Annotated in this window: 43 protein-coding genes (1 of these 43 running past the window's edge); 24 read left to right on the top strand and 19 right to left on the bottom strand. The window is 73.3% G+C overall.

Annotation, left to right across the window (positions count from 1 at the left end; translation table 11 throughout):
• Positions 1–262 precede the first annotated feature (262 nt).
• The gene (locus tag ACZ5NW_RS20705; protein ID WP_468745317.1) at positions 263–814 is read right to left on the bottom strand and encodes a TetR/AcrR family transcriptional regulator; all 552 of its coding nucleotides are present in this window, start codon (positions 812–814) and stop codon (positions 263–265) included.
• 94 nt (positions 815–908) lie between these two features.
• Between ACZ5NW_RS20705 and ACZ5NW_RS20700 the strand changes: the two genes are divergently transcribed.
• The 3 genes from ACZ5NW_RS20700 (at position 909) to ACZ5NW_RS20690 (ending at position 2,947) form a co-directional block, all read left to right on the top strand.
• On the top strand, positions 909–1,367 hold the full coding sequence (locus ACZ5NW_RS20700) for a nuclear transport factor 2 family protein (protein WP_468745316.1): 459 nt from the start codon (positions 909–911) through the stop codon (positions 1,365–1,367).
• Between the two features lie 25 nt (positions 1,368–1,392).
• Positions 1,393–1,917, top strand: coding sequence for a flavoprotein (locus ACZ5NW_RS20695; protein WP_468745315.1), 525 nt, complete (start codon positions 1,393–1,395; stop codon positions 1,915–1,917).
• 61 nt (positions 1,918–1,978) lie between these two features.
• Positions 1,979–2,947, top strand: a complete 969-nt coding sequence (locus ACZ5NW_RS20690; protein ID WP_468745314.1) for an aldo/keto reductase — start codon at positions 1,979–1,981, stop codon at positions 2,945–2,947.
• A gap of 25 nt (positions 2,948–2,972) precedes the next feature.
• On the opposite strand, the gene ACZ5NW_RS20685 is transcribed toward ACZ5NW_RS20690, so the two are convergent.
• Positions 2,973–3,755: a phytanoyl-CoA dioxygenase family protein gene (locus tag ACZ5NW_RS20685; protein ID WP_468745313.1), complete on the bottom strand. Its 783-nt coding sequence runs from the start codon at positions 3,753–3,755 to the stop codon at positions 2,973–2,975.
• 85 nt (positions 3,756–3,840) lie between these two features.
• Between ACZ5NW_RS20685 and ACZ5NW_RS20680 the strand changes: the two genes are divergently transcribed.
• Entirely contained in the window at positions 3,841–4,785 is a 945-nt protein-coding gene (locus ACZ5NW_RS20680; protein ID WP_468745312.1) for a helix-turn-helix domain-containing protein, read from the top strand.
• A gap of 328 nt (positions 4,786–5,113) precedes the next feature.
• Positions 5,114–7,237 (top strand): ricin-type beta-trefoil lectin domain protein, encoded by a 2,124-nt coding sequence (locus ACZ5NW_RS20675; RefSeq protein ID WP_468745311.1) that lies wholly within the window; start codon positions 5,114–5,116, stop codon positions 7,235–7,237.
• A gap of 17 nt (positions 7,238–7,254) precedes the next feature.
• Here ACZ5NW_RS20675 and ACZ5NW_RS20670 read toward each other — a convergent pair whose 3' ends face one another.
• The 3 genes from ACZ5NW_RS20670 to ACZ5NW_RS20660 form a co-directional block, all read right to left on the bottom strand.
• Entirely contained in the window at positions 7,255–8,511 is a 1,257-nt protein-coding gene (locus ACZ5NW_RS20670) for an SLC13 family permease (protein ID WP_468745636.1), read from the bottom strand.
• 89 nt (positions 8,512–8,600) lie between these two features.
• Positions 8,601–9,272, bottom strand: a complete 672-nt coding sequence (locus ACZ5NW_RS20665; RefSeq protein WP_468745310.1) for a DUF4232 domain-containing protein — start codon at positions 9,270–9,272, stop codon at positions 8,601–8,603.
• Between the two features lie 68 nt (positions 9,273–9,340).
• Positions 9,341–11,710, bottom strand: a complete 2,370-nt coding sequence (locus tag ACZ5NW_RS20660) for a SpoIIE family protein phosphatase (protein WP_468745309.1) — start codon at positions 11,708–11,710, stop codon at positions 9,341–9,343.
• Positions 11,711–11,979: 269 nt separating this feature from the next.
• Here ACZ5NW_RS20660 and ACZ5NW_RS20655 point away from each other — a divergent pair, with 269 nt between their 5' ends.
• On the top strand, positions 11,980–15,075 hold the full coding sequence (locus tag ACZ5NW_RS20655) for a glycoside hydrolase family 2 TIM barrel-domain containing protein (RefSeq protein WP_468745308.1): 3,096 nt from the start codon (positions 11,980–11,982) through the stop codon (positions 15,073–15,075).
• 146 nt (positions 15,076–15,221) lie between these two features.
• On the top strand, positions 15,222–17,462 hold the full coding sequence (locus ACZ5NW_RS20650; RefSeq protein WP_468745307.1) for a glycoside hydrolase family 9 protein: 2,241 nt from the start codon (positions 15,222–15,224) through the stop codon (positions 17,460–17,462).
• A 19-nt stretch (positions 17,463–17,481) separates the two neighbouring features.
• On the opposite strand, the gene ACZ5NW_RS20645 is transcribed toward ACZ5NW_RS20650, so the two are convergent.
• The gene (locus ACZ5NW_RS20645; RefSeq protein ID WP_468745306.1) at positions 17,482–22,272 is read right to left on the bottom strand and encodes a CHAT domain-containing protein; all 4,791 of its coding nucleotides are present in this window, start codon (positions 22,270–22,272) and stop codon (positions 17,482–17,484) included.
• Between the two features lie 188 nt (positions 22,273–22,460).
• On the opposite strand from ACZ5NW_RS20645, the gene ACZ5NW_RS20640 reads away from it, so the two are divergent.
• From ACZ5NW_RS20640 to ACZ5NW_RS20620, 5 genes are all read left to right on the top strand, one after another.
• Positions 22,461–22,934, top strand: a complete 474-nt coding sequence (locus ACZ5NW_RS20640; RefSeq protein WP_468745305.1) for a hypothetical protein — start codon at positions 22,461–22,463, stop codon at positions 22,932–22,934.
• A gap of 10 nt (positions 22,935–22,944) precedes the next feature.
• On the top strand, positions 22,945–23,862 hold the full coding sequence (locus ACZ5NW_RS20635) for a hypothetical protein (protein ID WP_468745304.1): 918 nt from the start codon (positions 22,945–22,947) through the stop codon (positions 23,860–23,862).
• 70 nt (positions 23,863–23,932) lie between these two features.
• Positions 23,933–24,178, top strand: coding sequence for a hypothetical protein (locus tag ACZ5NW_RS20630; protein WP_383247782.1), 246 nt, complete (start codon positions 23,933–23,935; stop codon positions 24,176–24,178).
• 3 nt (positions 24,179–24,181) lie between these two features.
• Positions 24,182–24,559, top strand: a complete 378-nt coding sequence (locus ACZ5NW_RS20625; RefSeq protein WP_468745303.1) for a toxin Doc — start codon at positions 24,182–24,184, stop codon at positions 24,557–24,559.
• Positions 24,560–24,976: 417 nt separating this feature from the next.
• Positions 24,977–26,620: an RICIN domain-containing protein gene (locus ACZ5NW_RS20620; protein WP_468745302.1), complete on the top strand. Its 1,644-nt coding sequence runs from the start codon at positions 24,977–24,979 to the stop codon at positions 26,618–26,620.
• A 21-nt stretch (positions 26,621–26,641) separates the two neighbouring features.
• On the opposite strand, the gene ACZ5NW_RS20615 is transcribed toward ACZ5NW_RS20620, so the two are convergent.
• From ACZ5NW_RS20615 to ACZ5NW_RS20605, 3 genes are all read right to left on the bottom strand, one after another.
• The gene (locus tag ACZ5NW_RS20615) at positions 26,642–27,820 is read right to left on the bottom strand and encodes a lactate 2-monooxygenase (protein ID WP_468745301.1); all 1,179 of its coding nucleotides are present in this window, start codon (positions 27,818–27,820) and stop codon (positions 26,642–26,644) included.
• 69 nt (positions 27,821–27,889) lie between these two features.
• Positions 27,890–28,582: an alpha/beta fold hydrolase gene (locus ACZ5NW_RS20610; protein ID WP_468745300.1), complete on the bottom strand. Its 693-nt coding sequence runs from the start codon at positions 28,580–28,582 to the stop codon at positions 27,890–27,892.
• Positions 28,583–28,649: 67 nt separating this feature from the next.
• Entirely contained in the window at positions 28,650–29,192 is a 543-nt protein-coding gene (locus ACZ5NW_RS20605; RefSeq protein WP_468745299.1) for a hypothetical protein, read from the bottom strand.
• A 324-nt stretch (positions 29,193–29,516) separates the two neighbouring features.
• On the opposite strand from ACZ5NW_RS20605, the gene ACZ5NW_RS20600 reads away from it, so the two are divergent.
• The 4 genes from ACZ5NW_RS20600 (at position 29,517) to ACZ5NW_RS20585 (ending at position 33,354) form a co-directional block, all read left to right on the top strand.
• A complete protein-coding gene (locus tag ACZ5NW_RS20600) occupies positions 29,517–29,939 on the top strand; it encodes a protease inhibitor (RefSeq protein WP_468745298.1) in 423 nt (140 codons plus the stop codon).
• A 231-nt stretch (positions 29,940–30,170) separates the two neighbouring features.
• Positions 30,171–30,662, top strand: coding sequence for a hypothetical protein (locus ACZ5NW_RS20595; RefSeq protein WP_468745297.1), 492 nt, complete (start codon positions 30,171–30,173; stop codon positions 30,660–30,662).
• Positions 30,663–30,773: 111 nt separating this feature from the next.
• Positions 30,774–31,112 carry an effector-associated constant component EACC1 gene (locus ACZ5NW_RS20590; protein ID WP_468745296.1) on the top strand — a complete coding sequence of 113 codons (339 nt, stop codon included), beginning with the start codon at positions 30,774–30,776 and terminating at the stop codon, positions 31,110–31,112.
• A 7-nt stretch (positions 31,113–31,119) separates the two neighbouring features.
• Positions 31,120–33,354 (top strand): caspase, EACC1-associated type, encoded by a 2,235-nt coding sequence (locus ACZ5NW_RS20585; RefSeq protein WP_468745295.1) that lies wholly within the window; start codon positions 31,120–31,122, stop codon positions 33,352–33,354.
• Here the strand turns inward: ACZ5NW_RS20585 and ACZ5NW_RS20580 are convergent.
• The 5 genes from ACZ5NW_RS20580 to ACZ5NW_RS20560 form a co-directional block, all read right to left on the bottom strand.
• Complete coding sequence (locus ACZ5NW_RS20580) at positions 33,342–36,194, bottom strand: NHLP bacteriocin export ABC transporter permease/ATPase subunit (RefSeq protein ID WP_468745294.1); 2,853 nt, start codon at positions 36,192–36,194, stop codon at positions 33,342–33,344. The genes ACZ5NW_RS20585 and ACZ5NW_RS20580 overlap by 13 nt on opposite strands.
• A 1-nt stretch (position 36,195) precedes the next feature.
• On the bottom strand, positions 36,196–38,424 hold the full coding sequence (locus ACZ5NW_RS20575) for an NHLP family bacteriocin export ABC transporter peptidase/permease/ATPase subunit (RefSeq protein ID WP_468745293.1): 2,229 nt from the start codon (positions 38,422–38,424) through the stop codon (positions 36,196–36,198).
• Positions 38,421–39,227, bottom strand: coding sequence for a hypothetical protein (locus ACZ5NW_RS20570; protein WP_468745292.1), 807 nt, complete (start codon positions 39,225–39,227; stop codon positions 38,421–38,423). Before ACZ5NW_RS20570 ends, ACZ5NW_RS20575 begins: the two co-directional genes overlap by 4 nt.
• 169 nt (positions 39,228–39,396) lie before the next feature.
• Entirely contained in the window at positions 39,397–39,612 is a 216-nt protein-coding gene (locus ACZ5NW_RS20565; RefSeq protein WP_468745291.1) for a type A2 lantipeptide, read from the bottom strand.
• 395 nt (positions 39,613–40,007) lie between these two features.
• Positions 40,008–40,421, bottom strand: a complete 414-nt coding sequence (locus ACZ5NW_RS20560; RefSeq protein WP_468745290.1) for a PaaI family thioesterase — start codon at positions 40,419–40,421, stop codon at positions 40,008–40,010.
• Positions 40,422–40,624: 203 nt separating this feature from the next.
• Between ACZ5NW_RS20560 and ACZ5NW_RS20555 the strand changes: the two genes are divergently transcribed.
• On the top strand, positions 40,625–41,968 hold the full coding sequence (locus ACZ5NW_RS20555; protein WP_468745289.1) for a S1 family peptidase: 1,344 nt from the start codon (positions 40,625–40,627) through the stop codon (positions 41,966–41,968).
• Between the two features lie 94 nt (positions 41,969–42,062).
• Here ACZ5NW_RS20555 and ACZ5NW_RS20550 read toward each other — a convergent pair whose 3' ends face one another.
• Positions 42,063–44,216, bottom strand: coding sequence for a PP2C family protein-serine/threonine phosphatase (locus tag ACZ5NW_RS20550; RefSeq protein ID WP_468745288.1), 2,154 nt, complete (start codon positions 44,214–44,216; stop codon positions 42,063–42,065).
• 277 nt (positions 44,217–44,493) lie between these two features.
• Here ACZ5NW_RS20550 and ACZ5NW_RS20545 point away from each other — a divergent pair, with 277 nt between their 5' ends.
• Positions 44,494–45,102, top strand: coding sequence for a LuxR C-terminal-related transcriptional regulator (locus ACZ5NW_RS20545; RefSeq protein ID WP_468745287.1), 609 nt, complete (start codon positions 44,494–44,496; stop codon positions 45,100–45,102).
• Here the strand turns inward: ACZ5NW_RS20545 and ACZ5NW_RS20540 are convergent.
• The 4 genes from ACZ5NW_RS20540 to lanKC form a co-directional block, all read right to left on the bottom strand.
• Positions 45,079–46,821 carry an ATP-binding cassette domain-containing protein gene (locus ACZ5NW_RS20540; protein WP_468745286.1) on the bottom strand — a complete coding sequence of 581 codons (1,743 nt, stop codon included), beginning with the start codon at positions 46,819–46,821 and terminating at the stop codon, positions 45,079–45,081. The genes ACZ5NW_RS20545 and ACZ5NW_RS20540 overlap by 24 nt on opposite strands.
• Entirely contained in the window at positions 46,814–48,634 is a 1,821-nt protein-coding gene (locus ACZ5NW_RS20535) for an ABC transporter ATP-binding protein (protein WP_468745285.1), read from the bottom strand. Before ACZ5NW_RS20535 ends, ACZ5NW_RS20540 begins: the two co-directional genes overlap by 8 nt.
• Before the next feature lie 80 nt (positions 48,635–48,714).
• Complete coding sequence (locus ACZ5NW_RS20530; RefSeq protein ID WP_468745284.1) at positions 48,715–48,831, bottom strand: SapB/AmfS family lanthipeptide; 117 nt, start codon at positions 48,829–48,831, stop codon at positions 48,715–48,717.
• A gap of 73 nt (positions 48,832–48,904) precedes the next feature.
• Positions 48,905–51,481 (bottom strand): class III lanthionine synthetase LanKC, encoded by a 2,577-nt coding sequence (gene lanKC / locus ACZ5NW_RS20525; RefSeq protein ID WP_468745283.1) that lies wholly within the window; start codon positions 51,479–51,481, stop codon positions 48,905–48,907.
• Positions 51,482–51,700: 219 nt separating this feature from the next.
• On the opposite strand from lanKC, the gene ACZ5NW_RS20520 reads away from it, so the two are divergent.
• The 6 genes from ACZ5NW_RS20520 to ACZ5NW_RS20495 all read left to right on the top strand — a co-directional run.
• The gene (locus ACZ5NW_RS20520; protein ID WP_468745282.1) at positions 51,701–54,148 is read left to right on the top strand and encodes a SpoIIE family protein phosphatase; all 2,448 of its coding nucleotides are present in this window, start codon (positions 51,701–51,703) and stop codon (positions 54,146–54,148) included.
• Positions 54,149–54,245: 97 nt separating this feature from the next.
• A complete protein-coding gene (locus tag ACZ5NW_RS20515; RefSeq protein ID WP_468745281.1) occupies positions 54,246–54,431 on the top strand; it encodes a hypothetical protein in 186 nt (61 codons plus the stop codon).
• A gap of 108 nt (positions 54,432–54,539) precedes the next feature.
• Positions 54,540–55,607, top strand: a complete 1,068-nt coding sequence (locus ACZ5NW_RS20510; protein ID WP_468745280.1) for a glucose-1-phosphate thymidylyltransferase — start codon at positions 54,540–54,542, stop codon at positions 55,605–55,607.
• Positions 55,604–56,563 carry a dTDP-glucose 4,6-dehydratase gene (rfbB, locus tag ACZ5NW_RS20505; RefSeq protein ID WP_468745279.1) on the top strand — a complete coding sequence of 320 codons (960 nt, stop codon included), beginning with the start codon at positions 55,604–55,606 and terminating at the stop codon, positions 56,561–56,563. The genes ACZ5NW_RS20510 and rfbB overlap by 4 nt, the downstream gene beginning before the upstream one ends.
• Position 56,564: 1 nt before the next feature.
• On the top strand, positions 56,565–57,458 hold the full coding sequence (gene rfbD / locus ACZ5NW_RS20500; RefSeq protein WP_468745278.1) for a dTDP-4-dehydrorhamnose reductase: 894 nt from the start codon (positions 56,565–56,567) through the stop codon (positions 57,456–57,458).
• Positions 57,445–57,671 carry the 5' end (the start) of a class I SAM-dependent methyltransferase gene (locus ACZ5NW_RS20495; protein WP_468745277.1) on the top strand. Its footprint extends 580 nt past the window's final position, so only the first 227 of its 807 coding nucleotides appear in the window; the start codon lies at positions 57,445–57,447; its stop codon lies off the right edge, out of view. Before rfbD ends, ACZ5NW_RS20495 begins: the two co-directional genes overlap by 14 nt.

Raw genomic sequence — 57,671 nt, 5'->3', positions numbered from 1 at the left:
TGCCCAGGGGCCGGAACGGGCGAAGTGGGGCCGCCCGTCCGGCCCCTGGGGTCATCACCAGGCCCTGCGCGTCAGGTCGGCGCGCCGGATCCCAGGCCGTCCGGGGGACTTCGGGGGCTGCCCGGTCACCTCGGCTGCCGGGGCGGGGCTTTGGCGAGTGGTCCGGTCACCTCGGCTGGGCGGGCGGGTCTTTGGCGACGCCCCGGTCGCCCCGGCTGCCCGGCGGCTTCGGCGACGCCTCGGCTGCCCGGCGCGCGCGGTGTTATCGGGTCCGGAGGAGGGTCCGCGCCGCCTCGCGTGCCTCCGCGGCCGGTTCGGTGTCGCGTGTGATGCCGGCCGTCACCATGGCGCCCTCCGCGAGCAGGAACAGCTGCCCGGTCAGCGCGTCGGGCAGACCGGCGTCGGCCACGAGCGTGGCGAGATATTCGCGGAAGGCCGTCTTGTGTGCCCGGACCTGGGCCACGACCCGGTCGGACGTGGCCCCCAGCTCGCCGTAGGAGTTGATCCACGCGCAGCCGCGGAAGTCGGCCTCGCCGAACCACTCCTCCAGTCGGTCGAACACGGCCAGGATCCGCCGTTCCGGATCGGCGTGCCGCTCCACGGCCTCGGCGAGCCGCTCCCGCCAGCGCACATCGCGCCGCTCCAGATAGGCCTCGACCAACTGCTCCTTGGCCGGGAAGAGTTGGTAGAGCCGCTTGAGCGAGACCCCGGAGGCGCCGCGGATGTCGTCCATGCCGACGGACTGGATGCCCCGGCCGTAGAACAACGTCTCTGCGGCGTCCAGCGCCTGCTCACGGGCGGTCGCGCTGTCCATGGGCGACTCCTCCTTGACGTGAGAACGAACGTTCTCCTACGGTAGCAGCACACCGGAGAACGTACGTTCTCCCTTGTGTCGCACGGAGGATGACATGACCGACCGGCCGCCACTGCCCCCGTTCACCCGCGAGACCGCCCTGCGCAAGGTCCAGGCCGCCGAGGACGCCTGGAACACCCGCGACCCGCACAAGGTGGCGCTCGCCTACGCTGAGGACTCGGTGTGGCGCAACCGCGACACCTTCGTCACCGGCCGCGCCGCCATCGTCGAACTCCTCACCGCCAAGTGGGCGCGCGAGCGGGAGTACGCCCTGCGCAAGGACCTGTGGGCCTTCGACGACGACCGCATCGCCGTCCGCTTCCAGTACGAGTGCCGTGACGCCGACGGCCAGTGGTGGCGCAGTTACGGCAACGAGCTGTGGGAGTTCGACGAGCACGGCCTGATGACCCGGCGCGAGGCGAGCATCAACGACGTGCCCATCGAGGAACACGAGCGCCGCATCCTCGGCCCCCGCCCCGAGTCCGAGAGAGGCCGGACCTTCCCGGTGCGCTAGATCATCGGGTGACTAGGGTTCCCGTGTGACCGAACCGGACCGGAAACCCTTTCTCTACGTCGTCGTCTGCGCAGCCGGGATCGCCGCCGGCGTCGACACGCTCATCGCCGCGGCCCAGGAGCGCGACTGGGAGGTCGGCGTCATAGCCACCCCGGTCGCCATGAACGGCTTCTTCGACACCGCCGCCGTCGAGGCCAGGACCGGCCGCCCCATCCGCTCCGCCTGGCGGCGCCCCGGCGATCCGCGCCCCTTCCCGCCGCCGGACGCGGTCGTCGTGGCCCCCGCCACCTTCAACACCCTCAACAAATGGGCGGCGGGCATCTCCGACACCCTCGCCCTCGGCACCCTCTGCGAGGCGCACGGCCTGGGTGTCCCCATCGCCGTGCTGCCCTGCGTGTCCGCCGCCCTGGCCGCCCACCCCGCCTACCAGGCCAGCCTGACGCGCCTGCGGGGCATGGGTGTCCGCTTCGGCGACCCCTACGGCGGGCAGCCGGGGGAGCGCGGCGGGTGGCCGGAATTCGGCTGGGAGCGGGCGCTCGACCTGCTGTGAGGCGCGGGTGGCCGCCGTACGCTCCTTCTGGTAGCGCCCTTCGACGGCAGGAGCAGCGACGATGGAGTACGTGAAGCTCGGTTCGACCGGCCTGGACGTGTCCCGGATCTGCCTGGGCTGCATGACCTACGGACTTCCCGACCGCGGCGTGCACGAGTGGACCCTCGACGAGGAGGCATCCCGCCCGCTGATCCGGCAGGCGCTGGACGCCGGGATCAACTTCTTCGACACCGCGAACGTCTACTCCGACGGCACCAGCGAGGAGATCGTCGGCAAGGCGCTGCGGGACTTCGCGCGCCGCGACGAGATCGTGCTCGCCACGAAGGTGCACGGCCGGATGCGGCCGGGCCCCAACGGCGGTGGCCTGTCCCGCAAGGCGATCCTGTCCGAGATCGACCACAGCCTCAGCCGCCTGGGGACCGACTACGTGGACCTCTACCAGATCCACCGCTGGGACCCGCACACTCCGATCGAGGAGACGATGGAGGCCCTGCACGATGTGGTGAAGGTGGGCAAGGCCCGCTACATCGGGGCGAGTTCGATGTACGCCTGGCAGTTCTCCAAGGCCCAGTACACCGCCGAACGGCACGGCTGGACCAGGTTCGTCTCCATGCAGAACCACTACAACCTCCTCTACCGGGAGGAAGAGCGCGAGATGCTGCCCCTCTGCGCCGACCAGGGCGTGGGCGTGCTGCCCTGGAGCCCCCTGGCCCGGGGTCGCCTCACTCGCGACTGGGGCACGGTGACCGAGCGCAGCAGCAACGACACCTTCGGCGACAGCCTCTACCTGGAGGGCGACCGGGCGATCGTGGACGCCCTGACACGCATCGCCGACGACCGCGGTGTCCCGCGGGCCCAGGTGGCCCTGGCCTGGCTCCTGCACCAGAACACGGTGGCGTCCCCGATCGTGGGCGCCGCCAAGCCGCACCACATCGAGGACGCGGTCGCGGCCGTGGAACTCGCCTTGAGCGACAAGGAGTTGGAGGAGCTGGAGCGGCCCTACGTCCCCCACCCGATCGCCGGTCACTGAAGCAGGGGCGGGCGGCGCCACGGCGTCAATGCGCCCCACTCGGGGCGAACTCGGTCCCGCAGGGCCCCGCACCTTCGCTCTCCGGCAACCGGACCCGCTCCCCGGTCATGGACAGCGTCGGGTAGTACGCCCCGATCCGCTCCGCCGACCGACCCACGTAGTGACCGATGAACGATCGCCGGAACCGCTTCCCGCTGGTGTTCGGCCCGGACCCATGGACCAGACTGCCGTTGAAGAACAGCACGTCCCCCGGTGCCATGTCGACCGGCACGGCCGCGAGCCCCGGCGGCGGGGGAACGTACTCCCGCGCGAACGACACCTCCGCATCGGCGACTTCCGGACAGAAGAGGTCCAACTCATGGGTCCCCGGCACCACTTCGAGCCCCCCGTTGCCCCGGTCGATCTCGTCACAGGCCAGCCAGGCGGCCACACATGTGCCCGGTTCCACCCGCAGATAGAAGTTGTCCTGATGGAGGGCCTGCCCCCGGGCCCCCGGCGGCTTGAAGTAGAACATGCTCTGCGCCGCCAGCGCCTCCTCGCCGAGCAGCCCCTCCAGCACCTCCCGCAGTCGCTCGTCGAGCAGGACCTCCCGCGCGAGAGCGCTGATCTCGTGCGGCTGCATCACCCGGGGGAACCGGTGCAGCGGATCGCTCCCCGGCCGCGGCTCGAAGTGCCCCGGCACCGGCCCGCCCGCGTGCAGCGCCGCGAACTCCTCGCGCAACGCCTCCACTTCCTCGTACGTGAACATCCCGCGCACGACGGCGTACCCGTCCTCGCGGAACCGCCGCAGAATGCCCGTGACCGTCATGCGTGCCCTCCTCGGTGGGCTGTTCCTCGGCCCGCCGTGCCCGGGCCCGCCCGGCAGACGCTAGGCCGGTGCGCCCCTCGGGAGGATGCCCGTGCGTGCTGACGACCTGCCCGGGACTGCCGCGCCCGGAGATCCGTCGCCGCCGCCCGGGCTGGTGGTGGTCGGGCGGTTCGACCGGAGCGCGGGGTACGCCGTCGACCGGCCCGGGGGATCGGACAGCTGGCTGTTCACCTGGACCACCGGCGGACGGGGCCGGCTGTGTCAGGGGAGCCGCGAGGTGCGGGCGGGCGCGGGCGACCTCGTCGTGCTCGCCCCGGGCGTCGCACAGCGGTACGCGGCCGAGCCGGGCGCCGGCTGGCGGTTCTGGTGGGCGCACTGCGCGGCCCGTCCCTCCTGGATCCCCTGGCTGCGCCCCTACGACACCGGCGACGGCGTGTCCTTCGTCGGCCCCGTCCCGCCCGCGCTGCACGACCGGATCGAGGGCGCCTTCCGGCGGATGCTCGGCGACGCCCGCCGTCCCGGCGCCGAACCCGCGCCCACGGACGACGACACCGCGGAGCCGATCGCCGTCGCCCACGACACCGCCGCCCGTGAACTCGCCCTGTGCGCACTGGAGGAGGCCCTGCTGCTCGCCGCCTCCAGCGCGCGCCCGGCGGCCCCGGCACCCGGCGTCGACGAGCGGATCGCCCGCGCGCAGGCGCTGATCGCCGCCGATCCCGGTGCCCCGCACACCGTCCGCTCCCTGTCCGCGGCCGTCGCCCTCTCGCCCTCCCGATTCGCGCACCTGTTCAGCGGGCAGCTCGGCCAGTCGCCCATGCGGGCCCTGCGCGAGGCGCGGCTGCGCCATGCCGCCCGGCTGCTGGAGGGCACCGACCTGCCCGTGGAACGGATCGCCGCCGCCTCGGGATTCGCCAGTCCCTTCCACTTCACCCGGGCGTTCCGCGCCCGTTACGGCCGCCCGCCCGGCGCGTACCGCAACGGAATCCGGACGACGGAAATTTCCCTCCCGAAAGGGACACGAATAACGTGATTGCCCCTGAGCGCCACCGGGATTGACGCCCGGTCAAATTCGCTGCCGCGCAGGCAAAGCACAAAACCGTGAGATCCCTTGTTCCCGCTGCTCCGCGTGTGCAAAGGTGTGGCGTGTCGGCACGCAGGCCATAAGTTTTCCCGCTGTGTGCGCGAGGCCGCTCCCGTCCCCACCCCCCACGCTTCAAAAGAGCTGTTCCTGGCGGACGTTCGAGATGCCGAACTCTGTACCGGTGACCCTCCGGCCTTGGGTGCCGGGGTCACATACCCCTTGGTATGGACTTTCTGTCAGTGCCCCCGGGAGGAATCCAGCCGTGAAAGACGCAGGCATGTCGAATTCCCCGACTTCGGCGCGCCGACTCGATGCGACGGACGAACAGCTGAGCGCCGAGCTGAAGAACTGGACCGGTGCCTCGCCCGCGCCGCATCCCGTCGGCGAACTGCTCGACCGGCACTGGGTGGCCGCCTTCGCCTACGCCCGGCTGTGCACCGATTCGGAACGCGCGGCCGGCATGCTCACCACGGCCGCCTTCACCCGCCTGTTCGGGGAATCCCTGCGGCAGAACGGCCCCACGGCCGCCTGGCGCCCCCATCTTCTGGTGACCGTGCGCCGCATAGCCGCCGAGTGGGACGCCGACGGCCGGCGCGAACTGCTCCACGCCGAGCTGCGCTCGGCGGCCGGCGACGGCGAGCGCCTCGCCGCCCGACTGCTGCCGCCCCTTAACCGACGGCTGCTGTCGCGGGCGTTCCAGCGGCTGCCCCAGTCCGCTCGCTGCCTGCTGTGGCACACCGAGGTCGAAGGGGAGCCGCCGACCGCCCCGGCCGCGCTCCTCGGACTGGACGAGGAAGGCGCCCGCGTCGAACTGCGCCGGGCCCACGAGCGGTTGCGCGAGGAGTGCCTCCAGGTCCACCGCGAACTCGCCGTGGACGACGACTGCCACCGCTACCACCGGCTCCTCGACGTCACCTGCCGCCGCGGCGGCCCCGACATGGACCCCGACCTGCGCGGCCATCTGAGCCAGTGCCGCCATTGCGCCCACACCGCCGATCAACTGCGCTGCTTTTCCTCGGGACTTGGCCCCGCTCTGGCCGAGGGCGTGCTCGGCTGGGCCGCCCACGCCTATGCCGAGACCCGCACCGCCGCAGCCGCGCATTCCGACGAGCGGGACCAGTCCACCACGGCAGCGGACGAGACCGGGGGCACGGCCACGGCATCCCTCACGGGGGCCGAGTCACAGCGAGGCTCCTCGCCAACGGGCGCCCGCACGCGAGGCATCCCCGGGTCGGCCCATGCCACCACCCGCCGCCGCGCCACGGCATCGCCGGGAGTCTTCGCGCGACGCGGGACCACCGTATCGCCCAGCGCGCCCGCGGCAGCTGGCACTCTCGCAGAAGCCAGCAGTTCGGGAACAACAACCGGCACTCCCGCACCCGCACCCAGTAGTGCCCTCGCGTCACTCGGCGGCCTCACGTCCCGCCGTCTCTCCGGCTGGCCCCGCACCCCCAAGGGCAGCACCACCGCCCCGCCGCCCGGCACCTCCCGCCGCTCCGCGCTGAAGGCCGTCCGTCGTGCCCGGCGCCGCAATCTCGCCATCGCCGTCGCCACCGTCAGCGGGCTGATCGTGCTGCCCCTCGTCCTGTGGTCCGCGCTCGGCTCCGACGGCGGATCCGGTACGGCGGTCGTCGGCGACGCCTCCGAGCGGCCCGCTCCCGGCACCGACACGGCGACCTCCGGCCCCTCCTGGATCGGCGCCGACGGCCGGGGCGAGGCACCGCTGCGCGGCCGGCTGCACAACGTCGCCTCCGGCCTGTGCGTCGGCCTCACCGGCACCAAGGCCGTCAAGGGCGCGGAGGCCCGGCTCACCGCCTGCTCGGACGCCGCCGCACAGCAGTGGTCGTACGAGGCGGACGGACTGCTGCGCAATGGCGCCGCCCCCGACCTGTGCCTCGACTCCAGCCTGGGCTACTCCGTGCGCCTCGCCCCCTGCGCGGCAGCCACCGGGTCCGGCGCGAAGAACGTCCGCTACGACTTCACCCTCCAGGGCGTCCTGGTGCCGCGCTGGGACCAGAACCTGGCCCTCGCCCCCGCTGCCACCGACGGCTCCGGCGGCCTCGTCACCAAGAACCGCGCCGACACCACCGCCCAGCACTGGGTGATCGACACCTCCCGTCCCGAGCCGCAGATGCAGATCGTCAACTGGGGCGCCGACGCCACCCCCACCCCGGCGCCCACCCCGAAGTCGGCGAAGACCCCGGCACCGGCCCCCAGGCCCACCCGGACCACGCCCACCCCGACGGCGCCGACCACGCCCTCGTGCTCGTACGACAATCCGTACGCCTGCTCCTGGGGCGATCACGGCGACGGCCACGACGGTGGATACGGAGGCGGGTACGCCTGGGGCGGCTGGGGCTGGGGCGGGTACGGCTCCGGAACCGGCGACGGCCGTCGCTGAACGCGCCGGGGAGCGGATCAGCCCCCCAGCACCTGAAGCGACCCCCACAACGCCACCACCGCCGTGACCAGCGTCGCCGGTACGGCGAGCAGCCCCAGCCGGGTGAACTCGGCGACGCCCACCCGCTCCCGGTGCTCGTGCACCACCCGGCGCCACAGCAGCGTCGCGAGCGAGCCGGCGTAGGTCAGGTTGGGGCCGATGTTCACCCCGAGCAGCACGGCGAGCACCGCCCCCGCGCCGAGCGGGGCGGCGAGCGGCACCAGGACCAGTACGGCCGGCAGATTGTTGATCAGGTTGGCCAGGACCGCGGCGAGCGCCGCGACGCCGAGCAGCGCGAGCAGCCCCGAGCCGTCGGGGAGGACCTGCCGCAGCGCACCGGCCAGCCCGTTGTCGACGACGGCCCGCACCACGACCGCGAGCGCGAGCACGAACGCCAGGAAGCCCGGCGCCGCCGCCCGCACCACCGCCGACGGAGTCGCCTTACGGCGCACCAGAGCCCGGACGGCCATCACCAGCGCGCCCGCGCACGCCACCCAGGCCGGCTCCACCCCGGCCGCGGAGGCCACCACGAACCCGGCCAGCGTGCAGCCCACGGTGACCAGGGCGAACAGCGGCACCTCGGGCGCCGGGCCGTTGTCCGGGGCGGGCGCGGCCGCGGGCAGGTCGGCGGCGAAGAAGCGCCGCAGCACCATGTACTCGGCGGCGATCGCGACCAGCCAGGGCAGCGCCATCAGCGCGGCGAACCGGGTGAAGCTCAGCCCGCTCGCCGTGAAGGCGAGGAGATTGGTCAGATTGGAGACCGGAAGCAGCAGCGACGCCGTGTTCGACAGATGGGCGCAGGCGTAGAGGTGCGGCGTGGCCGACACTCGCATCCGGGCGGCCGTGGCGAGGACGACCGGGGTCAGCAGCACCACCGTGGCGTCGAGGCTGAGCACGGCCGTGATCACCGACGCGAGCACGAACACCGAGCTCAGCAGCCGTCGGGGGCGGCCCGCGGCCCGGCGGGCCATCCACGCGCCGCAGGCCGTGAACAGCCCTTCCACCGCGCAGAAGTGAGCCAGTACCAGCACGGCGGCCAGGAACCCGACCACCGGCCCCAGACGTTGGGTCTCCTCCAGCGCGTGATGCGGGGAGATCGCCCCGGTCGCCACGGCCAGGGCGGCGGCCGGAACCGCGACGAGCGCCTCCGGACGACCCTGGGGGCGCAGGACGGCCCATACGAGGGAGACGGTGAGCAGAGATATGGACAGGGTTTCGGCGAGCGGGGCGTTCAGGGCGGATCCTCGGAAGAACGATCATGCGGGGCCGGCCCATCCAAACAGATGAGAGTAAGAGAGGGAGAACGGGTCCGGCGCCGCCCGTCTCAGGGACCCGACCCCGCCCCGAACACCGACAGCCACACCGTCGACGCGTTGCCCGACACCGGCACCTGCCCGCCCGTCCACGGCACCCGCAGCGGGTCCCGCTCGTCCGGCGGGGTCACCAGCAGTGTCGCCGGGGTCGCCGCCCGGGCTCCGCTCACCCCAGGGTTGGAGAAGGTCAGCCCCGCCCACGCGGTGCGGCCCGGCGCCAGCGTCACCCGCGTCGGCTCCCTGCCCGGTTCGCGCACCGGGTCGGGGCCCAGCTGATGTCCGGCGGCGTCGAGGAAGGCGGCGCCGGGATAGCCGTAGACCACGCAGGTGCGGGAGGAGACGTTGGTCAGCACGATCGGGAAGTTCTCCTGCCCGGCGCCCGGGTCGTCGCGGCCCACCGTGGCCCGGAGTTCGGAGGTGTGGCAGCGGGTGCCGCCGCGCGGGGCGGCGGCGGGGGACCGCCCGTGAGCCGTCGACGCACCGGCCACCGGCTCACCTGCCGCCGACTCACCGGCCGTCGACTCACCGGCCCCGGACGACGGCGCGGCCGTCGATGAGGCGGCATCCGGCGACGGTACGCCCGGCGTGTTCGCCGTGCCGCCGTCACCGCCGCCGCAGCCGGTGGCGCCGCCCAGGGCCATGAGTGCGCTGACGAGCAGGAGCGCGGGGCGTGCGTGCGCCATCGCGGGTCACCCTTCGATCGGTGCGTCGCTGCGGTTCCACGGTGACGGGTGCCCGCCCGCCGCGCCGCTCACTCCTCCTCGAACAGCGCCAGTTCCGCCCAGATCGTCTTGCCGTCGGCGGTGTGCCGGCTGCCCCAGCGCTGGGTGAGCTGGGCGACCAGCAGCAGCCCACGGCCGCCCTCGTCCCAGGTCTTGGCCCGGCGCAGATGGGGCGCGGTGTGGCTGGTGTCGGACACCTCGCAGATCAGGGTCGCCTCGTCGTGGATCAGCCGCAGCCGGATGGGGTGCGCGCCGTACCGAATGGCGTTGGTGACGAGTTCGCTCACCACCAGCTCGGTCGTGAAGGACGCCTCGCTCAGCTCCCAGGTGTCCAGCTGCGCCACCACCTGCTTGCGGATGGGCGCGACCAACGCCGGATCGGCCGGGATGTCCCAGGTCGCGACCTGGGAGGCGGGCAGGCCCCGGGTGCGCGCCAGCAGCAGCGCGACGTCGTCGGCCGTGCCGCCCGGCGGCAGCAGGGTGTGCAGCACCCGGTCACAGGTCTCGTCCAGCGAGTCGGCGTGCGTCGCCAGGACCGCGCAGAGCTTCTGCTGGCCGGCCGCCATGTCCCCGTGGGTGGTCCCGACCAGCCCGTCGGTGTAGAAGGCCAGCACGGTGCCCTCGGAGAGGTGCAGCTCGGCCGACTCGAAGGGCAGGCCGCCCACGCCCAGCGCGGGACCGGCGGGCAGCTCCACGCGCCGCGGCGGACCGCCGGGCGGCTGGAGCACCGGCGGCGGGTGTCCGGCGCGGGCCAGGGTGCAGCGCCGCGACACCGGGTCGTACACCGCGTACAGACAGCTCGCGCCGACCTCGCCGGGGCTGCCGTCGCCGCCGGCCTCCTCGGACAGCCGGACGACCAGGTCGTCGAGGTGGGTGAGCAGCTCGTCGGGCGCGAGGTCGATGTCGGCGAGCGTGCGCACGGCGGTGCGCAGCCGGCCCATCGTGGCCGACGCCTGGATGCCCTGCCCGACGACGTCCCCCACGACCAGGGCGACCCGCATCCCCGACAGCGGGATCACGTCGAACCAGTCGCCGCCCACCCCGGCCCGCGCGGCCGGCAGATAACGGGAGGCGGCGTCGATGGCGGCGGTGTGCGGCAGGCTGCGCGGGAGCAGACTGCGCTGGAGGGCGAGGGCGGTCTCCCGCTCGCGGGAGAACCGGCGCGCGTTGTCGACGCAGACCGCGGCCCGCGCGGTGATCTCCTCGGCGAGCAGCACGTCGTCCGCGGTGAAGGGGTCCGGCCGCCGGAACCGGGTGAGGACGGCGACGCCGAGCGTGATGCCCCGGGCCTGGATCGGCACGGACATCGTGGAGTGCATGCCGTACTCGCGCACGCGCGCGCTGCGCAGCGGGTCGCTGGCGAGCCAGTGGTCCAGCTCTCCGCTGGAGATCGAACCGACGATGGTGTGTCCCGCCGTCAGCGAGTCGGCCTGGGGCGATCCGGCCGGGTACCGCTGGGTGTGGCCGGGCTCGACCACGGCCTCCGGGCTGCCGGGGGTGACCGACCGGTGCGCGGCCCGGCGCAGGCTCACCGGGGCGGTGAGGCGGGTCGGGAGCTCGCCGTCGCAGGGGTCGATCAGGTCGACGCTGACGAAGTCGGCGAGCGCCGGCACGCACACGTCGGCCAGCTCCTGGGCCGTGCGCGTGACGTCGAGGGTGGTGCCGATGCGCACGCTCGCCTCGTTGACCAGTTGCAGCCGCTCGCGGGCGAGGTAGTTGTCGGTGAAGTCGTGCGCGGCCAGGCACACCCCGCGCACCCGGCCCGTCGCGTCCCTGACCGGCGCCATCCGGGCCAGCCACGCGTGCGCGTGCTTCTCGCCGCCGGTGCGCATATAGGTCTGCACGTCCTCGGCGGAGCCGTTGGTGAGGACCCGCAGCAGACCCTGCTCCAGCTCCTCGCTCTGCGGCTTGCCGCCGATCTCGGAGAGCCTCAGGCCGAGGATCCGCTCCTCGGGCAGTCCGATGAGGGCGGCCATGGCGTCGTTGAGCCGGCGCAGCCGCAGCCGCTCGTCGTAGACGGCGACCGCGCAGGGCGACTGGATCAGGGCGGCCGAGGCGAGCGGGTCGTCGGGGGAGTGGTGCCGGCCGTCGGTGAGCGGGGTGACCACGAGCCATGTGCCGGGGCCGCCGTCGCGGGGCGGCCGGTGGTGGGCGAGCAGCCAGACCCTGACGGTGCGGCCCGCGCGGTGGCGCAGGGCGAGCGTGCCGTCCCAGCGCGGCTCGGCGGGCACCGGCGGTGAGCCGCCCGCCAGGAGACGGGCGGCGGGACGGCCGAGGACCTCGGTCGCGTCCCAGCCCAGGAGCGCGCGGGCACCGGCGTTCCACTCGACGAGGGTGCCGTCGTCGTCGACGACAGCCCGTGCCGTCGCGGCGTCGTCGAACGGATAGACCGGGCTCATCCTCGCCTCTCCATCACGGACACTCACAGTGAACAGGCCAGCCACTTTGAGTTCCAGCGTAGTGCGTCCCGCTGTCACGCGGACGGCAACCCCCTCGCCGGCGGTCAAGGGCGAGATCCGGCCGCAGCGGCGCGAACCCGGCCATGGTGGCTCCCGGGACGCCCGGTGATCACCGGGGGCCTTGACGGACCCGAGTGGCCCGTCGTCAGATTCTGTTTGCTGGCGATCAGTTGTGAGTACTTTTGGGCCCTGATGAGGGAGAGCCGCCAATGTCGGTCACTCGCAGATCGGTATTACGCGCGTCCGCGGCCGCACCGGCCGCCGGGACGTTGTTGCACAGCCCCGCGGCGCACGCCGCCCGGTCCGTCCCCGGAACGGCCACCGGGACCGGCCGCCGGACCGTCCCGCTCCGTGACGGCTGGCGCTTCGCCCTGGTCGACCCGGGCGGGATCACCGACCCGACCGGCGCCTACGCCGACGCCGCGTCGCCCGCGTACGACGACTCCACCTGGCGCCAGGTGGCCGTCCCGCACGACTGGAGCATCGAGCAGACCCCCACCACGCGGTACGGCACCACCAGCGGCACCGGCTTCCTGCCGGGCGGCCTCGGCTGGTACCGCCTGACCTTCACCCTGCCGCCGGACCTCGCCGGGAAGCGGATCGCGGTGGAGTTCGACGGCGTCTACATGGACTCCTCCGTCTACTGCAACGGCACCGAGGCCGGCCGCCACCCCTACGGCTACACGGGCTTCGCCCTCGACCTCACCGGCCTGGTCCACACCGACGGCACCACCGAGAACGTGCTCGCGGTGGAGGTCCGGAACCAGCTGCCCAGCAGCCGCTGGTACTCCGGCAGCGGCATCTACCGCGAGGCCCGCCTGGTGATCACCGAGCCGGTGCACGTGGCCCGCTGGGGCACCTACGTCACCACGCCCGAGGTCACCGCCGAGCGGGCCGTCGTCCGCGTCGCCATCACCGTCGTGAACGCCACCGGCACCGCCACCGACGTCGAGGTCGTCTCCCGCGTCCTCGCCCCGAACGGCCGTACCGTCGCCCGGGCGACCACCACGGTCGCCGTCGCCGACCAGGCCACCGAGACCCATGAACTCACCGTCGACGAACCGCTGTTGTGGGACTTCGCGGCGCCGCACCGCTACACCCTGGAGACCGAGCTGCGCGTCGCCGGTCGGCGCACCGACACCTGCCGCACCCCCTTCGGCATCCGCACCTTCCGCTTCGACCCCGACGAGGGCTTCCACCTCAACGGCGTCCACACCAAGATCAAGGGTGTCGACCTCCACCACGACCTGGGCGCGCTCGGCGCGGCCGTCAGCGCCGACGCGATCCGCCGGCAGATGACGATCATGAAGTCGATGGGGGTGAACGCCTTCCGCACCTCCCACAACCCGCCCTCGCCGGAGATCATCCGAGTCTGCGAGGAACTCGGCATCGTGATGATGGTGGAGGCGTTCGACTGCTGGAGGACCGGAAAGACCCGCTACGACTACGGGCGCTTCTTCGACGAGTGGTGCGAGCGGGACGCCACCGAGATGGTCCTCGCCGCCCGCAACTCCCCGGCCGTGGTGCTGTGGTCCATCGGCAACGAGATACCCGACTCCACCTCCACCGCCGGCCTGGCCATGGCCGACCGGATCATCGCCGCGATCAGGGCCGCCGACGACACCCGCCCCCTCGTCATCGGCTCCGACAAGTACCGCCGCCCGCCCGCGAAGGGCTCGGCGGCCGACCTGATGCTGGCCAAGCTCGACGGACTCGGCCTGAACTACAACACCGCCCGGTCCGTGGACCAGCTGCACGCCGCCTACCCGCACCTCTTCCTCTTCGAGTCGGAATCGTCCTCCGAGACCTCGACCCGGGGCGCCTACCAGGAACCCGAGCACCTCAACACCGGCGAGAACCACACCCCGGGCCGGCGCGCGACCTCGTCGTACGACAACAACCTCGCCTCCTGGACGATGAGCGGCGAGTACGGGCACAAGAAGGACCGCGACCGGAAGTGGTTCGCCGGGCAGTTCCTGTGGTCCGGCATCGACTACATCGGCGAACCCACCCCGTACGACGTGTTCCCGGTCAAGGCGTCCTTCTTCGGCGCGGTCGACACGGCCGGATTCCCGAAGGACATGTACCACCTCTTCCGCAGCCAGTGGACCGACGAACCCATGGTCCACCTCGTGCCGATGACCTGGAACCACGCGCCGGGCGACACCGTCGAGGTGTGGGCCTACGCCAATGTCGACACCGTCGAGCTGTTCCTCAACGGAGCGTCCCAGGGCGTACGGCGCTTCGACACGAAGAGGACCGTCGACGGCCGCGCCTATCTGGAGACCACCGAGGCCACCGGCGACGACAAGACCTTCACCGAAGGCCCCTACCCCGGCAGCTACACCAGCCCCAACGGCAGCGCGGGCAAGCTGCACCTGACCTGGCGGGTCGCCTACGCCCCGGGCGAGCTGAAGGCCGTGGCCCGCAGGAACGGCAAGGTGGTCGCCACCGACGTGCTGCGCACCGCCGGCGCCCCGCACGCCGTACGCCTCACCCCGGACCGCACCTCCCTTCCCGCCGACGGCCGTTCGCTGGTCTTCGTCACCGCCGAGGTGGTCGACGCGCGCGGCACGGTCGTGCCCGACGCCGAGCACCTCATCTCCTTCGACGTGCGCGGCGGTTCGCTGGCCGGAGTCGACAACGGCCGGCAGGAGAGCGCCGAGCGCTACCGGGCGAGCACCCGGACCGCCTTCCACGGCAAGGCCCTCGCGATCGTGCGCGCCGGCACCGAGGAGGGCGCGCTGAAGGTGACCGCGAGCGCGGACGGGCTGCGCCGGGGCACCGCCACCGTGCACACCACCCCCGCCCGCTCGGCGGCCCTCACCCCGCCGGCCGAGGTCGCGCCCGACCTGCCCCTGCCCGTCACCTACCCCCGCGCGGACGCCAGTTACTCCGGGCGCCCCGACACCCTGCCCGCCGCCATGCTGGACGGCGACCCGGCCACCGGCTGGTCCAACGCCTTCGTCAAGTCGGCCACCGCGCTGCTGCCCGCCTTCAGCGGGGCGCGGGCCGAGGACTGGGTGTCGGTGGACCACGGAAGGACCCGCACCTACGACCGCGCCGAGATCTCCTTCACCGTCGACGCCGCGCACGGCCTGCCCGCGGCCGTCGAGGCCGAGGTGTGGGACGGGAAGCGGTATGCGCCGGTCACCGGGGCGGCCCTGACGTGGGCGAGCGCCTCGGACGCGCCCACGGTGCTCACCTTCGACGCCGTACGCGGCTCCCGGCTCCGCCTGACCCTGACCAGCGGCGCCCCCGGCGAGCCCCAAGGGGCCGTCCGCATCAGCAAGTTGGAGGTTTAGGACGATCGACGGTCCGGACGGCGGAGAGTGCTGTCCGGACCGTTGACGGCATGTCCCGACTCCCACAAGCATGGCCTGCGTCCGTCTTTGGGAGCGCTCCCATTTCTTCTGGGCGCGTACCCGCACCCCTCCCGAGGAGCCCAGACGTGCAACGACGCAGAACCAGCCTGCTCACCCTCGCGGCCCTGCTGGGCACGGCGCTCACCGCGCTGCCCGCCCAGCAGGCCGGCGCGGAAGAGGTCGAGCAGGTCCGCAACGGCACCTTCGACACCACCGCCGATCCCTGGTGGACCAGCAATGTCACCGCCGGCCTCGACGCGGGCCGGCTGTGCGCGGACGTGCCGGGCGGCACGGCCAACCGCTGGGACTCCGCGATCGGCCAGAACGACATCACCCTGGTGAAGGGGGAGACCTACCGCTTCTCCTTCAAGGCCTCCGGCGTGCCCGAGGGCCACGTGGTGCGCGCGATCGTGGGACTGGCGGTCTCGCCGTACGACACCTGGTCCGAGGCGAGCCCGGTCCTGAGCGAGTCCGCGGGCACCTACAGCTACACCTTCACCGCGCCCGTCGACTCGGCCCAGGCCCAGGTCGCCTTCCAGGTCGGCGGCAGCGCCGATCCCTGGCGCTTCTGCGTCGACGACGTGTCCCTGCTCGGCGGGGTGCCGCCCGTGGTCTACGAACCCGACACCGGGCCGCGCGTCCGCGTCAACCAGGTCGCCTATCTGCCCGCCGGGCCGAAGAACGCCACCCTCGTCACCGACGCCACCACCCGGCTGCCCTGGCAGCTGAGGAACGCCCAGGGGACCACCGTCGCCCACGGCTGGACCGTCCCGCGCGGCGTCGACGCCTCCTCCGGGCAGAACGTCCACTCCATCGACTTCGGCGCCTACCGCGGCCACGGCACCGGCTTCACCCTGGTCGCCGACGGCGAGACCAGCCACCCCTTCGACCTCGACCGGGCCGCCTACCAGCGGCTGCGCCGGGACGCCGTGAAGTACTACTACACGCAGCGCAGCGGCATCGCGATCCGTGACGACCTGCGCCCCGGCTACGGCAGGGCGGCCGGCCATGTGAACACCGCCCCGAACCAGGGCGACGCGAACGTCCCCTGCCAGCCCGGCGTGTGCGACTACACGCTCGACGTCACGGGCGGCTGGTACGACGCCGGTGACCACGGCAAGTACGTCGTCAACGGCGGCATCGCCACCTGGGAGGTGCTCAGCACCTACGAACGCTCGCTGCTGGCCCGCACCGGACACCCGGCCGCGCTCGGCGACAACACCCTCGCCCTGCCCGAGAGCGGCAACAAGGTTCCGGACATCCTCGACGAGGCCCGCTGGGAGCTGGAGTTCCTGCTGCGGATGCAGGTGCCGGACGGGCAGCCGCTGGCCGGCATGGCTCACCACAAGGTCCACGACGAGCAGTGGACCGGGCTGCCGCTGCTGCCGAGCGAGGACCCGCAGAAGCGCGAGCTGCACCCGCCGACCACCACGGCGACCCTCAACCTGGCCGCCACCGCGGCGCAGGCGGCCAGGCTCTACCGGCCCTACGACAAGGCGTTCGCCGCCAGGGCGCTGACCGCGGCCCGCAAGGCGTGGACCGCCGCGCTCGCCCACCCGGCCGTGTACGCGGACCCCAACGACGGCACCGGTGGCGGCGCCTACGACGACACCAACGCGACCGACGAGTTCTACTGGGCCGCCGCCGAGCTGTATCTCACCACGGGGGAGAAGCAGTTCGCCGACCACGTCCTGAACTCCCCGGTCCACACCGCCGACATCTTCGTGCCGAACGGCTTCGACTGGTCCCGCACGGCCGCCGCGGGCCGGCTCGACCTCGCCCTCGTCCCCAGCCGGCTGCCCGGCCGCGACCAGGTGCGCCGCTCGGTCGTCAAGGGCGCCGACACCTACCTGGCCACCCTGACGGCCCATCCGTACGGCATGCCGTACGCCCCCACCGGCAACAGCTACGACTGGGGCTCCAGCCACCAGGTGCTCAACAACGCCGTCGTCATCGCCACGGCGTACGACCTCACCGGCGCCGCGAAGTACCGGGACGGCGCGCTGCAGAGCATGGACTACATACTCGGCCGCAACGCGCTGAACATCTCCTACGTCACCGGCTACGGCGAGGTGAACTCCCACAACGAGCACAGCCGTTGGTACGCCCACGAACTCGACCCGAAGCTGCCTAACCCGCCGGCCGGCACCCTCGCGGGCGGGGCGAACTCGAGCATCCAGGACCCCTACGCACAGAGCAAACTGAAGGGATGCGTCGGCCAGTTCTGCTACATCGACGACATCCAGTCCTGGTCGACCAATGAGACCGCGATCAACTGGAACGCGGCCCTGACCCGGATGGCGTCCTTCGCGGCGGACCAGGGCTGAGCGGGAGCGCGCGGCCGGATCAGATCCCGACGTGGACGTGCGTGGCCCACAGCCAGGGGTCGTCCGGCTGCGCGTCGCGCTGCGCGGTCACGGCGTGGTGCAGGGCGTGGGCCGCGCGGGAGGTCCGCGGAGGGTGCCGGCCGTCGTCCGTCAGCTCCGTGTAGAGCGCGTCGGTGAGCGAGGCCGCCGCCGTGTCCCGCACCGGCCAGAGGGTCCCCACGACGTGGGCGTACCCGGCGAGCAGGAAGGAGGAGGTCAGCTGCAGCACCTCGTCGACACGGTCGGGAGCCGTGTCCGAGGTGCTGCACGCGGAGAGGCAGGCGAGGTCGCCGCGCAGCCGGAGCTGCGAGATTGCGCCCAGGGTGAGCGGCGCGGACTCGTGGTCGGCGAGGAGGAGGCGGCTGTCGCGGGGATTGCTCCAGTCGCTGACGGCATGGCAGGCGAAGTGGGCGATGGTGTGCTCGGGCAGGGCGGCCAGCACCGATTCCCGGTCCGGCGGGGGGTCTTGGAGCAGGGTGGCGTCCGGGACGAGCCGCAGGAGGCGTTCGACCTCGTGCCGTACGCCGGGCAGCGGGCTCGCCTTGGGGGTTTCGGGCATGGAGACGACCAGCGTGCGGTGGGCGGCGGTCGCCCGGACGTCGCGGTGCGTGAGACGGGCGTGGGCCAGGGCCCGGAGCGTGGGGGTGTAGGAGGAGACGACCCGGTCGAGGACCGTCGCCGGCCGGTGGCCCGCGGAGGGGGCGTGGTGTCCGGCGGCGTGCAGCGGGAAGTAGACCATCGGTCCCGTCGGACACCACCACAGCCGTGGCATCTCGCCATCGGCGCAGAGATGCCCGCCCGCTTCCAGCGAGTCGAGCACCGGGCCCGCCACCGTGTCCCACAGCCAGCCGAGGATCTCGTGCAGTGTCCGCCGCGCCCGGAGACGTGCCATGAGCGTGGTGGCGACGGTGGCCTCGTGCAACCGGTTGGCCTGGCGCTCGATCTCGGGCCACGTCAGCCCGGGCAGTGGGATCACGGACAGGCCCGACCGCGTCACGGCCAGGGCGTCGCACCGGCCCTCGGTCGCGTTGACGTAGACCACCGGTCCTTCGACAGCCTGTTCGTGCAACTCCGTCCAGGTGGGCGGCAGCAGGAAGCCTCGGAAGTCGTCCAGACGGCGGATCTCCTGGAGCAGTTCGTCCCACGCGGCGCCCAGGGCGAGGCGCTCCCCGGAGATCTGCCGCCGGAGGCTCCGTTCGTGGCCGTCCGCTTCCGCCGCCCCGACGCGCGTGAAGGGTGCGGGAGCCGCGCTGAGGCCGTCCAGGGTGCGGGCCCGGTCGCGCAGATCGTCGATGCGGCCGGCGAGATCAGGGTGGTGCTGCCGCAGCCGGACGAGGTCACCGCGGGCGTCCACGGCCTCTGCCATCAGCACGCCCCGGGTCTGTTCGAGGAACTCCACCGCCCGCTCCGGCCGGTCGGCGTCGAGCGCCGCCGCGGCGGCGTGGGAGGCCAGCCCCGTGAACTGCCCGAGCCGGTGCTCCCTGTCCTCCCGCTCCAGCGACCTGGGGACCAGGTCGACCAGCAGGCGCATGGCACACTCGTACGCCTCCCACGCCTCCCGGGTCCGGCCGGCCATCGTGGCGTGTTGCCCCCAGTGCCAGGCCGCGGCGAGGCGCATCCGTGGTTCGGCGGACCGCGTGTCCGCCGCCGCGCGGAAGGAGGACAGTGATTCCTCCTCCACCGCGGTGTCACCGTCGCGCCTCGCGCGGTGCCACAGCACCCGTCCCCGCAGCATGTGCAGTTGGCAGGGGTCCGATCCGTCGTCGCTGATCTGCTCGAACGCGTCGGCCGCGAGGCGCTCGGCCTCGTCGAGGGTCGCGCTGTCGCCCGACGCCTCGTACCGGGCCACGTTGATCTGGGCCAGGTTGTAGAGAACTCCCCGTCGCATGAAGGACATGCCGGGCAGGGCCGCGGCCTCGCGCAGCAGTCCTACCGCCTCCTCGCCGAGCCCGGGGTCTCCGGTGATCTTCCATGCTTCCTGCAACGCCAACCCCACCTCGGTGAGGACCATGGGCCGACGTACGTCGTCCGCGGAGGTCAGCGTCAGGGCTTGCCGCCCGGCCGCCATCGCGAGCCGCAGCGCGTCGGGGTCCTGGGTGCGGTGGTGGAAGCGGAACGCGGCGCGCGTGAACGCCGAGAGGTGGTCGGAGCGCCAGTCGCCGGGGTCGGGGAACTCCGCCAGCACCCGGCGGGCCGTCGCCACGCTCTCCTCCAGCGGCTCCAGGTCCCCGGTGACCTCGTACAGCAGCCGCAGGGCGTTGCTGAGGTTGGTGAGGTAGAAGGGCCGGTCGACATGGCCGGGGGCGGTCGCGTCCACCGCTCGGCGCAGGTGGCGTACCTCCTGCCGTACGCAGTCGACGTCGCCTGTGGCACGGAAGCGGCCGTGGACCACGATGGCCACGTTGTTCCAGACCGCGGGGTCCGGCGAGTCCGCCTCGGCGGCCCGAAGACCGGCGGCCTCGGCTTCCTCCTGTGCCGCTGGGTCGCCCGTCGCCTGGTACAGCAGGGTGAGGGCGCTGCAGAGGTTGGACCACGCGTTGGCGTCGGTGTGATCCGCCCCTTGCCGCACCGACGAGCGGGCCGCCGCGACGGCCTCGCCGAGCGCCTCGTGGTCGCCCGTCGCCTGGAACCGGGAGGTCAGGACGAGCGACAGGTTCGTCAGGACCCGGCTTCGGTGCCAATCGTGTTCCGCTTCCGCCGCCACCGCCCGCCGCGCGTAGTCCAGGGCCTCGTCCAGCGCTCTTCGGTCACGGGTTCGCACGAAGGTGTGGTGCAGGGCCAGAGCCATCGACGACAGGACCATGCTGATCTCGGCCCCCGGCTCCGTACTGGCGTCGAGCGCGGCCTTGCCGGCTTCGATCGCCTCCTGCAGGAGTTCCGGCCGCCCGGTCCGCTCGTACCAGAGGTTCAGGAGCACAAGGAGGTTCCCCCGCAGCACCTCGGGTGTGCTCACGGACGGCAGAGCCAACCCGGCCCGGAGCACGTCGGCCGCCTCCCGGAGAGCGTCGGGATCGTCGGACGGTTCGGCCAGGACGCGCAGCACCTCGGCCAGCCGTGCCAGACACAGCGTGTAGTGCCTGTCGTCCGGACGCGGGATCGACGTGAGACGCCGTAGGTCGGCCAAGACGTCGGTGAGAGCCTCCGTTTCGCCGTAGCGCACATGTGCGAGGAGGGCGAGCCCCGCACGGTCGGCCTGATGCTCCAGCAGGCCGGGATCGTCGTCCGGGGTGAGGGCAGCAGCCTCCCGGGCGACGGCAAGCGCCTCCGACACCAGTGCGCGGTCGTCCGTGTACCGGATCACCGTGGCTGCGGCCTCGACGAACAGCCACATCGGCCGCACCTCCCTCTGCTGCCGGGCGAGCGACGGCAGGGTGCGGGCCGTGCGTGTGGCCTCGGCCAGTGCCGTGACCGAACGCGTCTCCTGGTACTGACAGATGAGACCGTTGACGAGGGCGATCAGCCAATCGAGCCGCCTGGGATGATCGGGACGCAGCTCTTGCACGACGGACCGGCACAGGGCGATGCACCGCTCCAGCAGATGCGGGGGAACACGGGAGGGGTCGTCCGCCTCGGAATACAGGCGCCGCAGGAGCACTCGCCACTGGTATCCCACATCCGTGTCCACGCTGACTTCCGCCGCGGCCTCCTCGGCCGCCCACAGTGCTTCCTCCTGGTCCCTGGCGGTTCCGGTGCTCAGGTACAGCTCGGCGAGCAGGTTGGCGCGGTCGGTGAGATTCCGGATGCGGTCGCCCGGCCGATCGCCGACCTCGATGATGCGTCGCAACACATCGGCGCGCTCACGCAGGGTGGCCTCGTCGGACTCCAGATGGTCCAGGGCCGCGAGGAGATTACGCAGATCGGAGGCGTCCGACAGTCCCTCAGACGGCTGCAGGGCGACCACGGTCCGGAAGATGTGAACCGATTCGGCCAGCGCCTCCGGATCGCCCCGCAATCGGTGCCGCAGCAGCAGGGCGGCGCCGAGGATGCTCAGCGCGGCCGGCCGAGGCGGCTCGTCCGCCGGGGAGAGGGACACCGCCGACCGGACGACCGCGACGGCTTGATCGGTCCGCGCGAGGTCGGCCGTGGCCCGGGCCGAGAGGTACAGCGTGCGAGCCAAGGCACCGAGGGCGAGCGCACGGCGTTTGCTGTCGTCTTCCGGTACCGCCGCCACCACGGCGCGACGCCGTCGTACGATCGCGTCCCTCCCGATCTCGCCCGTCAGCTCGTCCAGTTGCTCGAACGTGTCAGCGGTGTAGGACAGGAACTCGGCTCGGCGGGGGTGGCGTTGCGGCAGCGCCTCGCACGCGTGGGCCAGCCTCATGACCGCGTCCCGCAGGGCGTCGAGGTCCCCGGTCCGCTCGTGGCGGTACAGCAGACGCGCGGCCTCCTCCTGCCACAGCACCGGCCCTCCCCGAGGCCGGTACGCGGCCCGCAGCCGGTCCCTCACCTCCGGCGTCAGACCGTGGGGAGCGGCAAGCCAAACGCTGGTCAACAACTCCAGGGCGGCCCCCCGATCACGCCCGCCCCGCCCGAAGCCGTGCGCCTCGCTCCGGTACCAGTGGAAGAGGCCGACGACCCGTCGCACGTCCTGGTCCCGGTCGATCGCCTCACCGGCGGCCGCCACGAGTTCCCGCGCCTCGCGCCGTGCCTCCCGGGAGAACAGGGCCTCCCGGTCGCCGTACTCCTCCCACCGCCGTACCCGGCTCTCCACCGACCGCAGCAGTCCCGCTCGTCGTTCGTCGTCCCCCAGCCCCGCGTCCGCGTCCGTCACGCACACCCCCGTCACGCGTCATGGTGCCGAGCAGGATGCGCCCGGGGCCGGGACACGGACAAGGGCGCTCAAACCGGCGTCGCGCGCCACCGTCGCGCCCCGCCGTGCGCCCTTCACCCTACAGACGCCGGTGCCGCACGATGGGATGCCGCCGAACGGACGGCGGAACGACGTGCACGGGGGACGACGTGACGCACCACTGCCACCAGCAGCACCCCGACGGGTCGCAACTCGCCCAGCTGACACCGGACGGCTTCGCCGAACTGCTCGAACCGGCGGGGGCCCACGAGGCGACAGCCGTGTCCGACCTGCTCGATCTCCCGGCCGACGCGAGCGCCGCCGACCTGGCCGAGCTGCTCGACGCGGTCCTCGTCCGCCATCCCGAGACCGACCGCTGGGCCGTGGCCCTGGGCGGCGCCCCGATCGGCACGACGTCCCGCGCGCATCTCACGGAGGCCTTGGGGCTCCGGACAGCGGGCGGAGAATCCCTCGGCGACGCCGAGCAGTCCCGCCTCCCCGGCGAGTCCGCCCAGTACGTCCCCCTGCGTTTCGCCTGCCCGACCCCGGGCTGCGCCCACCGCGCCTGGCGCACACACCTCGACACGCGCGACGCGCCCCACTGCCCCCAGCAGGGCCACGGCGAGCTACGGCCGGTGACCTGACGTGGGATCCGTGACGCAACCGGTGACGGCGTTCCTGACGGGCCGTTTCCTGCTGACCGGCTTCCTGCCCGTCGCCGTCCTCTCGCTGTACCTCTGGCTGATGCTGCTCTCCGGAGCGGCCACCGGACATCCCGACTTCAGCGCGGCGTGGCGGGAGGCCGCGACGATCGGCGTGGGCCAGGCCGTGCTGGGGCTGCTGGGCATCGCCCTCGTCGCCGTACTGATCGCGCCACTCCAGACGGCGACCGTCCGGCTGCTCGAAGGAGCCGTCCCCGAGCCGATCGCCCGCGTGGGGCGCGCCTGGCAGGGCAGCCGCAGGGGCCGCGAGCGCGGGCGCCTCGACGCCCTCCTCGCCTCGACCGACGACCCGGACCACGCCACCGTCCAGCGCGCTGGACGCCTCAGCGCCCGCTTGCGCCGCCGCTACCCCCCGCCCCCGCACGAACTGCGCCCCACCGCCCTCGGCAACGTCCTCGCCGCGATGGAGGACTCGGCGGGCAGCCGGTACGGCTTCGACGCCGTCGTGGCCTGGCCGCGCCTCTACCCACTCCTGGATTCCCGCACCCGGGCCGTCGTCGACGACCGCAGGAACGCCCTCGACGCCACCGCGCGTCTGTGCACCGCGTGCCTGGCCGCCGCCGTCGCCACCCTCACGCTGCTCGCCGACGACGGCCCCTGGCCGGCTCTCGCCCTCGCCCCGCTGGCGCTCGCGGGGCTCGCCTACTCGGCCGCCGTCCGCTCGGCGGAGGCCTACGCCGGTGCCGTCGAGGTCGCCTTCGATCTGCACCGATTCGCCCTGTACGACTGCCTGCGCCTGCCGCAGCCCGAGAACTCCGACGCCGAGCGGGACCTCAACCGCAGCCTGTGCCTGCAATGGCGCCAGGAGGTCCCCGTCCCCCTCACCTATCGCCCGCCGACCTCACCCTGAGGTACCGCCCGACCTCTGCGATGACCTCGGCATATTTACCCATGAGTACCCGAGCGGTACCGTGAGGGGCATGCCAGCTCTGAATGTGGAGTTCAGCGATCGTGAGCTAGAGGACCTCCGGCAGATCGCCAAGGAACGCGGCACGTCGATGAAGGCGCTCGTACGAGAGGCGGCCGCCGCCGACATCGCCCGCCATCGCGCGCTGCAGGAGGGAGCGGAGGCCTTCCGCAGGTTCTTCGCCACCCACGCGGACGAGTTCGCGGCCGCCTTCCCCGACGACGAACCACCCGTGAAGAGCGAGGGGCGGGTCGCCTGACCGATGACGCCTGTCATCCACATCGACGTGCCCTGGCTGCTCCAGCGCCATGAAGAGGTGCTCCCGGACCAGCCGACCATCAACGACTTCTCCGCGCTGGTCGCCGCCGTCGCCCGGCACCGGGTCGACCCGCCCCGCCTCGGGGTGGACTCCGACCCGGCCTGGCGGGCCGCCGCGCTGCTGCACACCCTCGCCCTGCTCAAGCCCCTGCCGTCGGCCAACGCGCGCTTCGCCTGCGCCACCGCCGTGGCCTACATGTTCGTCAGTGGGGCCGGCATCGACCCGCCCTACGGCGCGCTCGTGGACCTGGCCCGGGATCTGATCGACGGCAAGACGGACGTGTACGGGGCGGCGGACCGGCTGCGCTCCTGGCAGATCTGACCCCTTGGCAGCCGGTCCGCCGGACGGCATCCGGCGGCCGCACGGGCCCCCTCCGGGCCGCCGGCCGAGGGCGGGAGGATCAAGGCCGGCGGCCGTTTCGCGCGGGAGAGCCGCCGTCCCGCGCGGGGCCTCCGAGGTAAGGCCGGTGCACAGTCCACTACGGCCGCCCCCGGTGACGGGAGCGTGCGTGGCGTCCCGGTGTGTGCGCGGGATTCACACGGGGCGCATGCGGATGTGAACGCCTCTGCGGGCGGTCCGAGTTGGGCCGCCCTGTCGACTTTCTTTCAATAAGGCCGATCTGGTGCGGGTGCCTTGTTGTGCACGACTCAGTTGTGCCAGGGTGAGCCTTCCGTGCGGGGGGTGACGGCCGGGCCTCCCCTCCGCGCCGCACAGGTACGTACCAAAGGAATCCGCTCAGTGCCCACCCCCCACCCGCCCCGTCCGCCGTATCCACCGACGGGCACGGATCACGCCGAGTCCGACGAGGCCCTCGCCGCCGGACTGCGCGTCGGCCCGGACGACGAGGTCGCCCAGGCCACCGCCCTGCTCATCGCCCGGCACTGGAAGCCGGTGCACGACTACGCGGTGATCTGCCTCGCCTCCTCCGGCAGCGTCGCGGCCATGGTCACGGGGGCCGCCTTCCACCAGGTCTTCGACCGGCTGAAGCTGGGCGAGCCCGGCACCGCCCTGCGCCCCCGGCTGCTGGTGACCGTGCGGGACACCGCCCGCCTGTGGTCCGGCACGGAACGCATATCCGGCGTCCTGCCGGTGCTGCTCAAGCCGGCCGGGGCGCGCGGGATGCGCGCGGCCAAGTCCATGACCCCGGACAACCGCGTCCTCGCCGAGCGCGCCTTCCAGGGGCTCACCTCCGTGGACCGCTGCGTGCTGTGGCACGTCGAGGTCGAGGCCGAGCCGCTCACCACCGCCGCCGCGCTGCTCGGCGTGGACATCGACGCCGCGGCCGCCGCCCTGGAGCAGGCCCGCGACAAGCTGCGCGAGGGCCTGGTCCGCGCCCACCGCGAACTGGCGCCGAGCAAGGACTGCCGCTTCTACAACCGGCTCCTCGACGTCCCCCTGCGCCGCGGCGGCGACCTGCTGCCCGATGTGCGCCAGCACCTCGACGTCTGCCGGTACTGCCGGGCGGCGGCGGAACAACTCGGCCATTTCGAGGGCCGCCTGGGCGCCCTGCTCGCCGAGGCCGTGCTCAGCTGGGGCGCCCTGCGCTACCTGGAGTCCCGCCCCGGCCGGGCCAGGCAGCAGACCGCGCGGCTGCGCGGCTCCCACCGGCACCGCGGCGGACGCCCGCGCGGCACCCGGCGGCGCCTGCTGGACCGTATCCCCGCCCCCGCGCGCCTGCTCCCGGGCGGCGGCCGTTCGTCGCGCACGCTCCTCACCGGAGTCGGACTCGCCTCGGCCGGACTGCTCACCACCCTGCTCGCCGCCGGCATGTGGTCGGACGACGGGGGAGCCGACCCGGCCGCCTCCACCAGCGCTGCGGGCGGCGGCACCGTGCCCGGCACCGAGGCCCAGGCGCCCACCGCGGGCTCCACCGCGCCGGGCCGGGCCGGCGGGTCCGCGCCGGCCCGGCAGAGCAGACTGCGCAACGCCGCCACCGGCCTGTGCCTCGACGTCACCGGCAAGCCGGCCCAGGGCGCCGGGCTCGAACTGGCGGTGTGCGCCTCGGACTGGACCCAGCAGTGGACGTACGAGGACGACGGGCAGCTGCGCAGTGTCGCCGACCCCCATCTGTGCGTCGACTCGCGCGCCGACGCCGGGGTCGTCATCCTCGGGGCGTGCACCGAGGAGAACGACCAGCGGGCCGCCGACGTCCGCTACGACCTCACCGTCCAGGGCGAGTTGCTGCCCCGCTGGGACGGGTCCCTCGCGCTCACCCCGATCGGCCGCGACCCGGGCGCCGACCTCGCCGTCAAGGTCCGCGACGGCTCCGGCAGCCAGCGCTGGCTGACCGACTCGGCCACCCCCGGCTCCGGTTCGCTGTCGATCAGCGGCACCGGCGGCCCGACGGCCCGGCCCGTCGAACTGTCCGAACGGACGGCCTGACGGCCCTGAGGGCCTGAGGGCTCACCTCGGTGGGGCCGGCTCCTCGACGAGGTCCTCCGGTCCGACCGTCGTCGGGCCGGCGTGGCCCGACAGGGCGAGGGTGAGGTCGAACTCGGCGAGCAGACAGCGGATGACGTGCTCGACGCCGGGCTGTCCGTCCAGGCCGAGCCCGTAGACGTAGGGGCGGCCCAGCAGGACCGCCCGGGCGCCGAGGGCGAGCGCCTTGAACACGTCGTCGCCGGTGCGCACGCCACTGTCGAACAGCACGGTCAGCCGGTCGCCGACCGCCCGGGCGACCCGTGGCAGCGCGTCGGCGGCCGCGACCGCGCCGGCCACCTGCCGGCCGCCGTGGTTGGACACCACCACGCCGTCCATCCCGGCGTCGGCGGCCAGCCGCGCGTCGTCCGGGTGCAGCACGCCCTTCAGCACGATCGGCCCGTCCCAGTGCTCGCGCAGGAACGCCAGATCCGGCCAGGTCTTGGCGGGGTCGGCGAACAGCCCGACGAAACGCAGCACCGCCGCGTCCGGGTCCTCGTGGACGGGCTTGGCCAGGCCCGCCTGGAAGGCCGGGTCGGTGAAGTAGTTGGCGGTGCCCACGCCGTGCAGGAACGGCAGATACGCCTGGTCGAGGTCGCGCGGCCGCCAGGCCAGCAGGGGAGTGTCCAGGGTGACGACGAGCACCGTGAAGCCGCTCGCCCTCGCCCGGCCCAGGAAGCTGCGGGTCACCTCGCGGTCCTTGGACCAGTACAGCTGGAACCAGCGCTCGGCGTCCCCCATCGCCTCGGCGACCTGCTCGATGGGAGTGCTCGACGCGGAGGACAGCACGAACGGCACCCCCTGGGCCGCGGCGGCCCGCGCGGCCGCCGTCTCCGCCTCCGGATGCATGATCGACAGCACGCCGACCGGCGCCAGCGCCAGCGGGGCGGGCAGCGTCCGGCCGAGGACCTCGACCGACAGATCCCGCTCGTGGACGTCGCGCAGCACGCGCGGAACGATCCGGCGGCGCTCCAGCGCCGCCCGGTTGGCCCGCGCCGTGCTGCCGTCGCCCGCGCTGCCCGCGACATAGCCCACCGGACCCGGCCCGAGCCGCCGCTCGGTCAGCTCCTCCAGCCGGGTCAGGTCCGTGGGCAGCCGTGGGACCGCGCCCGCCATGCCGTTGAGATAGATCTCGTACTGGAAGTCCGCCCAGTGCTTGGCCATCCGTCGCTCCCGCCTCTCGCCGTCGAGCCTGCGCGGGCCGACCCTACCGGTGGGTACGCCCCGGAAGGATCAGGAGAGACGGGCCGACTTCCGCAGGATCTCGGCCAGTTCGCGCGGCTGCGAGAACATCGGCCAGTGACCGGTGTTCATCTCGACCAGCTCCCAGCGCTCGCTCTTGAGCAGGTCGACCGCGGCGCCCCACGGCTCCGGGCCGTCGAGGAGGCACTTGATGTACGTGCCCGGGAGCTCGCTCAGGGGACGGGACATGATCGCGGGTTCGATCGCGGACGCGCCCGGGTGGGGCGTCGCGCCGCCGACGAGACGCGCGATCTGCTCCTCGGTGAGCCCCTGGCCCGAGAGGTCCTCATTGGCCAGCGGCGGCCAGAAGCCGGTCTCCTCGATCGCCCGCCGCACCGGACCGCTGGGCCAGCCCGACAGCGCCGACTCGCCGTCCACCGCCACGTTGGCGTCCACCAGCACCACGCGGCGCAGCCGGTCGCCGATCCGCTCGGCCGCCTGCCCGACCGGCACACCGGAGTAGCTGTGCCCGACGAGCACGACGTCCCGCAGATCGAGGCGTTCGACCTCGTCGACGATGTCCTGGACGTGCGTCTGCTGGCCGGCCGGAACACCCTGCTTCTCGGCGAGGCCGGTCAGCGTCAGGGGATGGACACCGAGGCCGGCCGCGCGCAGATCGGCGGCCACCTCGTCCCACGCCCAGGCGCCGAGCCAGGCTCCCGCCACGAGTACGTAATTGGTCATGCCCGCACGCTAACCGAAGGGTCTGACAACGCCCCTTGGACGCCCGGGCGGTGGTGCCGAACACCTCTCACTCGTCGTCGTGATGCGGCTCCGCGTCGGGCCCCTGTTCGCGCACCCGTTGGACGTGCTCCAGGGACTCGCGCAGTTCGGTGAGCCAGTCGTCGGTGTGGCGCTGGACCAGCCGGACGCACCAGGCGAGGGCGTCGCTGCGGCTGCGGGCCACGCCCCCGGCGATCAGCGTGTCGAGGACCTGGCGCTCGGGCTGACGCAGCCGGGTCATCACCGGCGCGGCGACATGCGTGAAGAGCGCCCGCTCCCCGTCGCACACCACACCCCAGGACACCTTCCGCCGGAACCGGTGCTCGGCCTCGCGCGCCACGGCCATCCGGGCCTCCCGGGTGCGCTCCCGGAACTCCTGGATCCGGGCCTCGACGGCCGCCCTGCGCTCGGCGGCCGGGGCCTCCTCGGCGAGCCGGGGTGCGGGGATGCGGCCGATCACGGTGATCTCCTCGCGGTCGACCGTGAGGTCGGTCAGCTCCTCGAAGAGATCGTCGGGCAGGCGGCCGGCGAACCAGCCGCGCAGTTTCTCGCGTTGCTCGTTCGTAATCATGTAATGACGATTACTCCGCAGGTCCATGAACACAAGGGGTCGCGGAGGAGTCAGCCGAGAGCAGAAGCGGAATGTTTCCGGACTATTAACGAACGTAGGAAAATCGGCCATGTGGCCGATCCGGGAGCGCGTCAGAGGCCTGGTTTCGGCGTTGTGGCGTTCGACGTCCGTGACTTCACGCCACTGCTTCAACACGCAAGGTTACTGAAACCCATGGGGTCGATGTGAGTTTCCGTCGCGGACTCGGCAGACTCGCGGTCGCCGAGTCCGGGCCATCGGAACCGGGTCGGCGACACCCTCATTTTCAGCGGAAGGAAGCACACAATGCGGAACACCGCGCGCTGGGCAGCGACGCTCACGCTGACGGCCACCGCCGTCTGCGCACCCCTCACCGGATCCGCGTTCGCCGCCCCCGCCTCGCTCTACGCGCCCTCGGCCCTGGTGCTCACCATGGGCCACGGCGAGAGCGCGGCGACGGTGAACCCGTCCCGCGCCGTCACCCTGAGCTGCGCTCCGACTCCCACCGGAACCCATCCCGCCCCGGCCCGCGCCTGCGCAGAACTGCGCGCCGCCGACGGGGACTTCGACGCCCTTGCGGTGCCGGACCACGCGGTGTGCACCAAGCAGTACGCGCCCGTGGTCGTCACCGTGGACGGGGTCTGGGAGGGGAAGCGGGTCTCGTACGAGCGCACGTTCGCCAACGAGTGCGTGAAGAACGCTGCCAGCAGCAGCCTCTTCGCGTTCTAGGCCGAGATCGCGCGGAGCCGTGGACGCCGCGAGAGGCTCGTGACTGGGGAGTGCGAGCCTGTGACGCGGGACCGCGACGATCTCGTTGCCCAGGGGCCGGAACGGGCGGAGTGGGGCCGCCCGTCCGGCCCCTGGGGTCATCTCAGGGGTGCTCGGCGATTCCGCGACGGGGATGGTTGACTTCCCGTTGAGGCTTCGGATTCGCGGTGTCGTCGAAGGGGCTGGTGGGAGATGCGTGACCGGTGGGCAGCGACGAGCGCGGCGGCCGTACTGACGGCGGCCCTGGTCGCGGGCTGCGGCACGGAGGACGCGGGCCGGGCGGACACGAAAGCGCCCACGCCACCCGCGACGGTCTCTACGACGCCCACGGCACCCTCCGCCTCGGAGGCCACCCCCGCTCACCTCCTCCTCGACTTCGCGATCACCGGCGGATTCGCCGGACGCGACGACCGGCTGCGACTGGACACCGACGGCCGCTACACCGTCACCGGCGCACGGCAGACCGCCCACACGGGTCAGCTCCCCGCCGCCGACCTGGCCGCCCTGCGCACGGACCTCGCCGCTCTCCCCGCCGCCCTGCCGACCCGCATGGTCGACGAGGGCGCCCGGGACCTCTTCCTCTACCGCCTCACCTACGCGAACCGCACCGTGGTCACCGACCGCACCCAACGCGTACCGGCCCTGGAGCGCGTCCTCGATCGCCTGGAAGCGCTGGTGTCGTAGGCCCTCGCCGCGTATCCCCGGCCTCGACGCCCAGGGCGGGCAGAACGGCTGCACGGCGTACTCGGCTGTGACAATGTGTGAGGCACAGGGTGCTCAACGGGGGGACCGGCCATGGACATTGTCATCACCAGTGCCGTCGGCGGCTCGGAGGCCGAACTGCGGTCGCTGTACCTGTGGCTGCGCGACCATCCTTACGTGGGGCGCAACGCCCGCGTGGAGGCGAGCGGCGGCGCGGCCACCGGCGGATTCATGGGAGCGGGGCTGGACACCGCCCAACTCGTGCTCGACAGCGGCTTCCAGATCTCCAACCTCGCCCTCGCCTGGCTCTCCTGGCGCGCCACCCGACCGACCCCGCCGGAGATCACGTTCGAGCGAAACGGCGTCAAGATCACCCTGTCCGGCCAGGACCCCGAGACCGCCGCCCGTCTGCTGGCGGAACTCGAGCGGTAGCCGGTTCATGGAGACACCCGCCTCGCCGGACAGATCCGCCGCCGTGCTCATCGGAGTGAGCCGGTACGAGCATCTGGAACCTCTGCCCGGAGTCCGGGGCAATGTCGTCGACCTCGCCGCCCAGTTGCGCGACCCGTCGGTGTGGGGGCTGCCCGCCGGGCAGTGCCGGGTGGTGCTCGAACCGGCGAACGCCACCGCGGCGTTCGCACCCCTGCGGGAGATGGGCGACCGCAGGCTCGACACCCTGATCGTCTACTACGCCGGCCACGGACTCATCGACCCCGACCGGGGCGACCTGTGGCTCGGGCTGCCCGGGTCCCTCGTCGGACGTCCGGACACCTCCCTGCCGTACTACTGGCTGAGCCAGGAACTCCGGAGACTGCGGGTCGACCGGAGCATCGTCGTCCTCGACTGCTGCTACAGCGGACGTGCCCTGGGGATGATGGGGCAGGCCCAGGCCGCCGTGGCCAACGGGGCGGTGATCGAGGGGACTTACCTCATCGCGTCGGCCGACGAGTCCGCCCAGGCCGTCGCCCCGCCCGGCGCCCGCCACACCGCGTTCACCGGTGAACTGATCGGCCTGCTGACTCAAGGGGTCCCGGACGGCCCCGAACTGCTGCGCCTGGACGCGGTGTTCGACCAGCTGGCCGCGGCCTGCCGGTCCCGGGCGTTCCCGCTGCCGCAGAAACGGGTCCGCAACTCCGCCGGACGGCTGCCGCTCTTCCGTAACAGGGCGTACGCGCCGACGCCGCCCGGTCCGCCGTCGGTCGAGCGGTACGAGCTGGGGCGGCTGTTCGCCGACGGCGCCATGACCCAGACCTACGAGGCCCACGACACCGAACTCGACCGGCCCGTGCTGATCACGACGATGCATCCCGGGGCGGCGGCCGACGGACGTCAGGCGGCCGCGTTTCGCCAAGATGCCAGGGCGCGCGCGGGGTTGAGACACCCCTTCGTGGCCGCGCTGCACGACATCGGCACCGTCACCCGCGACGGCGTCGCCTGCCCCTATCTGGTCATCGAGGCCGCCCTGGGCACCACCCTGGGCAGCATCGTGCGGGCCGGGCACAACGATCCCGAGTGGGTCGTCGGCGTCATGGTCGAACTGCTCGGGATCCTCGAACACGCCCACAAGCGGGGCGTGTTCGGCTGGCTGCTCGACATGAGGAGGGTCGTCTTCACCGAGGAGGGCCACATCAAGGTCGTCGACCTCGGCCGCGCGCCCGAAGGACATGACGACCTGCTGGAAGCGAGTCGACTGCTCTACCAGCTCCTCACCGGAACCCGGTGGCCCGGGGCGTCCGCGCGGCCCTCGACCCGGCGGCCGCAGGTGTCGCCCGCGTTCGACGCCGTTGTCCTCAAAGCCCTTGCCGCCGACCCCGCCGACCGGTACCGGAGCGCCAGTGAACTGCGGGCGGCCCTCGACGGACTGCGCGGACGAGCCGTGCGCGTCGTACCCGCACCGCCCGCACAGCCGCCCACCGCTCCCGACCCGCAGGGCAGGGTGTCAGGCAGACTGATGATGCGCTTCGGGGCCTTTTCCCACCTGGGCGCGGTCGCCATGACGAACGAGGACTCCGGCTACGCCGGTCCCCGGCTGCTGGCAGTCGCCGACGGTGCGGGGCACGCGCCCGCGGGTGAGGTGGCCGGCTCGGAGGCCATCGCCACCCTCGTCACGCTCGACGACGAGGCACGCGACGACGTCGTCCACTCGCTTCACGACGGCGTGCGGCGTGTCCGGGCTCGGCTGACGGCGATGGCCGAGGAAGATCCGGACCTGCGCGGCATGCGGACCACGCTCACGGCCCTGCTGTGGAACGGGGCGCGGCTGGGGCTCGTCCACCTCGGTGACTCGCGCGGCTACTTCCTCCGCAACGGAGAGCTGTTCCTGATAACCCGGGACACCACCGCGGCCCTGGATGCGACCGAGGAGGTCGAGCCGGCCCTCTCCGAGCGCGAGGTCCTGCCGGGCGACCGTTACCTTCTGTGCACCGACGGGCTGAGCGACGTGGTGTCGCCCGAGACGATGCACTACTACCTGACGCGGCAGTCGCCGGTGCAGGAGACCGCCCGGGCCCTCGTGGACGTCGCGCTGCACGCCGGCGGTCCGGGAAACATCACGTGCGTCGTCGCCGACTTCGTCACCGCGGTTCCGGACGAGTCGCCTGCCACCCAGTTCGCGAACGTCCCCGTGGTCGTCGGCGCCGTCGCCGAAGCCCGGTCCGATCCTCACGCCATCTGACGCCGCACCAGCTCATGCAGTCGCCCCCCGGTGTCCGCGAGGAGCGTGGCCGGTGGGCCCTGTTGGACGATCTTGCCGTGTTCCATGACCACGACCCGGTCGGCGTCCATCACCGTGGACAGCCGGTGGGCGATGACGATACGGGTGGCGTTGAGCTTGCGGGTGGAGTCGATGACCGTGCGCTGGGTCTCGTTGTCCAGGGCGCTGGTCGCCTCGTCGAAGAAGAGGATGCGGGGGCGGCGGATCAGCGCCTGGGCGATCATCAGGCGCTGACGCTGGCCGCCGGAGACCGATCCGCTGCCGGAGACGATGGTGTGCAGGCCCATCGGCATCCGCTTGATGTCCTCCGCGAGCCCCGCCATCTCGGCCGCCGCCATCACCTCCTCCGGCGTGTACGCCCCGGTGCCGCAGATCACGTCCATCAGGGAGCCGGTGAACGGCTGGGCGTGCTGGAGCACCACCCCGCACTGCCGGCGCACCGCCGACTGGTCGAGGGCGGCGAGGTCCTGGCCGTCGTACAGGACGCTGCCCGAGACCGGTCGGTCGAAGCCGATCAGCAGGCGCAGCAGCGTCGACTTCCCGCACCCGCTCGGGCCGACGATCGCGACGAACTCACCCGGACGTGCCTCGAAGGACACGTCGTCCAGGACGAGCGGGCCGTCGTCGGAGTAGCGGAACGACAGCCGGCGGGCCTCCACCGCGCCCGACAGCGGTCCCGGGCGGGTGCTCGCCGTGCGCACCTCCGGGGTCGCCTCCAGCACCGGCTTGATCTCCTCGTACAGTGGCAGCGCGGCCACCGCCGACACGAAGGCGCCGGTCAGGGAGGTCACCGACGTCAGCAGCATCGTCACCGACGTGTTGAAGGTGAGGAAGTCCGCCGCCGACAGCGCACCGCGCGCCGGACCCGCCAGCAGCATGAACATCAGCAGCGAGCACAACGGCAGATACACCGCGCCCAGCACCGAGTTGAGGTTCTTGATCCGGCCCAGCCGGTGCTGGAGCTCACGGCTGCGGGCGAACTCCGAGGCCCAGGCGGCGTACGCGTAGTTCTCGGCGGCCGCGACCCGCAGCTTCGGCAGCCCGCGCAGGGTCTGGAAGGCCTGGTTGTTCAGCTTGTTGGACAGGACGACGAGCCGACGCTGCCAGCGCACCTGCCACAGTCCGAGTGCCAGGAACACCCCGGCGATGACCACGAGCATGCCGATCGCCGCCAGGGCCATGGACACGCTGTACCACAGCAGCAGCCCGAGATTCATCGCGCCGATCGTGAGCGACTGCGCCACCGACGGCCCGAGTCCCGCCATCAGGCGGCGGATCGCGCTGACGCCCATGGCCGCGCCGGCCAGTTCACCGGTGGAGCGCCGGGCGAAGAACGCGGTCGGCAGCCGGAGCAGCCGGTCCCACACGGCCGGCTGGAGGGTCGCCTCGATCCGGCCCTCCAGCCGCAGGATGGTCAGGTTCTGCAAGAGCATGAAGGCCGCCGCGACCAGGCTGCTGACCATCACGGCCAGACAGGTCTGCACGATCAGCCCCTGCTGGGCCCGGGGCACGTACTCGCCGAGCACCTTGCCGGTGGCGATGGGCACCAGCGCCCCGATCGCCACCGTGACCAGCCCGCTCAGCAGCAGGTTCGCCAGATCGCCGCCCGTGCCGCGCATCACGAACCGCAGCAGACCCAGCGGGCCGAGACCCCGGTCCGGCAGCGGCCGGTAGAACATCACCGCGCGCGGCTCGAACTCCTCCGCGTTGGCCTTCTCGACCGGCGTCTCACGGCCCGTCCCGGGGTGCACGGCGACATACCCGCCGCGCCGCCACAGCAACGCGACCGGCGCACCCGACAGGGCACGGTGGCCGACCAGCGGTCCCACGTCGTCCCGCCACCAGCGGCCGTCCAGGCGGACGGCCCGGGCCCGCACCCGGGAGGCGAGCGCGATCCGCTCGACCGGGTCGAGCCGGTCGCTGTCCGCGCCCAGCTGCGCGGGTCCGGCGAGCGTGATCCCGGCCGCCCGCGCCACGAGCCGGCACACCGCGTACGTGGCGTCCGCGTCGGCCGCGGTGGCCCGCTGGGCCGACGATCTGCCGATCGACGCCAGCAGTGTCCGGTCGGCCTGGGCGCGCACCGCCTCACCGGCCTTGATCCCGGCGGCGGTACGCGTCTCGTGGGTGCGCTCCAGCTGCTCGATCCAGCGGTCGAGCGTGGTGAGCAGCCGGTACTGCTGGTCGACCATGCTCTGCCACACCGCGGGGTCCATCAGCAGATCGGCGGCCGCCTCCGCGCCGTACAGCGAGCCGTACTGCACGCTGCCCGGCGGCACCTGCATCCAGAAGACGTCGTCGTCGTCCCCCATGCTCGAATGCGCTCGCACGGGGGCACCCCCATCCTCCGCGGGCCGCTCGGTCGCCAGCGGCGCCTGGAAGAGGACCGACAGGCCCCGGCCGACGCCCAGCGCGAGGGCGTACTCCAGTGGGCTCGACGTCGGCGGCACGTACTGGGGGTTGCCCCACTCGTCGTACGTCCAGGTCTGGGTCTGCGCGGGCTGGTACAGCTCCCGCAGGCCGACACGGTGCAGCACACAGTCCCGCAACGGGCGGGCGACCAAGGTGTGCTGGGGTCCGGTGACCGGTCCGAGCAGCAGCGAGCCCGCCTCCAGGCGGCCCAGGTGATGCCACTGGCCCCGCTGTTCGGCGTCCACCGCGAACAGGTCGAGCGCGCCCGCCGCGACCAGCCACAGCACCTGCGGCCCTTCCAGGTCGACGCGGTTGAGGCCCGCGCAGTCGACGCGGGTGCCCATCGCGCCCAGCGCGGCGAGCACCAGGTCGCCATCCTGTACGGCCGTCATCTCACCGCTCCCTGACCAGTGCCGCGTACGCGCCGCCGCGCGCCACCAGCTCCGCGTGCCGCCCGCGCTCCACGACCGTGCCGTGCCGCAGGACGACGATCTCGTCGCTGTCGCGCACGGTGCTCAGCCGGTGCGCGATCACCACGCACGCGCAGCCGCGCCGCCGCAGGTTGTCCATCACCAGCTGCTCGGTCTCCGCGTCCAGGGCGCTGGTCACCTCGTCGAGCACGAGGATGCTCGGCCGGCGCACCAACGCCCGGGCGATCTCCAGGCGTTGGCGCTGACCGCCGGAGAAGTTGCGGCCGTCCTGCTCGACCCGGCTGTGGATGCCGCCCGGCCGGCGCGTCACCACGTCGAGCAGGGCGGCGTCGCGCAGCGCCTCGATCACCGCGTCGTCCGGGATCGACGGGTCCCACAGCGCCACGTTGTCGCGCACGGTGCCCTCGAAGAGGAACACCTCCTGGTCGACGAAGGAGACGGAGGCGGCCAACGCGCCGCGCGGAATGTCCTCCAGGCGCTGTCCGTCGACGCGGATCACGCCCTCCCACGGTGTGTAGAGACCCGAGATCAGCCGGGACACCGTGGACTTGCCGCTGCCCGAGCCGCCCACCAGGGCCACCTGCTGCCCGGGCCCGACCGTCAGGTCGAAGCCGGACAGCAGCGGCTTGTCCAGCGGGCTGTAGCCGAACGTGATGTTCTCCAGCTCCACATGACCGTGCAGCCGCCGGGTCGCCTCGGCGTCGGCGCCGCCGCGGCGGGTGTAGATCGGGTCCGCCCGGAAGTTCTCCACGTCCTTCAGTCGGGCCACGTCCGCCGCGAAGTCCTGGATGCGGCCCGCGACGCCGTTGAGGCGGGTGAGCGGGGCGGTGAAGCGGGCGACCAGGGCCTGGAAGGCGACCAGCAGCCCCACGGAGACATGGCCCTCGATCGCCCGCATGCCGCCGATCCACAGGATCAGCGCGCTGTTGAGCGAGGCGAGGGTCGGCGCGACCACGCCCAGCCAGGCGCTCGGCACCCCGAGCCGCTGCTGCTCCTCCAGTGTGGTGGCGTGCTGCCCGGCCCACTTGCGGAAGTAGCCGTCCTCACCGCCGGTCGCCTTCATCGTCTCGATCAACTGCAGCCCGGTGTAAGCGGTGTTGGTGAGCCGCGCCGTGTCCGCGCGCAGCTTCGCCGTCCGGGTCGCCCGCAGCCGTACGACGATCCGCATGGCGACGATGTTCAGCAGCGCCACGCCGATGCCGACGAAGGTCAGCTGAGGGTCGTACGTATAGAGGAGGACGGCGTAGAGGACGACCACCACCGCGTCCACGCCCGCCGACGCGAGGTCGCGGGCGAGGGTCTCGGCCACGGCGTCGTTGGACTGCAACCGCTGTACGAGGTCGGCCGGGCTGCGCTGGGCGAAGAAGGTCACCGGCAGCCGCAGCAGATGCCGCAGGAAGCGGGCGCTGGACAGGGTCGAGGAGATGATCCGCCCGTGGTGCAGATTGGCCTGCTGCAGCCAGGTCAGCGCGAGCGTGAGCAGCACGCAGGCGGCCATGGACGTGAACAGCACGTCCAGGAGCGAGGTCTGACCGCCGATCAGGAACATGTCGATGTAGGTGCGGCTGAGCGCGGGCAGCGCCGCACCCACCAGCACCAGCAGCAGGCTCGCCAGCACGGCCGCGGGCAGGGTGCCCGCCGTGCCGCGCAGCCGGGCCGGCATCGCGCCGAGGATCCCCGGCCGGCGTCCGCCCCGCTCGAAGCCCTCACCCGGCTCCATCATCAGCACGACACCGGTGAAGCTGCCGTCGAAGTCCTCCATCGGCACGAACCGGCGCCCCTTGCCAGGGTCGTTGATGAACACCCCGCGGCGGCCGAAGCGGCGGCCCATGCCGTCGTAGACGACGTAGTGGTTGAACTCCCAGAAGAGGACGGCCGGCGCCGTCACCTCGGCGAGGGCGGCGAGGTCCATCTGCATGCCCTTGGCCGTCAGCCCGTAACCCCGCGCCGCCTTGAGCAGGTTGCTGGCGCGCGAGCCGTCCCGCGAGACGCCGCACGCGATGCGCAGTTCCTCCAGCGGGACATGGCGGCCGTAGTGGCCGAGCACCATGGCGAGGGAGGCGGCGCCGCACTCGACGGCCTCCATCTGGAGCACGGTCGGGGTGCGCACGGTCTTTCCCCGGCCCCGGGGGACCGTGCGCCGGGGCGGGGCCGCGCGGCGGCGGCCGCGGGTCTCCTGGGCGGTGGTCACGGCAGCAGCCAATCGACGGGACGCTGATCGGCCAGCCGGATCGAACCGGTGGCCATGGTCATGGAGGTGAGCCCGTACGGCGGTCCGTCGGCGCTCGACCAGCGGTAACCGCTCCTGGTCGTCGAGGACTCGTCGAGCTTCACGAGGACGGCCACCGGGCGGCCCTTGCGCGTGAACTGCTCGCCGAGCTGGCTGTCGCCGAGGAACGCGGCGATCGCCTGCGCCGACTGGGCGGTGCGGTCCACCGACTTCACATGGCCGCGCAGCACGCCGTACCGCTGCGACGGCACGGTCTGCACGGTCAGGTCGACGGGGGCGTCGTCGGGGATGGCGGAGGCGTTCTCCGCGGGGACGTACACGGTCGCGTAGAGAGGGTCGTCGGCACCGGCGACCTTCTCGACGGCGGCGACGTTCGCGCCGGTGGAGATGATCTGCCCGATGGTGGCGGCGAGCGCGGTGATCCGGCCCGCGGCGACCGTACGCACGGTCGTCTCGCCCGCGGCCGTCCGCACCTTCAGCACGGGGGAGTCGGCGGGCAGCCGCTGGCCCTCCTTCGCGAGGACCGCGGTGACCTGGCCCGCGGCGGGGCTCTGCAGGATGTAGCTGCCCTCGCCGTGGGTGAGGACGGCGGGCGCGCTCACCCTGGAGGCCACCGAGCCGGTGACCGCCCACACGGACGCGGCCGCCATCGCGGCCACGGTCACCGACAGCACCAGCCAGCCCTGCGGGCGGGCGAGGCGCACCGGCAGATCGAGTTCCTCGGGCGACTGGAGCTTGGCGAGGGCCTGCTGGCGGAACTGCATGGAACTTCCCTCACCGGGCGGGTGGGACGACGGGCGGGCGGACGCCCCGGAGTGGATGTGCGGGAGCGGACGCCCCGGAGCGGATGTCCGGCAGCGGACTTCCGGGAGCGGACGTCCGAGAGTCCCGGAGCCGGGTGAGGCTCCGGGACTCAAGGCGACGCGGCTGCGATCAGAGACCGGCGACCAGGTTGGTGACCGGGGCCACGTTCAGGCCGGTGACACCCTCGACGGTGCCGACGACCGTGTCGACCAGGCCGGTGACCGGGGCGACGCCGTCCACCAGGCCGGTGACGGTGCCGAGGGCGTTCAGGGAGAGGCCGCCGGAGACGTTGTCGAGGTCGGCGTCAGAGATCTCGACGGTCTCGACCTGGGGGGTGGAGTTCATGATGGAACTTCCCTTCCTATGGGACTTTCACAAGGGGGGCGCAGGTGCCTGGCGGCCCCCGCGGTGCGATGGATCAAAGCAGGTCCATGGCCGCCGCTTCCACTCAACCAAGCCCCTCACCAGGCAACTTGCGCTGGTGAGCCACCAAACGGTGAGGGTGCGCGCACGTCTTTCCGGCGACTTCTTCACAGCGTGGGCTCCTTCTGCTCGGATGAGCGGGAGGAGCCCACGCGGCGAATCCGGCACTCCCGCCCCAAAGGCGTGGGCGGCGCCGTGGAGTTGTGCAGAACTGCCCCGCCAGGTGACCCGGTTGAGCAATCGATGTGCAGATTCTCTGAAGCAGGGATTCCGCTCTCTGACCGGAACGGACCGTAAGGGATCGGCTACCGAACGTTTCAGCCCAGCAGGGCGTAGACCGTGCTCGCCCGGGCCGCCAGCTCGCCGCTCCGCTCCGCCGTCATCACGATGTCCGCGAACGCCATCCGCCGGCCCACCTTGGTGAGCACCGCCTCGATCAGGACATCGGAATCGGCCACCGCCCGCTGGAACGACGTCGACTGCTGCACGGTCGTCATCGGTACATAGGCGCCCCGCGCCGCCGACACGGCGAGCACGGTGGCGGTGTCCGCCGCTGCCATCAGCGCCTGCCCCGACAGCGCCCCGCCCTCCCGGGCCAACTCCCGTGACCAGGGCAGACGCAGGATCGCGCGGTCCTCGCCCAGCGCCTCGACGGTCAGGCCCAGCGCGAGCACCCACGGGGCGAAGTTGTCGGAAAGGATCTTGTCGGCTTCCGCGGTCGTCATCGTCATATGGGCGATTGTTCCCCGTCGGCCGCCCCGGGACGCGGAGCGTGGCCGGAACGGTGGCACAAGGCGCCCACCGACAAACGGAATTGAACGCACCGCCTGTCCCTCCCGTACCCATGGCCAACCAGGCGCCGCTGTACGGAGCTGCCGGCCACGGCAGCAGACCCCGTTCCCCCAGGAGGTCGAGAAGGTTGAGTCACAAGCGCATGCCGAAGCGCAAGGCCGCGATAGCGGCGGGCGGTGTCGCGGCACTCGGAGCCGCCGCGCTCCTGCTGCCCAACGCCAACGCCTCGCAGGACAGCGGCTCCTCACAGGCCGCCGCGCCGAAGACCCTGAAGGCCGCGGACGCCTCGGACCTCGCCGCGCGGCTGGAGCAACTGCTCGGCGACGCCTACGCCGGTTCGTACTACGACAGCGGCAGCGGGCAGCTCGTGGTCAACGTCGTCAATGTGGGCGGCGACAAGAACAACGTCGTCGTCGAGGCGGAGAAGGCCGGCGCCAAGGTCCGTCAGGTCGAGAACAGCCCGGCCGAACTCCAGGCCGCGGCCAAGACCCTGAAGGCCAAGGCCACCATCCCCGGCACCGCGTGGGCCGTCGACCCCAGGACGAACAAGATCCTCGTCACCGCCGACAGCACGGTCACCGGCGGCAAGTGGGACCGGCTGGAGTCCACCGTCGACAGCCTCGGCTCGGGCATGGCGACCATCAAGAAGTCGGCCGGCACCTTCAAGACCTTCGTCTCCGGCGGCGACGCCATCTTCGGCGGCGGGGCCCGCTGCTCCCTCGGCTTCAACGTCACCGCCGGCGACGGCTCCCCGGCCTTCCTGACGGCCGGTCACTGCGGCGTCGCCGCCAAGCAGTGGTCGGACTCCCAGAACGGCGCGCCCATCGCCACCGTCGACCAGGCCACCTTCCCCGGTGACGGCGACTTCGCCCTGGTGAAGTACGACGACCCCAACACGCAGGCGCCCAGCGACGTCAACGTCGGCAACGGCAAGACCGTGCAGATCCTCCAGGCCACCGAGGCGACCGTCGGCCAGCAGGTCTTCCGGATGGGCAGCACCACCGGTCTCCACGACGGACAGGTCCTCGGCCTCGACGCCACGGTGAACTACCCCGAGGGCACGGTCACCGGGCTGATCCAGACCGACGTGTGCGCCGAGCCCGGCGACAGCGGCGGCTCCCTGTTCACCCAGGACGGCGGCGCCGTCGGCCTCACCTCGGGCGGCAGCGGCGACTGCACCGCCGGCGGCGAGACCTTCTTCCAGCCGGTCACCACCGCTCTCACGGCGGTCGGCGCGACCCTCGGCGACGGCGGTGCCGGAGCCGGCGGCGGACAGGCGGGCGCGGGCGACCAGGCCGGGGCCGGTGACCAGGCGGGTGGCGACGCGGTCGGCGGCGACCAGGCCGGCGCGGGCGACCAGGCGGGCGGTGACGCCGTCGGCGGCGACAACGCCGGTGGCGAGGCGGCCGGCGCCGGCGACCAGTCGGGCGCGGCCGACCCCAACGGACAGCACGCCAACGACTCGGGGCTGACCAGCACCCGCTGACGCGCGGAACTCATCGGCGGCTGCGGGCCGGTGACGACACGGTCCGGCTCTCCGGCGGGAGAGCCGGACCGTCGCGCGTTCCCCCGACACCCCGTCAGGGCGCCGCCCGCAGCAACAGCAGCGCCACGTCGTCGATCCGCTCCTCGTCCTCCGCCGCCGCGTACGGCCCCACGAGCCGGTCCGCCACCTCCTCCAGGGGACGCTCCCCGGCCGTCGTGAGCCGGTGCCCCAGTTCGGCCACCGCGTCCTCGATGTCCACGCCCGGAGTCTCGACCAGCCCGTCCGTGTACAGGGCGAGCAGACAGCCGGGCGTGAGGTCGACCTCCGTCGTCGGGTAGGCGGCCGCCGCGTCGATGCCGAGCAGCGGGCCGCCCGCGAGATCGAGCACCCGCACCCGCCCGTCCGGCCGGCGCAGCAGCGGCGGCGGATGCCCGGCGCGGGCCATCACCGCGCGACCCCGGCCGGGGTCGAGCCGCAGATACAGACAGCTGGCGAACAGATCGGCACCCAGGTCGATGAGCAGCCGGTTGGTGCTGCGCATGACCTCCGCCGGCTCCTGACCGACCGTCGTGTACGCCCGTACGGCGGTGCGGATCTGGCCCATCAGCCCCGCCGCCGTCACGTTGTGCCCCTGCACGTCCCCGATCACCGCCGCCGCCAGCGGGTGCGAGGGCACCAGGTCGTAGAAGTCGCCGCCGATGTCCATGCCCCGGGTGGCCGGCAGATAGCGGGCGGTCGCCTCGATGCCGGGCAGCGGCGGCAGCGAGGGCGGCAGGAGCGCCTGCTGGAGGCCATGCGCGAGCCGGTGCTTGGCGTCGTAGAGCAGCGCCCGGTCCAGGGCCTGCGCCACCAGCCCGGCCATGCTCGTCAGCACGGCCCGCTCGTGGGTGGAGAAGGTGTGCGGTTCGGCGTACGCCAGCACACACGCGCCCACCGGGCGGCCGGAGGCGATCAGCGGCAGGTACGCCCAGGCCGCGAAGCCGTCGGGGGTGGCCCGGCGCTGGGGATACAGGCGCTCCAGCTGCTCCCGCGACTCGAAGAACGCGGGCACCCCCCTGGTCAGGGCCTGGGTGCCGGGCGTCCGCGCGCTCAGCGACATCCCGTCGAACCGCTCGACCACGGAAGCGTCCGGATACCCGTGGTGTCCGAGCACATGCAGCCGGCCCGCCTGGGTGCCGAGCAGCACCAGGGCCTTGCTGCCCACCGTCGGGGCGATGTCGTCGGCGACCAGCCGCACCACGTCCTGCACGCCCACGGTCTCGGTGAGCGCCCCGGCCAGACTGAGCGCCTGCGAGATCGTCACCAGCGGGTGCGGTTCCGTGGCCGGTGCCGCACCCGTGCGACGCATCTTCGTCACCGCGTGCGCCCGGCCGATGCGCACGCTCAATCCGGTCGTGCTCGGGTACAGCCGGAACGACAGCCACTCTGCGGGCGGCCGCAGCGCCACGAACGAGGTGGCGTGCTGGCTGATCAGCGCGGCCCGGTAACGCTCCTCGTAGACCGGGTCGTTCAGCCAGGGCACCGACGCCCACAGCGGGGTCCCCAGCAGCCGGCCGGCCGACACCCCGAGCAGCTCGGTCGCCGCCGCGTTGACGAAGCCCACCCGCCCGTGCAGGTCGAGCGAGCACAGCCCGTACGGCAGCCGGGCCACCATGCGGGCCGCCTCGACCGTGCCCAGGGTGTCGGCCGCGCCGCCCACCGGGCTCGCCCCGGGCAGATCCGTCTCGGGCGGCAGGGCGCGGTTCTGCGCCGCCCCCCGCTCCAGTCGCAGCGCGAGCCGGTCGCAGGCCGTCGTCAGCTCCCGCCGCTCCCGCTCCGACAGATCCGGCGGATGCGAACCGGGCCAGGTCACGAAGACCGCGCCGTAGGTCCGGGTCCCGGTCGCCACGGGCAGCGCGGCCAGCGCGAACGCGTACGGCAGGACCACGGCGATCCTCGGATAGTGGCGGGCCATGTCCTCCTCGCCGCCGACCCACACCAGCCGCCGCTCGCGCACCGCGTCGGCCACCGGGAGCGGCGCGCTCATCCCCACGCGCTCCCAGGGCGCCGCGAACTCCCGGGGCAGCCCCGCCATCACCGACATCTCCAGCACCGGCTCGTCGGCCGAGAGCAGATACACCGCGCCCGAGTGCGCGCCCACGGCGTCCATCATCGAGGTCAGGGCCAGCGACAGCAGCGGCCGGCCGACCGGGGTCCGCGCCGCGGCCGGCGCCTGCCGCGAGGTCTCCTCGTCGGACACGCCGACCACCTCCTCGCCCGGCCGCCCAGGTCCCAGGGATCAATCTGCCCCCAGTCGGCCCGGTGCGCACGGCGAGAGGCCGGCCCGCGCGGCAGCGCTGTGTACCCCGCCCCCACGGTGTACATGCCCCCTGAGTGGAAGCGTGGGGAGGTGCGCGGGCGCCGCGTGTGCGCCCCCGCGCATCCCGATGGCCGGTTTCCTAGCGCCCAGAAGCGCTCCCGGCGCCAAGAATGAGCAGGCGCGCAACATCGACAGGACCGGCGTACGGCGAGCTGAAGGGGCGGCAGTGATCCGGGTACTTCTGGTGCACGACGCATGTCTGGTGCGATCGGTGCTGGCCGAGTGGCTGGCGCACGAACCCGACCTGCGGGTGTACGACGCGCCGTGGCGCAGCGCGCCCGGCCGCGCCCGGACCCTGCGGCCCGATGTGTGCGTGGCGGACCTGGAGTGCGCGGACTCGTACGGCATTCCGCCGCTGGGCGAGCTGTGCCCGGCCGGCGCGGGGCCGGGGGTGCCTCGGCTGCTGGTGCTCGCCGGTGCGAACAGACCGGGTTTGCTGAAACGGGCGCTGGAGGTGGGGGCGCTCGGCTATGTCGACAAGGAGGGATCGCCCGAGCAACTGGTGCGCGGCATCCGGAAGGTCTTTCAGGGGGAACGTTTCGTCACCGACTCGCTGGGCTACGGCTTCCTCCAGGCCGCCGAGATGCCGCTCACCCGGCGCGAGCTGAGCGTGCTGTCCCTGGCCGCCGAGGGGGCCTCCGTCGCGGAGATCGCCGGAAGCCTGCATCTGTCCCACGGGACCGTGCGCAACTACATGGCGTCCATCACCCGCAAGACCGGGGCCCGCAATCGCGTCGACGCGATCCGCATCTCACAGGGACTGGGCTGGCTGTGACGCGGGCCGCGCGGACCGTGCGGGCTCCCACCGGCCCACCAGGTCGCGGTAGAGCGCGGAGCGGTCCAGCAGCTCCTCATGGGTGCCGTACGCCGTGCGCGGGCCGTCCATGACCAGGACGCGCTGGGCGCGCAGGGCGGAGCTGATCCGGTGGGCGACGACGACCAGCGTGCCGCCCGGTCGCCGGGCGAAGGCCCGTTCCGCCCGCTCCTCGGCACCCGGGTCCAGATGGCAGGTCGCCTCGTCGAGCAGGGCGAGCGGCGCGTACGACAGGTAGGCCCGGGTGAGCGCGATCAGCTGGCGTTCGCCCGCGGACAGCGTCGCCGGGTCGATCGGGGCGTCCGGACCGCCCAGGGCGTCGAGCAGCGGGGCCAGCCCGACCGCCTCGGCCGCGGCACGCAGCTCACCCTCGGGCACCCGGTCCGGGCGCAGATGGGTGAGGTTGTCGGCGAGCGTGCCCGTGAAGACGTAGGCCTCCTGCGGGATGAGAACGCGCCGCGCGGCGGCCCTGGGCCCCGTCGACCCCTCGATGCGGATCTCCCCCCGCCCGGGCACGAGCAGCCCCGCCACCAGGGCCGTCAGCGTCGACTTCCCGATCCCGCTGGGACCGACGACGGCCAGGTGACCGCCGGCCGGCAGATCGAGGGTGAGCCCGTCGAGCACCGGGGCGGAGGCGGGGCCGTAGGCGAAGGTCACGGCGGTGAGGGAGAGGGCGGGGGGAGGCGTCGTACCGGGCTCCGGTGCGGGGGACGGAACGGGCCCGGCCCCGGGAAGGACGGCGGGCGGGGTGGTGGGGCCGGTCAGGCGGCGCAGGACCACCGTCAGGCGGGAACCACTCGTGCCCAGGCCGTGGATCAGGTCGCGCAGGGCGGGGAGGAGCGACTGGGTCACATACGTCAGGGCGCCGAGGAGGGCGCCGGGGGTGACCGCGTGGTCGAGCAGCCAGGGGGCGGTGGCCAGGAGCAGGGCGAGCGGCAGATGGCCGCCGAGGGCCAGACACGCCACCCGGGTCACCGACCAGCGGGCGAGGGAACGGGCCGCCCGCAGCTCGGCGTCGACGAGCGTGCCGGTGTCCGCCGCGACGCGCTCCTCCGCGCCGGCCGCCGTGATGTCTCGCAGCGCGGGGCAGACCTGGCCCAGCCGGCCGGCGAGGGCCTCGTCGGCGGCGAGCAGCGCCTCCTGCCGCCGGGCGAGCGGCCGCAGGGTCGCGGCGAACAGGATCACCCCGGCCACCAGCGGTGGCCCCACGACCAGCAGCAGCGCCGGGGAGAGGGAGAGCAGCCCGGCCAGGGCGCCGATCACCGTGAACACGAACGAGCGCGAGACCATCACCAGCCCCGCGAAGGTGTCCCGTGCGATCTCCACCTGCTGGGTCAGCCGCGACAGGGCACCGGCGTCCGCGTCCCGCACGCCCTGCCGTACGACCCGGGTGACCAGTCGGTCCCGGAGCGGCTCCACCAGGGCCGCGACCGCGCCGTAGACCCGTCCGGTGCCGTACGCGCCCACGAGGACGGCCGCGGCCGCCGCCGCGAGCCAGGCCGTCCCGAGTCCGGCCCGGCCGGCCAGGAAGCCGTCGTCCATGGCCCGTGCCGGCGCGTAGCCGAGGAGGAACGTCTGTCCGCTCTCCAGCACCGACCAGCCCACGAGCCGCAGCAGCACCCGCCGGTGGGCGCCCAGGAAACGGAGGCCCTGCCGGGCCAGACGGGGATCCTCACCCATGGCCGCTCCCGAACACCTCGCGATACCCGGCCAGTCGCCACAGCGTCTCGTGCGGTCCGAACGCCCGCACCCGTCCCTCGTCCAGCCACACCACCGCGTCCGCCCGGGCCGCCGTGCTCGCGCGGTGCGCCACCACCAGACGGGTTCCGGTGCCGCCGGGGCCGAACACCGCGTCCGTGATCTGGTGTTCGGTCACCGTGTCGAGGCTGGAGAGCGCGTCGTCGAGGACGAGCAGACGGCCGCCGTGGGCGAAGGCGCGGGCCAGGCCGAGGCGTTGGGCCTCGCCGCCCGAGTGCGGGGCGTCGGCGACGGGGGTGGCGTAGCCGTGGGGGAGGCGGCGGATGAAGGAGTCCGCGCGCGCGGTGCGGGCGGCCTCCCGGACCCGGGCGGGGGAGACCTGCCCCAGGGCGATGGTGTCCTCGATCGTGGTACCGAGGAGCGCCGGACGGTCGAAGGCGTAGGCGACCGCCGCGCGCAGTTCGGCGCGGGTCAGCTCGCGCAGCGGCACGCCGTCCAGCAGGACGTCCCCCGCGTCCGGGTCGGCCAGCCGGCCCGCGAGCGCGGCGAGCAGCGACTTGCCCGCTCCGGAACGCCCCACGACCGCGAGGCTGGTGCCACCGGGCACGACGAGATCGACACCGTCCAGCACCATCCGCTCACCCCGCCGCGCGGACACGCCCCGCAGCTCCAGACGACCGGGGGTGCCGGGCGGAAGGTGGTGGTCGTCGGTGCGGATCCGGGGTCCGTCGGGGGCGCGGTCGGGCGGGGCCGGGTGGGTGGCTCCCTCGGGCGAGCGGTGCCCCGGGGTGTCCGGTGGCAGACGGCGGTCGCCGTACGTCAGGGGCGGCCGGGACATCGTCTCGGCCAGACGGCCGGCCGCCGCGTGGGAACGGGCCAGGCCGGAGAGACGGCCGACCAGGAGGCCGACGCCGCCGGCCAGCACCGCGTAGCGCGACGCGGCCAGGACGTCGCCGGGGGACAGCCGGTGCCGGGTCAGCAGCAGCCCGGCCACCGCGACCACCCCCAGGTGCAGCAGCGGGGCGACGGCGACGGCCTGGGCGGCCGCCCGGCCCTGCACCCGCCACATCCGGTGTCCGGCCCGGGACAGCGCGGGCAGCGGGCGCAGGATCCGCGCCGCGTCCTTCTCCTGGGTGCCGGCCGCGCGGATCGTCCGGGCGCCGCCGACCGCCTCCGCCAGCGCCGCCGCGATCCGCCCCTGCGCCCGCTGGTACTCCGCCGCGCACTCCGCCGTGTCCCGGGCGAGGGCCCGCAGCAGCAGGGTGAGCAGCGGCGCGCCGAGCAGGAACACGGCCGCCAGCCACGGGTCCAGCAGGCCCAGCGCCACCACCGCGCCCAGGGGTCCCGCCGCCGCCGCGAGCAGCGCGGCGCGTGCGGCGGGCGCGGTACCCGCCTGGGCCGCGTTGCCGACGAGCCGCGCGACGAGATCGCCGGGGCCGGAGGGCACGGCCGCCCGGGGGCCGACGGCGAGGACATGGCCGGTCACCCGGCGGCGCAGGAAAGCCGTGGTGCGGGCGTCGACGGTGCCGGTGAGGACCGTCCCGCCCGCGTCGAGCAGGGTGAGCAGCAGCACGAGCCCGGCGCAGTACAGCACCCAGCGGGTGGCGGGCTCGCGCGTGAGCAACAGGTCCAGGGTCCGCCCCAGCGCGGCGGGCAGCAGCAGTCCGGCGCCGGTCGCGGACACGCTCAGCAGACCCAGGGCGACGCAGCGCCCCCCGCTGTGCCGGGTCGCGGCGCCGAGCAGCGCCCGGGTCCCGCGGGCGGCGGGATCGCCGTCGCGGCGTGGTCGTCGCATCCTGCGTTTCCTCCGGGAGACGGAAACCCCGGGCGGCCCGTGGGAGCGGGCCGCCCGGGGCGTTGGGCACGCGGTGTCCGTCAGAGACAGAGCAGGACGCTGGCCGCGCTGACGCAGGACAGGAGGCTGACGGTGCTGGCGCCTCCGGTCTCGGTGTGCTCGTCGGTTTCCATCGTCTGCAGGTCGAGCAGTGCCATGATGAACTCCTTTCGAGAGACGTCCCGTGGGGACGGGGTTGGGTCACGACTCCGTCAGCGCGGAGCCGCGTCTTCAGGGCCGCCGCGGGGGCGGCGGCAGGAACGGCAGGTGCGCGGCGCCGCCCTCGTCGAGGGCCGCGGCCAGCGCGAGCAGACAGCCGGCCGTTCCGGTGGCGAGGTCCATGGACAGGCGCATCATCTGGTGCCCGGGGAAGGCCAGGTGGCCCTGGTACGGCATCGCGAACCAGCCCAGTGCGTCGATCTGCGCGTCGAGCCGGGAGCGGGTCGCGCCCGGCGTGGTCGTCCGGGCGAGATGCAGGATCATGCCCGCGCGCCCCTGGAAGAGTCCGGGCTGGGCGTAGAACCGGCAGGTGGCGGCCGTCAGCACACCGGCCCGCGCCTGTTCGAAGTCGTCGGCGTCGGCATGCGCGAGGTACTCGTCGAGCACCATGCCCACCCCCGCGCTGCCGTCGCCGAGGTACGGCATTGTCCGCCAGCCCTCGTCGACCTCCAGCGCCCCGCCGTCCCGGACCACGCAGCCGTCCAGGTCCCGGCGCAGGGCCACGGCCGCCGCGTCCAGCAGCTCCCGCTCGCCGGTCCGCTCGTACTGCCGCAGCAGGAACAGTGCCGGTCCGCTCGCCCCGCGCAGCAGCCCGGCGCGCGGCCGTTTGGCGGGCAGCGGCTCGCGCAGCCGTCGTACGAGGAGGTCGGCGGCCTCGGCGGCCCGGGCGCGCAGCTCCGGCTCGCCCGTGGTGTCCGCGAGGTGGCCCAGGGCGAGGCCCAGTCCGGCCAGCCCGCCGTGCAGGTCTGAGGAGAGGTTCTGCCAGCGTTCGCCCAGGATGCCGGCGAGCACGTCGAGGGCCCGCTGCCGGTGGCCGAGCAGGTCCAGGACCAGGGCGACGCCCGCCAGACCGTCGTACAGGCCGAGCGGGGTGCCCGGCGGGGCCGGGTCGCTGTGCTCCAGCAGCCAGCGCTCGCCCTCGTCGTAGCGCGGGGCGCCGGCCGCGCGCAGCGCGTACAGCACGCCCGCCGCGCCGTGCGCGAGGCCCAGGCCGCCGCCGTCGGAGAACTGGGCGATGTCCCCGGGGAAGAGCCGGTCGTCGCGCTCCGGGGTGGCCGAGGCGAGGATCGCCTTCACCAGGGAGTCCCGGCTGTGGGGCCAGTCACCGGGCTCCACCAGGGAGGCCGGCGCGGACGGGCGCACCACCGGGTCACGGGTGATCTCCGCGACCGCCTCCCGCAGGAACTCCCAGGGCACGTCCGGGAACTGACGGTGGATCACCTGCGCCAGATGCGCCGCCTTGCCCCGGTCGACCACGAACAGCGTGGTGACCGGAAGGAACAGGGCGAGCCGCAGACAGGCCAGGGCGTAGCGGTCGACGTCGAGGCCCCTGCGGTCCGGCGGGGCGAAGAAGCCGGGGTGTGCCACCACCTGGCGGCCGTTCTCCCCGACCGGCGCGGCCGCCTCGAAGTCGAGCAGGAACACCGACTCCTCGTCGGGCGCGACCATGATGTTGAAGACATGCAGGTCGTTGAAGACGATCCCGCGCTCGTGCACCTTCTCCACCGCCCGCTCGACCGCCCCGTGGATGCGCACCGCCCACGCCGTGTACGCGGCCACCGCGTCGGGGTCGGGGTCCGGCACGAGCAGGGGGTGCCGCTCGGCGAAGTAGGAGTTGAGGGGGCGGCCCTCCAGGAAGTCCATGACCAGGAACCGGTGGTCACCGAGGGTGAACCAGTCCCGTACCCCGGGCACCACGCCCGTGCCCGCCACCGCTTCCAGCGCCCGCTTCTCGCGCTCCAGCCGGGCGATCGCGTCCGCCCCGTCCGAGGCCAGCCCGGCGTGCGGCCGGCCCTCCTTGAGCACCACCCGGCTGCCGTCCCGCACGTCAGTGCCCGCGTAGACGCCGCCGCCGTTGGAGAAGTGCAGCGCCTTCTCGATGCGGTACGGCAGCTCGCCGACCGTCGTCGCGTCGCGGGCCACCAGATGGGGCCGCAGGAACTCCGGCAGGGTCACCCACTCCGGCACCTGGAAGGACGGCGCCCGCCGGTCCGGCACCAGCGTGCCCGAGCCGTCCCGCACCGCCGGCACCAGCGAGCCGCGCTCGTCGACGACGTACCTGCGCGCGAAGGCGCCGTAGCGGACGTAGAGCGGGCCGTCGGACCAGCGCAGGTCGGTGAGGATGTACGGGCCCTCGAAGCCCTCCAGCAGGGCGCCCAGCTCGCGCAGCACCGTGTGCAGCCGCTCCTCGTCCGCCGGGTAGACGGTGACGAACTTGCCGCTGCCGTCGCGGGGCGCGTACTTGGTGTTGCGCAGGTGCAGCAGATGCGGGCCCGGCACGAACTTGAACGGGATGCGGCGCGGCACGCAGTAGTCCCAGACGATCTCCGCGATCCGGTCCGCGTTCACCCGGGTGGCCGAGGCGTGGATCTTCCAGCCCTGCGCCGGACCGGGCTCGGGCTCACCGTCCGGGCCGACCGGGGTCAGCGTCAGCCAGTCGCCGGTGCGCGCCGCCGTCCAGCCGGCCGGTACCGGGCGGCGCGCCGTCGCGTACAGCGCGCTGCTCTCCGCTGCGCCGGCCGTCAGCAGGTCGGGCGTGTCGTAGAAGTGCGCGTCCGCCAGCGCGTACGCCTCGTACCGCTTGTCCATGCGTCCCCCCTCCGTGGCCGGCACCAGAGATCTCCGTGGCCCGCACCAGAGATTTCCAGGGCCGCCGGGGCCGCCGACAGTCACGCCTGTCACGAGACGGACGTGCGGAACGCATGCGTCAAGTCATGTTCGGCGCCTTTCGAGCGCGCGGCGCACGCGCCCTCCGCCAAACGGTCACAGGGGCTGCGCGCTCGTCGCATAAGCGCTGTAATTACGGACGTGGTCAGTCAGGGTGCCGCCGGACGCAGAATGAGAACGCTGCGTGCCGAGGACGCCCTCAAAGCGATCACGAGCGGTCCGCCTTCACCCGAACGGGTGAGGCGCGTGCTGGAACAGGCGCTCGTCTTCGCGGGCGCGTCCCTCGCCGCCGTGTACACGCTCAGCGACGACGGCACCGTGCTGTGCCTGGCCGAGTCCGCCGGAGTGCCCCGCACGGTCTACGGCCTGCGCGAGACCTACGCCCTCGACGGCCGCTCCCCGGCCGCCGACGCCCATCGCACGAGGCGGCCGCTGTGGCTCGGCCCCGAGGAGCTGGCCGACTGCGCCGACGCGCGCCGCGTGCCCTCGCGGGACGTCCACCTCGCCGCCCTGCCCACGCCCGACGACGCGCCGGGCTGTCTGCTCGCCGTCAGCGAGAGCCACGACGGCTTCGACCCCGACGAGCGCGCCTGCCTGGAACTGGTCGCCGAGGCCGCCGCCTCGCCGGCCGCCGCGAAGGCCGCGGAGGAGAGCCGCGAGCCGCACGGCAACGCCTTCGGCCTCGCCATGGACACCGGGCGCGTGGAGGTCGGCGACGAGATCCTGGACCTGTTCGGCCTCACCCGCGACCAGTTCGACGGCCGCGTCGAGACCCTGCTGGGGCTCACCGTGCCCGAGGACCTGCCCGCGCTGATGTCGGTCGTGGAGGCCGACCACATGACCATCGGCGAGCGCGAGCTGGAGTTCCGCGTCCTGCGGCCCGACGGCCCGCCGCGGTGGCTCCGGCTGCGCGGCCGGCTGCTCCCCGGCGGCGAGGGCCACCCGGCGCGCCTGGTGGGCACCGTCGCCGACGTCTCCACCCTGCGTCCGGAGATCACCGATGTCGCCCGCGTCCAGCGGCTGGCCGCCGCGCTCGCCACCGCCGGCACCGTCAAGGACGTCAGCCAGGCCGTCGTCGCCGCCCTGCGACGGCCCCTGCGCGCCGATCGGATCGCCCTCGCCGAGCTGGAGGGCGACCGGCTCGTCGTCACCGTCCTCGACCCGCCGGAGCCCGAGTCCTGGCCCGAGCTGTGGCAGGTGGAGTGGCGTACCGAGTGGCCCGACGCGCCCGTGCGGGCCATGCCGACGCTCGCCGCCGCGCTGCGCGAGGGCCGCGCCCGGATCTGGCCGGCCGGCACCGCCCTGGAGCCCGCCCTCGCCGAGGTGGGCCCGGGCGGTCTGGCCGTGCTCCCGCTGTCCGCCGCGGGCCGTATGGCCGGCGCCTGCCTCATCGGCTGGGACACCCCGCACGACTTCGGGCCCGACGAGCGCGCCCTGCTCACCGCCTCCGCCGGCCTGGCCGGGCAGGCCCTGATGCGCGCCCACGCCTTCGACGCCGAGCACGAACTCGTCGGCATGCTGCAACGCCAGCTGCTGCCGCGCCGGCTGCCCAAACTGCCCGGCGCCGTCGCCGTGGCCCGCTATCTGCCCGCCACGGCCGGCCTGGAGGTGGGCGGCGACTGGTACGACGTGATCCCGCTGCCCGACAACCACGTCGCCCTCGTCATCGGCGACGTCCAGGGCCACAGCGCGGCCGCCGCCACCCTGATGGGCCAGATGCGCACCGCGCTGCGCGCCTACGCCGCCGAGGGCCATCCGCCGGACGTGGTCGTCTCGCACGCCAACCGGCTGCTGTCCGAGCTGGAGATCGACCTCTTCGCCACCTGCTGCTACGTCGACGTCGACATGGAGGCGGGCACCGCCTGGTGCGTGCGCGCCGGACATCCGCCGCCCGTGCTGCGTCACCCGGACGGCTCCACCGACATCGCCGAGACCGAGGGCGGGCCGCCGCTGGGGGTGGTCGGCCAGGCCGAGTTCCCGATGGCCCCGCTGCGGCTGCAGCCCGGCACGGTGATCGCGCTGACCACCGACGGGCTGGTGGAGTCCGCCGACTCCGACATCGACACCGGCATGGACCGGCTCGCCCACCAGCTGTCCGTCTCCGACCCCGCCCATCTGGGCCTGGTCGCCGACGCCCTGCTCGGCAACGCCCACCGCGGCGACGACGTGGCGCTGCTGCTGATGCGCTACGACGGCATGGCCGTCCGGCCGCTGCGCGAGGGCTGGACGGTGTGGCGGGTGCCCGAGGCCGCCGGGCACGCGCGCCGCTTCACCCGGCGCACGCTGCGCTCCTGGGGCGTCCCGCCGGACGCCACGGACTCGGCCCTGCTCGTCGTCTCCGAACTCGTCACCAACGCCCTCGTCCACACCGACGGACGGGTCCGCCTCGACCTCACCCGCATCAACCACCGGCTGCGCGTCGCCGTCACCGACGCCTCGCCCCGCACCCCCGTCAAGCCGAGGAGCATCAGCTGGGACGCCACCGGAGGCCGCGGCATCCTCCTCGTCGAGGCGGTGTCGGACGCGTGGGGGAGCGTGCCGGTCAGCGGCGGCAAGCAGGTGTGGAGCGAACTGGACCTGGGCGGCTGACGCCCGGCGCGCCCCACGCATCGCCTCGCGCCGCACGGGTACTCGGGGCGCTCAGTCGAACGGTGCCCACCGGCACCGCAGAAAGGCGATGAACGTCGTGACCTCGCACATCGAGGAGAAGGCCACTGCCACCGTCCGACGGCCCGAGACCGGCTGGGCACGCGCCCGCCGCCTGCGCCACACCGGGAACGCCCTGCGCACCTGGATACCGGCCGTCGCTCCCGACTCCGACTCCGGGAACCGCCGGGGCACGGAGGGGAACATCGTCAGGGGTGATGACTGAGAAATCCGGGGGATGACGAAGACACCCCTGCTACGATCAAACAGAAATGAACAATATCCCACAGAAGAGAAAGTGCCTCCTTCGGGCGACCGGGGCTAGGGTGAAGTCGTGAAGGCTCTCGTGCTGTCCGGCGGAGCCGGCACCCGGCTGAGGCCGATCACACACACCTCGGCCAAACAACTCGTGCCGGTGGCGAACAAACCCGTCCTCTTCTACGGCCTGGAGTCCCTCGCCGAAGCCGGCATCACCCAGGTCGGAGTGATCGTCGGGGACACCGCCGACGAGATACGCGCCGCCGTCGGCGACGGCTCGGCCTTCGGTCTCGACGTCACCTACCTCCCCCAGGAACGCCCCCTCGGCCTCGCCCACGCGGTGCTGATCGCCCGCGACTACCTCGGCGACGACGACTTCGTGATGTACCTGGGCGACAACTTCATCGTCGGCGGCATCACCGACCTCGTCGACGAGTTCCGCAGGACCCGCCCCGCCGCCCAGATCCTGCTCACCCGCGTCTCCGACCCGCGCGCCTTCGGCGTGGCCGAACTCGACGCCGCGGGCCGGGTCGTCGGACTGGAGGAGAAACCCCGGCAGCCCAGAAGCGACCTGGCCCTCGTCGGGGTCTACCTGTTCACGCCCGCCGTCCACGCCGCCGTCCGCGCGATCGGCCCCTCCCGGCGCGGCGAGCTGGAGATCACCGACGCGATCCAGCACCTCCTGGACACCGGCGCCGACGTCCGCTCCACCATCGTCAAGGGCTACTGGAAGGACACCGGGAACGTCGTCGACATGCTCGAAGTGAACCGGACCGTCCTGGAGACCGTGGAGCGGCGCATCGACGGCGAGGTCGACGACGCCTCCGAGACCATCGGCCGGGTGGTCGTCGAGGAGGGCGCCCGGGTGGTCAACTCGCGCATCGTCGGGCCCGTCGTCATCGGCGCGGGCACCGAGGTCCGCGACTCCTACGTCGGCCCCTTCACCTCCATCGCGGAGAACTGCCGGATCGCCGACAGCGAACTGGAGTTCTCCATCGTGCTGCGCGACTCCTCCATCGACGGAGTGGGCCGCATCGAGGAGTCCCTCATCGGCCGCCACGTCGAGGTCACCCCGGCGCCGGGCGTGCCGAGCGCCCACCGCCTCGTCCTCGGCGACCACAGCAAGGTGCGGATCCACACATGAACCTCCTCGTCACCGGAGCCGCCGGCTTCATCGGCTCGGCCTACGTCCGCCGGCTCCTGGCCGAGGGAACGACGGACATCACCGTCCTGGACAAGCTCACCTACGCCGGCACCCGCGCCAACCTGCCCATCGGCCACCCCCGCCTGGAGTTCACGCACGGCGACATCTGCGACGCGGCCCTCGTCGACCGGCTGATGGCCCGCGCCGACCAGGTCGTCCACTTCGCCGCCGAGTCCCACGTGGACCGCTCGATCGAGGGCGCCGGCGCGTTCGTGCGCACCAACGTCCTCGGCACCCAGACCCTGCTGGACGCGGCCCTGCGCCACGGCACCGGACCCTTCGTGCAGGTCTCCACCGACGAGGTCTACGGTTCCATCGAGGCCGGCGCCTGGACCGAGGACGAGCCGCTGCACCCCAACTCCCCGTACTCCGCCTCCAAGGCGTCCGCCGACCTCATGGCCCTCGCGTACCACCGCACCCACGGCCTGGACGTCCGCGTCACCCGCTGTTCCAACAACTACGGCCCGCGCCAGTTCCCCGAGAAGGTCGTCCCCCTGTTCGTCACCAACCTCCTCGACGGCCGGACGGTCCCGCTCTACGGCGACGGGCGCAACGTCCGCGACTGGCTGCACGTCGACGACCACTGCCAGGGCGTCGACCTCGCGCGCACCCGGGGCCGCCCCGGCGAGGTCTACAACATCGGCGGCGGCACCGAACTCAGCAACAAGGACCTCACCGGCCTGCTCCTGGACGCGTGCGGCGCCGGCTGGGACCGGGTGACGTACGTCGAGGACCGCAAGGGCCACGACCTGCGCTACTGCGTCGACTGGACCAAGGCCCGCACCGAACTCGGCTACCGCCCCCGCCACGACTTCACGACCGGCCTCGCCGAGACCGTCGCCTGGTACCGCGACCACCGCGACTGGTGGGAGCCCCTGAAGCGGGGGCGCGCATGACATGAGATGGCTCGTCACGGGCGCGGGCGGCATGCTCGGCCGCGACACCGTCCTCGAACTGGCCCGGCGCGGCGCGGACGTGACCGGCCTCGACCACGCCGGCCTGGACATCACCCGCCCGGACGCCGTCGCACGCGCCTTCGCCGCCCACCGCCCCGACCTCGTCGTCAACTGCGCCGCCTACACGGCCGTCGACGACGCGGAGTCCGACGAACCCCGCGCCCTGCGCGTCAACGGCGACGGACCCGCCCTGCTCGCCCGCGCCTGCGCCACGCACGGCGCCCGCCTCCTCCACGTCTCCACCGACTACGTCTTCGCGGGCACCGGCCGCACCACGCCCTACCCCGAGGACCACCCCCCGGACCCGCGCACCGCGTACGGCCGCACCAAGCTCGCCGGCGAGCGGGCCGTCCTCACCATCCTCCCCGACACCTCCGCCGTCGTGCGCACCGCCTGGCTCTACGGCGCCCACGGCCGCAGCTTCGTGCGCACCCTGCTCGACCTGGAGGCCCGCCGGGACAGCGTCGACGTCGTCGACGACCAGCGCGGACAGCCCACCTGGAGCGCGGACGTGGCCGTACGCCTCGCCGACCTCGGACCGCGCCTCGGACCCCGGCTGCACGGCGTCTTCCACGCCACGTCCGCCGGGGAGACCACCTGGTACGGACTGGCCCGCGAGATCTTCCGGGCCGTCGGCGCCGATCCCGCCCGGGTCCGGCCCACGGGCAGCGAGGCGTTCGCGCGCCCCGCGCCCCGCCCCGCCTACAGCGTTCTGGCGCACGGCCGCTGGCGGGAGGCCGGGCTGGCCCCGCCGCGCGACTGGCGCACCGCCCTGCACGAGGCCCTGCCCCTCATCCGCACCGTCCGCGAGGAGTCCCCGCGTGAAACGCCATGAGTTCCTGCGCGAGCTGCACCGCGTCACCCACAACCGCAACTACCTGGAGATCGGCGTCAACGACGGCCGCAGCCTGCGACTCTCCCGCGTCCCCAGCATCGCCGTCGACCCCGCCTTCAAGGTCACCGCGGAGCTCCGCTGCGACGTCCACCTCGTCCGCGCGACCAGCGACGACTTCTTCGCCCGCCCCGACCCCCTGGCCCACCTCAAGGG

It is taken from the genome of Streptomyces sp. NPDC032126, assembly GCF_055580085.1.
The sequence above is the reverse complement of the archived record's forward strand: the minus strand, read 5'-3'. Positions and strand labels throughout refer to the sequence as shown.

Bases quoted from the DNA above. Each gene is read 5' to 3' on its own strand.
- ACZ5NW_RS20705 (WP_468745317.1), bottom strand. From the start codon at position 814: ATGGACAGCGCGACCGCCCGTGAGCAGGCGCTGGACGCCGCAGAGACG.
- ACZ5NW_RS20700 (WP_468745316.1), top strand. From the start codon at position 909: ATGACCGACCGGCCGCCACTGCCCCCGTTCACCCGCGAGACCGCCCTG.
- ACZ5NW_RS20690 (WP_468745314.1), top strand. From the start codon at position 1,979: ATGGAGTACGTGAAGCTCGGTTCGACCGGCCTGGACGTGTCCCGGATC.
- ACZ5NW_RS20685 (WP_468745313.1), bottom strand. From the start codon at position 3,755: ATGACGGTCACGGGCATTCTGCGGCGGTTCCGCGAGGACGGGTACGCC.
- ACZ5NW_RS20680 (WP_468745312.1), top strand. From the start codon at position 3,841: ATGCCCGTGCGTGCTGACGACCTGCCCGGGACTGCCGCGCCCGGAGAT.
- ACZ5NW_RS20675 (WP_468745311.1), top strand. From the start codon at position 5,114: ATGTCGAATTCCCCGACTTCGGCGCGCCGACTCGATGCGACGGACGAA.
- ACZ5NW_RS20665 (WP_468745310.1), bottom strand. From the start codon at position 9,272: ATGGCGCACGCACGCCCCGCGCTCCTGCTCGTCAGCGCACTCATGGCC.
- ACZ5NW_RS20660 (WP_468745309.1), bottom strand. From the start codon at position 11,710: ATGAGCCCGGTCTATCCGTTCGACGACGCCGCGACGGCACGGGCTGTC.
- ACZ5NW_RS20655 (WP_468745308.1), top strand. From the start codon at position 11,980: ATGTCGGTCACTCGCAGATCGGTATTACGCGCGTCCGCGGCCGCACCG.
- ACZ5NW_RS20630 (WP_383247782.1), top strand. From the start codon at position 23,933: ATGCCAGCTCTGAATGTGGAGTTCAGCGATCGTGAGCTAGAGGACCTC.
- ACZ5NW_RS20625 (WP_468745303.1), top strand. From the start codon at position 24,182: ATGACGCCTGTCATCCACATCGACGTGCCCTGGCTGCTCCAGCGCCAT.
- ACZ5NW_RS20615 (WP_468745301.1), bottom strand. From the start codon at position 27,820: ATGGCCAAGCACTGGGCGGACTTCCAGTACGAGATCTATCTCAACGGC.
- ACZ5NW_RS20610 (WP_468745300.1), bottom strand. From the start codon at position 28,582: ATGACCAATTACGTACTCGTGGCGGGAGCCTGGCTCGGCGCCTGGGCG.
- ACZ5NW_RS20605 (WP_468745299.1), bottom strand. From the start codon at position 29,192: ATGATTACGAACGAGCAACGCGAGAAACTGCGCGGCTGGTTCGCCGGC.
- ACZ5NW_RS20600 (WP_468745298.1), top strand. From the start codon at position 29,517: ATGCGGAACACCGCGCGCTGGGCAGCGACGCTCACGCTGACGGCCACC.
- ACZ5NW_RS20595 (WP_468745297.1), top strand. From the start codon at position 30,171: ATGCGTGACCGGTGGGCAGCGACGAGCGCGGCGGCCGTACTGACGGCG.
- ACZ5NW_RS20590 (WP_468745296.1), top strand. From the start codon at position 30,774: ATGGACATTGTCATCACCAGTGCCGTCGGCGGCTCGGAGGCCGAACTG.
- ACZ5NW_RS20585 (WP_468745295.1), top strand. From the start codon at position 31,120: ATGGAGACACCCGCCTCGCCGGACAGATCCGCCGCCGTGCTCATCGGA.
- ACZ5NW_RS20580 (WP_468745294.1), bottom strand. From the start codon at position 36,194: ATGACGGCCGTACAGGATGGCGACCTGGTGCTCGCCGCGCTGGGCGCG.
- ACZ5NW_RS20570 (WP_468745292.1), bottom strand. From the start codon at position 39,227: ATGCAGTTCCGCCAGCAGGCCCTCGCCAAGCTCCAGTCGCCCGAGGAA.
- ACZ5NW_RS20565 (WP_468745291.1), bottom strand. From the start codon at position 39,612: ATGAACTCCACCCCCCAGGTCGAGACCGTCGAGATCTCTGACGCCGAC.
- ACZ5NW_RS20560 (WP_468745290.1), bottom strand. From the start codon at position 40,421: ATGACGATGACGACCGCGGAAGCCGACAAGATCCTTTCCGACAACTTC.
- ACZ5NW_RS20555 (WP_468745289.1), top strand. From the start codon at position 40,625: ATGCCGAAGCGCAAGGCCGCGATAGCGGCGGGCGGTGTCGCGGCACTC.
- ACZ5NW_RS20540 (WP_468745286.1), bottom strand. From the start codon at position 46,821: ATGGGTGAGGATCCCCGTCTGGCCCGGCAGGGCCTCCGTTTCCTGGGC.
- ACZ5NW_RS20535 (WP_468745285.1), bottom strand. From the start codon at position 48,634: ATGCGACGACCACGCCGCGACGGCGATCCCGCCGCCCGCGGGACCCGG.
- ACZ5NW_RS20530 (WP_468745284.1), bottom strand. From the start codon at position 48,831: ATGGCACTGCTCGACCTGCAGACGATGGAAACCGACGAGCACACCGAG.
- lanKC (WP_468745283.1), bottom strand. From the start codon at position 51,481: ATGGACAAGCGGTACGAGGCGTACGCGCTGGCGGACGCGCACTTCTAC.
- rfbB (WP_468745279.1), top strand. From the start codon at position 55,604: ATGAACCTCCTCGTCACCGGAGCCGCCGGCTTCATCGGCTCGGCCTAC.
- rfbD (WP_468745278.1), top strand. From the start codon at position 56,565: ATGAGATGGCTCGTCACGGGCGCGGGCGGCATGCTCGGCCGCGACACC.